Genomic DNA, 57,671 nt, shown 5'->3' with positions numbered 1-57,671 from the left:
CACTTCCTGTGGGCAGAAAAAGGAATTCAAGGGATGAGGCTGATTATTCAACGCTTAACCAAGCAGCGGGTCAACTCACTTGGCACACCGCTAGCGCTGTTAGTCGGCCTGCTATTAGCCGGTTGCGCGGGGGATAAGTCTATTCTAGACCCGGCAGGCCAAGCCGCGCGAGACGTGGCGATGATTTGGTGGGTAATGCTGAGTTTTGGCACTGTGGTATTGGTGCTGGTGACTGCTTTTTGGCTGTATACCTTCAAGCGCAAGGAGGTTGTACGTACGCCTGCCGAGGAGCGAAAAATAGCGCGTCGCTGGGTTATTGGCGGTGGCATTGTGCTGCCGGTGGCCAGCATTACCGCACTACTGGCCTTTGGTGTGCCCACCGGCCAGCGGCTTTTACCGTTGCCCCTGGCAGAACCGCCGGAGGTAATTGAAGTGATTGGCCACCAGTGGTGGTGGGAAGTGCGCTACCCCGGCGCAGAAGGGGGAGAGGTGGTGACTTCAAATCAGCTCATCATGCCCGCTGGTGAGCCAGTTGATTTTCACGTTACTGGTGCGGACGTTATTCACGCTTTCTGGGTGCCTCGCCTGGGCGGCAAGATCGATATGATCCCAGGGCGAGTGAACAAAATACGCTTGGAAGCGGACGAACCGGCGGTATTTGGTGCTCAGTGCGCAGAGTTCTGCGGCGCCCAACATGCCCAGATGCAACTCTATGTGGAAGCCGTCGGGCGTGACGAGTACGACGCTTGGTTGGCCGCCCGTCAAACGGAAGCATTATCGTCGCTAGCTGCAAACGATCAGCAGCATGAGCCTGCCAGGGAGGCATTTATGACCCATTGCGCGAGCTGCCACCGGGTAGCGGGACTATCCTCTGGGGAGGAGGGGCCGGATCTTTCTGATCTTGGCAGTCGGACTAGCCTAGGGGCAGGGATAATAGCCATGAAGGAGGGCGCAGTTACCCACTGGCTTAAGCACCACCAACGCTTAAAACCGGGCAACAAAATGCCGCCCCACAATGATATTGAGACGGCCACTTTGGCGTCCCTGGGGGCTTGGCTGGAGACGCTAACCCCATGACCACCATTAACCGTGAAGCGACCCCAGAAGGCGATAACATCGCAGGCCCCAACCAGTTGCACAGTGACTTGCACGATATCTGGGGCAATCCGCGTGGCTTAAAAGCCCTCACCATTGTGAATCACACCACTCTCGGCCTGCGCTTTATGGTGACCGGGATGGCGTTCTTCTTGCTCGGCGGGCTGTTAGCCATGCTGGTGCGAACCCAGCTGGCGCTCCCTGATCAAGACTTTATGTCGCCGGATATCTATAGCCAAGTCACCACCATGCATGGCACGGTGATGATGTTTCTGTTCGCCATCCCCATGCTGGAAGGGTTGGCGATTTATATGATTCCCAAGATGATCGGCGCCCGAGATCTGGTCTGCCCACGGCTAACATCCCTGGGTTACTGGTGCTATCTGTTTGGCGGTATCATCCTATCGTTTAGTTTGATTCTGGAGATGGCGCCTAATAGCGGCTGGTTTATGTATACCCCGCTTAGTGGCAGCGAGTATTCACCGGGTTTGGGCTCAGATTTCTGGCTGTTAGGGATCACCTTCGTTGAGATCTCCGCGCTCTCTGCCGGGGTCGAATTGGTGGTCTCGATACTGCGTACACGCACTCAGGGCATGGCGCTGCACAAAATGCCGCTGTTTGCCTGGTATATCCTTGCCATGGCGCTGATGATCGTGGTCGGTTTCCCGCCGCTGATTCTGGGCAGTATTCTACTGGAGCTTGAGCGCGCAGTGGGGATGCCCTTTTTTGAAGTGACCGGTGGCGGTGATCCGATTCTATGGCAGCACCTATTTTGGCTGTTCGGCCATCCCGAGGTTTACATCATTTTCCTGCCTGCGGCGGGCATTGTCTCCACGCTGATACCAGTGTTTGCTGGCCGTCCGATCGTTGGTTACGGCTGGGTGGTCTTCGCCATTACCGTGACAGGCTTTATCAGTTTCGGACTATGGGTTCACCACATGTTTACCGTGGGGATTCCGCAACTGGCTCAAGCATTCTTCTCCGCGGCCAGTATGCTGGTGGCGGTACCTACCGCGATTCAGGTGTTTGTCTGGCTGGCTACGCTATGGCTGGGTAAGCCCAAAATGAAGCTTCCAATGCTATGGATCATGGGCTTCCTGATTATCTTCGTGTGTGGAGGTTTGACTGGAGTAATGCTGGCGCTGGTGCCCTTTAACTGGCAGGTGCACGATACCCACTTTGTGGTGGCGCATATGCACTATGTGTTGGTGGGGGGCATGTTCTTTCCGCTGATTGCCGGACTCTACTACTGGCTGCCGCTGTTTTCAGGGCGAATGCCTTCTGAAACCCTGGGCAAATGGGGCTTTTGGCTCACCTTTTTGGGCTTTAATGGCACTTTCTTGATCATGCACTGGACTGGCCTTTTGGGGATGCCGCGGCGGGTCTACTCTTATGAAACGGGCATGGGCTGGGATATTTTCAACCTGCTGTCATCCATGAGTAGCTTTATTATGTCGGCGGGGATTGCCATGGTGCTGCTGGATTTTGCGCTGCACTTCCGTTTTGGCAAACCCGCTAAGCATAATCCCTGGAACGCGGATACCCTGGAGTGGGCCAACAGTATGCCACCCAGCGCCTATAACTTTGTCAGCCTGCCAAAGATCGATACGCGCCACCCACTATGGGATGACCCGGATCTACCGCGCACCATGGCAGAAGGGCAACATAGCTTGGCGGTGGCTACCCATGGCCGGCGGGAGATGTGGGGCACCGACCCATTAACGGGCAAAGTGCGTGAAATCATTCACCTGCCGGGTAACTCCTGGTGGCCGCTGTTCGCCGCAATGGCATTGGCCGTGGTGTGTTTAAGCCTGCTGACGCGGCTATATCCGCTGGCGGGTATAGCCGTTGTCGTGGCCGGACTATTTCTACTGCGCTGGTCTTGGGAGAATGGTGCGCATCCAAAAGCGGCGCCAGATGCAGAGGTAGCCCCCGGTGATCCACCGCTGCACTCGCGCACCATGGATGGTCCAGGCTTATGGGCCATGTCGATCACGCTGCTGGCCAATGGTTCGTTCTTTCTCTCTTACCTGTTTGGCTGGTTCTATCTATGGACGGTGTCCCCTGAGTGGCGGATGCCTGAGACCTCACCGCTCTCCTTGGTGGGGCTGATCCTTGCCGGGGTGGCGCTAACTGCTGGCGTGGGAATTCTCGAAAAACTGGTGCGCGGTTTGCGCCAGGGTAAGGATGCGGGGCTGGCTGTGGGCATGTATTGCATCAGTGCCCTAGGCTTTGTTCAGGTTGCGATAACGCTTTGGGTGCTGTTGAGTGCAGACTTGGCGGTGACCGAAACCTCCCATGATGCGATCATTATGGTCGGGCTGGCCTATGCGCTGCTACACGGCGGTTTAGGCGCGGTGCTGACCCTGCTTCAGGGCCTGCGGGTAGGTTATGGCTATGTGGGTGCCCATGCGCCTTTCGAGCCTGCCGTGGTTGCCCAGTGGTGGCGCTATAACCTGGTGACGTTCTGGATACTCGTGGGCGCGCTTGCCGTGTTGCCGCGTGTGATAGGGAGCTAAGTTAATGTCCATCACGATGCAGCGGTTACATCTTACCCATCCCTTACATTTCGTCATTGGCTTAACGCTATGGTGTATCTGGTTCGTAGCCGTTTACGGCGGGCACGCAATAGCCTGCTCAGTTGCGCCGCCTGCTCCCGAGCAGGGCGTATTCACCCTGGTAAACGCTATGCTGCTGGTGGTTAGTATCGCGGCGATTGCGTTACTGGCGGTGCTAACAGTGGGTTGTTGCCGCATGGCTAGGCGCCATGAAGGGCGGCTGCGCTTTAATGCCACTGTTTCCGCCGGGCTGTATCTTTTCTCTACCTTAAGCGTTGTGTTTGCTGCAATGCCGATTATTGGTATTCCGCCTTGCCTGTAAGCGATGCGCTTAACAAAGAGGAAGAGCAGCTCTATACCCTCCACGGTATGTGGTGCACCAGCTGTGCCCTGGCCGTGGAGGGCTCGCTTAAGAGGCTCGAAGGCGTGCATGAGGTTAGCGTCCACTACCCAAGTGCAGCCCTCTGCATCAGCGGTACACCCGCCGCTGTCCAGCTCCCAACGCTCGCCCCAAAGGTTAAACGTTTGGGCTATCGGCTTACGGAACTTGAGCCGGTGGCAGATGCCCATGGACGTTTAGAAGAGGAGAGCCGCTACCTGACGCTGAGGTTAATGGTCGGTTCGCTGTTCGGCATGTGGACGATGCTCGCTTCACTATTGATATATGCGGGTGCATTGCCTTCGGAGCGGATTGAACTGGTGGTGGCGTGGGTATCGGGGGCATTCTCCTTACCTGTCGTGCTGTTCGCAGGCGTGCCGTTTTACCGGGCCGGGTGGCGCACGCTGCTCGCCAAGCGCCCCGGCATGGATGTTTTAGTTAGCCTGGGTGTTATCGGCGCGGTGGTGGTCTCGGTTTGGCTACTAGGGCGCGGCTCTAACGAGGTCTATTTCGACACGGCGGTGATGCTTATTGTGCTTTTACTGGTTGGTCGGCTGGTGGAAACGCTGTGCCGTCACCGTGGGCTAAAAGCGCTCGATGCCCTGGCGCTTCCTAATGATGACATAACGGTTTGGCAGAACGAGCGCTGGGGGTCGGTTCCTGTAGATGAAGTGACAAAGGGAACGCGTGTCGAGCTAGCGCCCGGTGAGTTGATAGCCCTTGATGGGATCCTGGAAGCCCCAGGTTGGATCGATACTGCCTCGCTTACTGGCGAAAGCCTGCCTCGCTACTTTAATGCAGGACAGAAGGTCTACGCGGGCTGCCGCTACCTGGGGACAACGCCGCTGGTAATGCAGGTGAGTGCTGGGGTAGGCAAGCGGCGACTGGATCGGCTGTGTGACGAAATGCGCCGCTATCAGGCCAAAAAAGGCGAATTGCAGAAACTCGCTGACCGTTTTGCCGCATGGCTAAGCCCACTAGCGCTAGTGCTAGCGATGCTAACGCTGCCCACTGCGCTGCTACTTGGGTTGGGCTGGGAGGATGCCTTTGTGCGCGCACTGTCGGTGTTAGTGGTTGCTTGCCCCTGTGCCGTGGGGCTTGCAGTGCCGCTGGCAAGTCTTGCCGGTAGTGGCCAGGCCATGCAGCAGGGTGTTGCGCTACGCGACCCGGCAGCGCTCGAAACCTTGGCTCACATTCGCTCGGTAGCGCTGGATAAAACCGGCACCTTAACCACTGGCAGCCACTCGGTGCTGCACTGGCAGGCCCGGGAGGGCATTGATAAGCACACTTTGCAGCGCAAGCTCAGAGCCGCTGTTGCTGGCAGCGAACACCCCTTGGCACAAGCGTTAGCGTGCTGGTCGGGCAGCCAACATGATCAACATCACGAGCAATGCGTGGACGTAAACGAAGCGCCTGGGGAAGGGCGCCATGTGCGCTTGAGCAACGGTGAATGGCTGATGGTAGGCAGCGCCGGTTGGCTTTCTCGCCATCAGATAGCGCTGCCAGACCACGAGGAGGACACAGCGCTGGCCTTTGCTACTCAAGTGATGGTAGCTGATGGTGCAGGCTGGCTAGTCACGCTCTATCTTACTGATCAGCCAGTGGAAAATGCTGAAAAAAGCGTGAAACACCTGCTAGATGCAGGGTATGTGGTGGCAATGATCAGCGGTGATCGGCAGGGGGCGGTTAGTTGGTTAGGTGAACGGGTGGGGCTTGGAAGAGAAGCTTGCTATGCCCAGCGCTCGCCTGAAGCCAAAGCGCGGCTTTTGCAGGGGTTGCCATCGCCAACGCTCTACGTGGGTGATGGCTTAAACGATACCTTGAGCCTAGCCGCGGCAGATGTTGGCATCGCTCCATTAAATGCCAGCGAAGCCGCCCGCGAAGGGGCTTCCGCACAGCTAATGACGCCGGGGATGGGTGGGGTAGTCAAACTGCTTAGTATTGCTAAACGTACGCGACGCATCATGGTTCAGAATCTGTTCTTTTCAGCGCTCTACAATACCTTGGCACTCTGGCTGGTGGTGCTGATGGCGATCCCCCCGCTAGTAGCGGTACTCGCCATGGCGGCAAGTTCGCTGACGGTTACCCTCAACGCTGCACGACTGGCCTGGGCAGAACCGGATGAAAATGACACTAACTAGCATAGCCAAGCGCCTGTTTTAGCCGCTCAGCGTGTGTGGCCACCCAACGTGGATCTATCGCCCCCCAATCACGTATCTGGTAGCGGCCGATGTTGTGACGCTCGCCCTCATCTTTCGTAAATACGCACTCGATATCCAGCTCGGCAAGAGATGCAATCGTATCCTGTGCGGTGCGCCGGGGCATACCGGTGGCCTCGATCAACGTCGGCACACTGGCGACACCTTGTTCGATCAAATGGGCGACGTATAAGCGGCGGTAAAAACTCGATTTGGTTTTGCTTAGAGCAGGCATTCGGCTTCCTTTGCAGCTGATTTATGCGCGTGCTGCTTAGCTTAAATGAATAAATCCTGCTGCGCTCGTGGTGGGCGAAAATCCCGGGTGTTCAAGCCCTGCTCGGTGCGATCCTGCATGTTCCACTGACGGCTGGCGCGGGCAAAGCGTTGTGCAATTAAATCGGCAAATACCCCTTCACCGCGAAAGCGCTTACCAAACTTGGCATCGTACGCTTTACCGCCACGGCACTGACGCATTAGGCTCATCACTTTTGCGGCGCGCTCAGGGTAGTGCGCTTCTAACCACGCTTCAAACAGCGGTGCCACTTCATAGGGTAAACGTAGCAGCATCCAGGCGGCGGTTCTCGCCCCTGCACGGCTGGCGGCTTCCAAGAGCTTTTCGATTTCATGATCGGTTAGCCCCGGAATAACCGGCGAAATGAGCGCACCAACTGGAACACCTGCGGTATTCAGTTCACGAATGGCCCGCAAGCGCGCCTGAGGTGATGCCGCCCGTGGTTCTAATGTGCGTTTCAAGTTGGCATCCAGGCTGGTCAAACTGACAAACACGCGCACCAGCCGGTGTTCGGCCATCTCCGCCAGGAGTTCCAAATCGCGCAGCACTAAGGTGCTTTTAGTCACCAGCGTTACCGGATGGCGACACTCCAGTAGCAGCTCCAGCAGGCGGCGAGTGGTTTTGTAGGTAGCTTCTAACGGTTGATAACAGTCGGTGTTGCCGGAAAGGTTGATCGGGCGACACACGTAATTAGGGTGGCACAGCTCTTCGGATAACCGCTCTACCAAGCCGCTGCGGGCAATCAGCTTGGTTTCAAAATCCAGCCCTGGGGATAAGTCCCAGTAGGCGTGAGAAGGACGGGCATAGCAGTAAACGCAGCCGTGCTCACAACCGCGATATGGGTTCAGCGAGCGATCAAAAGGTAAATCTGGTGAGCGATTCCACGACAAAGCACTTTTGCTCACCTCCTTACGCACTTCGGTAGCGATAGTCGTAGAGGCCTCTTCCCGCCACCAGCCGTCATCTTCCTCCTCGCTGCGGGTAGGCGCAAAACGATTGTGCGGATCGTACGTTGCCCCGCGACCCTTATAGGAGCTTGGTGTTCCAAGAGATGTCATGGTTCACCTCTTTTGATATGGTTTTATATACAGTAGTTGTGAGGTGGCAAGAAATCAATAGCCAGTCAATTAATTAACTTGCAGTAGCTAAAAGGGCGCTACCCAAAGAACTATCGTGGGTTTAATGTGCAAGGTGGGTTTGTGACTAAAGAGCCAGCGAGGAAACGTTATGTCGAAAGTGGTCATCGTGACAGGGGGAAGCCGAGGTATCGGAGCGGCCACCGCAAAATTGCTAGGCGCAAAAGGCTATGCAGTGTGCGTGAACTATCTTGCTAATAGGGAGCTGGCAGATGATGTGGCTGATTGCATTATTCGAGCGGGTGGTCGAGCGTTTGCCTGTCAAGCGGATGTTAGCAGTGAAGCTGACGTTATCCGCCTGTTTGATGCAGCAGAAGAGCGCTTTGGCAAGGTGACACATTTGGTTAACAATGCAGGCATTCTGTTTACTCAATCCAAGCTGGTCGATATCGACCTTGAGCGCTTCAACCAAGTGCTTAATAGCAATGTGGTCAGCTGTTTTCTGTGCTCCAGAGAAGCCGTCAGGCGCTTCCCAGCAGGTAGTGCAATCGTCAATGTCTCATCGCTTGCCTCGCAAACAGGCTCGCCCTTTGAATATGTTGACTACGCTGCATCGAAAGGTGCCATGGATACCCTAACCAAGGGGTTGTCTCGCGAAGTTGCTGGCTCGGGGATTCGTGTTAACGCCGTTCGCCCCGGTTTTATCTACACTGATATGCATGCCGATGGTGGAGAACCAGGGCGGGTTGATCGTTTAGCTCCCCAGATTCCTATGCAGCGTGGCGGTAGCGCTGAAGAAGTGGCTAATACCATCGCTTGGTTGCTCTCGGACGAAGCCTCTTATGTAACGGGGTCATTCATTGATGTAGCAGGCGGGCGGTGATGCTGTTCTTCCCCCATATTTCAAACGTTCTAAATAGATGCTGCTTTTGGGTCTTAACTCATGACACTTCAACAACACTTCGAACAGTTAGCCACTTATAACCAGTGGATGAACACTAACCTCTATGATGCCGCCGGTAAGCTGAGCGCCTCTGAACTAGCTGAAGAGCGTGGCGCGTTCTTCAGCTCGATTTTTGGCACACTGAACCACATCGCGGTAGCCGACACGATTTGGCTCAAACGGTTTGCAACACACGCCTCTTCTTCCGCAAGGACGCTTGAAGTAATGGTGGCACTACCTACGCCAGAGCGTCTTGATCAGATTCTCTTTGATGACTTGAAGGGATTGAAAGCGCATCGCCAATGGCTCGATACCGTGATTATTAACTGGGTATCGGCGCTGACAGACGACGATTTGAGTACCACGCTGAGTTATCACAACATAAAAGGAGTGGCCTCAAAACGGCGCTACTCAAGCCTGATCGTTCACTTCTTCAATCACCAAACCCACCACCGCGGGCAGGCATCTACTTTGTTCTCCCAAGCCGGTGTGGATATTGGTGTCACCGATTTGTTGAATCTAATTCCGGATGAGTCTTAAGGGGAAAGCTTAGACAACGGGAACCGAGTTACTGGAATTAGTCATTTATTACAAACCGAAGGTTCCAGGGTTGCGAAGCGCCGTGGCTTGTGAAAGCCACGGCGTTGTTTTCTATCGATTTACCCTATCCATTCAACGCTTCTTCCGTGATGGCTTCTTATCGGCACTGGCCGGTGCGCTTTCCTTTTCGCCGCTACCACCATTGGGGAAGTGAGCGCGAACCAGTTCCAGCAGACCTTGAGTTGAGGTGTCGAAGTCAGCAGCGTTGGTGTCGATGCGTTCGCTGATTTCACCGGCGATGCGCTTGCCAAGCTGCACGCCCCACTGGTCAAAGGAGTTGATGTTCCAGATGACCCCTTGCACGAACACCTTGTGCTCGTAGAGCGCGATCAGTGCCCCCAGGTTTTTTGGCGTTAGCTCATCCAGCAGTAGGGTGCTGGAAGGACGGTTGCCGGGGCAGCTGTAGGGGTCGTGTTGACTGAGCTCTTTGCTGTCCCCTTGGCTGCCTTCCATAAAGGCGTTGGCCTGGGCGAGCATATTAGTCAGCAGTGCGAAGTGGTGGTCTTCAACGCCGGGCTCGGGCTTGAGTGAGGCAATAAAGTCGATAGGTACGTAGCGCGTGCCCTGGTGCAGCAACTGGAAGAAAGCGTGCTGGCCGTTGGAGCCGGTCTGGCCCCAGACAATCGGGCCGGTTTTGTAATTCACCGGGTGACCGAAAATATCCACCGATTTACCGTTAGACTCCATATCCAGCTGCTGCAGGAAAGAGGGTAGTTGGTTCAGCGCCTGGTCGTAGGGCACTATGGCTTGAGTTTCGGCGCCAATAAAGTTGATGTACCAAATACCAATCAGCGCCATTAGCACGGGCATGTTTTGCGAGAAGGGCGCGTTGATGAAATGGTTATCCATCTCATGAGCGCCTTCCAGCAGTTCGATAAAGCCTTCGAAACCGATCGACAGCGCAATCGGCAGCCCGATGGACGACCACATGGAGTAACGGCCGCCCACCCAAGCCCAGAATTCGAACACGTTCTCTTCGCGAATGCCGAACTCCATGGCCGCTTTGCGGTTGGTGGAGGCGGCAATAAAGTGCGCGCCTACGTCGGCGTCTTCGCCAGCGTTCTCCAGGAACCAGCGCCGCGCGGTTTTGGCGTTAAGCAGGGTCTCCTGGGTAGAGAAGGTCTTGGTGGAGACGATAAACAGCGTGGTGGCGGGGTCGAGGCGCGAAAGTACCTTCTGAATATGGGTGCCGTCCACATTGGAAACGAAGTGGAAGTGCAGCTCCGGGTGGCGGTATTTGAGCAGCGCGCGAACCGCCATATTGGGCCCAAGATCCGAGCCACCAATGCCGATATTGACCACGTCTTTAATGCGTTTGCCGTTGTAGCCTTTCCATTCACCGCTGCGCACCGCTTCCGAGAACAGCTTGATCTGCTCGCGGGTGCGGGTTATCTCCGGCATAACGTCTTCGCTGTCCACATATACCGGCTCATCGCCTAAGTGACGCAGAGCCGTATGCAGTACCGGGCGGTTTTCCGTAACGTTGATAATATCCCCGGAGAACATCTGTGCCCGGCGCTGTACCAGTGCGGAGTGGTCGGCTAGCTCAATCAGCTTGGTAAACACTTCATCGGAGACATGGTGCTTGGAGTAGTCGAGAAACAGACCGCCCACCCGTAAACTCATTTTCTCAAAGCGCTGCGGGTCATTGGTGAAGTAGTCACGAATGCGGTCGTTTGCGGTTTTGTCGCGCAAGCGTTCAAGTGCCTGCCAGGTAACACTGCGAGTGAGCTGAAACATAGGATGATCCGTTTGTTATAGGTGAATTGGTGATCAAAAAGTAGGTTATGTAAAAATACTACATAAAAAATGACAAAGAGTAGAGGGTATAAGTGGCGTGAAGAGGTATTAAATGCGTAAAGCGACGTATTTAGACGTATTTAAAAGGGCAGGCATGTTCGCCTGCCCTCATTTTTTGGTAACAGCGGTTAGGTGGCGAGTGCTACCTGGGCCGCATCACGTTTGATAAACGCATAGCTTAAACCCGTCACCAACGAGCCAGCCACAATAGCGCCAAGGTAGAGCAGTACCGGGGTAATGGCGTTGGGAATCAGCAGTACGAAGATACCACCGTGAGGAGCCATGAGTTGCGCGCCTACCAGCATCGAGAGTGCGCCTGTGAGTGCGCCGCCCACCATGCAAGCGGGGATAACGCGTAGGGGATCTTTCGCCGCAAAGGGAATCGCGCCTTCGCTGATAAAACAGAGACCCAGTACAAAAGAGGCTTTGCCCGCTTCCCGCTCCGGTGCCGAGAACTTGTTGCGCGCTACAAAGCTGGCAATCCCCATACCAATGGCAGGTACCATCCCAGCCGCCATAATCGCCGCCATGGGGCCGTAAGTTTCAGAGGCTAGCAGGCCTACGCCAAAGGTGTAAGCCGCTTTGTTGACCGGGCCACCCAGATCGAAACACATCATCGCGCCGAGCAGAATACCCAGCAGCACCGCATTAGTGGAGCCCATGGATTCCAGGAAACTGGTCAGTGCATTAAGCAGTGCCGCGACCGGTTCGCCAATTACGTAAATCATGGTCAGGCCGGTGACCAAACTGGCGACTAGCGGAATGATCAGAATTGGCTTCAGGGATTCAACGCTAGAGGGCAGTTTGACGTAGCGAGTAACCGCCAGCGCCACGTAGCCCGCCAGGAAACCCGCCAAAATACCGCCGATAAAGCCGGAGCCGATATTGGCCGCCAGCATGCCACCAATCATACCCGGTGCGATGCCGGGGCGGTCGGCGATGGAGTAGGCAATATAACCTGCCAGCACTGGAATCATCAGTGCAAAGGCGGTGCCACCGCCGATCTGCATCAGCGCGGCGGCCAGAGTGCCTTCCTGCTCAAAGGCCTCAATACCGAACACAAAGGAGAGTGCAATCAGTAGGCCGCCCGCCACCACCATTGGCAGCATAAAGGAAACGCCGGTGAGCAGGTGCTTATAAACGCCTTTCTCTTTGACGCTCTTATTTGCTGTGCCCGCATTGCTGCTGCCGTTCTCTATGGCGGCCTCGCTGAGCGCAGCTTCAAGCGTGGGGCGCGGTTTTTTTAGCGCGTTGCCAGTAGAAGTGCGGTAGATGCGCTTACCAGCGAACCGCGACGGATCAACGTCGATATCGCAGGCCAATACGACTATGTCGGCGTCGGCGATCTCTTCTTCGGTCAATTTATCTTGTGCGCCCACCGAGCCTTGGGTTTCCACGCGAATGGCGTGGCCCATGGCTTTGCCCGCCTCTGCGAGTGCTTCGGCGGCCATAAAGGTATGCGCCACGCCGGTGGGGCAGGCAGTGACAGCAACGATTTTCTTGCCACCCGCGCTGTTTGCAGCGGTAGATGCGCTAGTAGTAGAGGCGGCAGGTGCGCTATAAATCGGCGCTTCACGCTTAGCCTGGGCTAGAAAAGCGCTGGGATCGGGGAGTGCGCTGGCAATCGGTGCTTGGAATAGCCGCTTGCCTTCAAAGCGCTCTGGGGCAGGCACGTGATCGGCGGCGACCACGATCAAATCGGCATTGGCGATCTGCTCGGCAGTAGCGGCCTGGAGCGGCGCGACTTCGCCGTGCATTTCCACATGCGCCGACCAGCCTTGGCGCTGGGCGGCTTGTTCCAGGCGCTTAGCCGCGAGGAAGGTGGTCGCCATGCCGCTGGGGCAGGCGGTAATCAGAATAATATTCATAGCGTGGCTCCCTCGGTGATGGTGTCGTCAAGACGCCGTATCCGGGTGTGTTGTTGGAGTGAATCGAAATCGGCAGCGTGGGGGTTGCCCACGCCAACGTGGCGCACGGCCTCGGCCGAGAGCGCGGTGGCAAAGCGCAGCGTCTGTTCAGCGTCTTGCTGGCCGTTCTGATGAGTCAGCAGGCCGTGGAGCATGCCCGCGACGAAGGTATCGCCGGCGCAAACGGTATTCGTCGCGGTGACCTTAGGGGGTGTAGCGTGCCAGGCACCTTGAGCGTTAACCCACAGCACCCCTTCGGCACCCGCTGAAATCAGTGCATGAGCGATGCCGCTTTTATGCAGCCGTTTAGCCGCATTCAAGCGAGCATCAGAAGAGGTCATATCTTCGCTCGCCCACTCTGCCAGTTCGTTTTCATTAGGCTTAACACCGGCGGGGTGAGTCGCTATGGCCGCATTGAGTGCCGGGCCACTGGTATCTACCCAGAGCGGTACGCCGCTGGCGTTTAAGTGGTTTAACAGCGCGCTGAAATCGACCAGTGACAGCCCGGGGGGCAGGCTGCCCGCCACAACGACCGCCTGGGGGGGCGTCGCGCTGGAAAGCTCGGTATTTAGCGTGTCGATCAGCGCCTGCAAATGCGTGGCGTCAATGGGCATGCCGGGGCCATTAATATCGGTAACGCGGCCGCTTTGTTCCGCAATTTTGGCATTAATACGGGTTTCTCCCGGCACGCGCACAAAGGCGTCGGTCAGGGAGTACTGGGTAAATGCCAATTGAAAGGGAGCGTCGTTATCGGCACCTAAAAAGCCGCTGACGGTGACGTCGTGGCCAAGGCCTGCCAATACGCGGGCAACGTTAACGCCTTTGCCTGCCGCTTCTAACTGCGCGCTGGTGGGACGGTTGACGCTGCCTAGCACCAAGGCGTCAAGAGTAAACGCCAAATCCAGTGCCGGGTTCAGGGTAATGCATAGCACGCGGGCCATTAGCGCGCCTCCAGTGCATCGCGCACTTCATCGCTAGTCGCCTGATTCAGCGCTAACTGAGCGCTGGCTTGGGCATCAGCGAAGTCAAACTCGCGCAGGCGGGCTTTAACCAGCGGGATCTGCCGCGCGCTGACGGAAAGCTCGTCCACGCCCAGGCCTACCAGCACCGGAATGGCTACGGCATCTGAGGCCAATTCGCCGCACACGCCGACCCATTTGCCTTGGGTATGGGCAGCCGCCACGGTCATTTGAATCAAACGCAGCACAGCAGGGTGCAAACCATCGGCTTGGGCAGAGAGTTCCGGGTGGCCGCGGTCGATAGCCAGGGTGTACTGGGTTAAGTCATTAGTGCCTACTGAGAAAAAATCCACCTCGGCGGCGAGGCTGGGTGCCAGCAGCGCGCTAGAGGGTATTTCAATCATCACCCCCAACTGCACATCGGTGGCGCGCTGGGAAGTAGGGATCTCTTTGAGTAGGCGATCGTAGATGGCTTTTACAGCGCGGAACTCAGCGATATCTTTGACCATCGGCAGCATAATCCGCAGGGGACTATCCTTGCCTGCCATCAATAACGCACGCAATTGGGTCTCGAGCACATCGGGCTGTGTCAGCGCTAAGCGAATACCGCGCAGACCCAGGAAGGGGTTGTCTTCTTGGGGTACCGGCCAGTAGGGCAGTGGCTTATCACCGCCGACATCTAATGTGCGCGCTACCAGCGGGCGGCCATCCAGGGCATCAATTGCCTGACGGTACTCGCTAATCTGAGTGGCTAAGTCTGGTGCGCTGGCGTGGGCCATGAACAGGAATTCAGTACGCAGCAGGCCAACGGCCTCAGCACCGCGCTCCACTGCATCAGCGGCGTGGGCAGTGTTGCCCAGGTTGGCGGCGACTTCGACACGGTGCCCATCGCGAGTTTGGGCGACCTCGAAGCGGCTTTCCCAGGCATCGGCTTCGCGCTGCTGGAGGTCTAGTAACTGCTGCTCGGCACGCTGTAGGCGCTCTTCGGAAGGTTGCGACGTCACTCGGCCACGCTCGCCATCCAGAATCATCATACTGGCGTTGTTAAGCGCCATCACCGCTTGACCCGCGCCCACCACGGCGGGAATGCCCAGTGCACGGGCCAGAATAGCGCTGTGCGCCGTGGCGCCACCGCGAACGGTAAGCAGGCCGCGCACACGGGAAGTATCCAGCCGGGCCACATCGGAAGGGCCGATATCGTCCATCACCAGAATATAAGGGTGATCCGGCGGTTCGGGGAGCGTCACATCGCAGAGTACGCCCAACACCCGGCGACCTACGTCGCGCAGGTCGGCAGCGCGTTCGGCCAGCAGGCGGTCAGCGAGCATCTCCTGGGCGTGGGCCGCGGTTTCAATCGCTTCCCACCAGCCCGCTTCCGCCGAGCGCCCTTCACGAATGGCATCCGTCGCCGCGTGATGGAGCTCCGGGTCATCGAGCATCTCTTCGTGCATTGAAAGAATATCGGCGACTTCGCCACCGGGGGCGTTATGCACCAATGTCTGCAGCTGGGCGGCGCCCTCTTTCAGCGCGCTATTTAAACGGCTGATTTCGTGTTCAGCGTCGCTTGCGTGCTCGGCGTACTCGAACTGCATCGGGCGAATGACAAATACTGGTGCAATGGCCAAGCCCGGCGAGGCGGCCACGCCGGTGTGGGGCGTATCGGCAGCGAGGGGCTCAACGGCCGGTGTAGCGGTGCTCGTTTCCTGCGTGCTATCAAAGCCGCCGTCAAAGGGCGTTACTTTTTCTCCCAGGCCCGATTCAACAGCCTCGGCGACGGCCTCTAGCGCCGCGCTTGCCTGCTCACCCTCGGCTGACAGCACCAGCCACTGGCCGCGGCGTGCGCCCAGGCCAATCACTTTGGTTAGACTGGCGGCGGAAACCGGGGTGGCGCTGCCTTCTTCCAAACGTGCCTGAATCGGCATGGCCTGGGCGCGCGCTATCTGTACCAACTGTTTGGCGGGGCGAGCGTGCAACCCATGGGGGTTGAGCACCCGTACCCGACGGGTTTGGGTATTTGCGGTTTCGCCCGCCAGGGTGGCTAACAGCTGATCGCTGGTTTTGCCCACCAGGCTTTGGCTTTCGCTGTTTTCCAACACCGCCATCAGTTGCTCTAGCAGGGGGCGGTGGGCATCGCCATGGGCGGCCAGGCAGAACAACGCATGCACCGGATGACCAGTGTTTTCCAGGCTTTGTTCAGCAGGTGTGGCCACCCCAAGCGCGGGCTGATTAACGCCCTGGGCGCTGCTAGCCAGCCACAGTCCTTTACCTAACCAGGTCGGCTGTGCCGCGGCGACGGCGGAAATAAAGCTGTTATCGACACAGCCGCTTTGGCGTAAGCGGGCGGCTGCAGCCAGAGCGAGTTCTTGTGGGTCGCGTGCCGGAAAGTTGACGCATAGGGTGTCGGCATCCAGGCGCGGTTCTAATGCTGGTTTCGAAAGCAGCCGCGCTACATCTGCCGCGGAGGTGGCGTTTGCCAGTTGCTCGGAAACGCCTTCGCGATCCAGCACATGGGTGAGCTGGCGCAGAATATCCAGGTGCTCATCATTCTGGGCGGCAATCGTTACCAGTACGTGCACCTGCTGGCCGTCGTGCCACTCGATCCCTTGTGGAAACTGCAACACGCGCACGCCTGTCTGCTTCACATACTGACGGCTTTCCGGTGTACCGTGGGGTATTGCGATGGCGTTTCCTAGAAACGTTGATGATTGTGCCTCGCGGGCGTGTAGGCCGTCGCGGTACTCGGCCTCAACCAATCCGGCCTCAACCAGCGCCTCAGCGGCACTGTCCAGCGCGGTTTGCCAGCTGTCGGCGTGGCGGCCTAGCAAGATGTCATCGGGGCCGAGTGTCAACATAGTATTCTCCTGTAAACGCGCACTGTCGGCATTTTAATGGGGCAGCGTCGACGCAGCGTCGTGTACATAAAGTGATCGTCGTTAAATGATCATGGTAATGGCGTTGATGCCAATGAGATGAACCGTGCCGTTTCAGTCGGTTTATCCTTGCCATTAAATCTGGGTATGGTGCTATTAAATCTGCACATAGTGCTATGCTGAATCGATTCACTGAATGACACAAGGTTTGAGCTTTTAGACTTTGGTCTGGTAGGCGCTAACTTGCTGATAAACTGCCCGGTCACACCAGGGGGAAACCGCATGACACTTGCCGATATTGCCCGGCTAGCCGGCGTCTCGCGCACAACTGCTAGCTACGTCATTAATGGTCAGGCCGAGCAGCGCCGCATTAGCTCAGCGACAATTGAAAAAGTGATGGCGGTGGTGCGGCAACACCGCTATCACATTGACCCTCAGGCGGCTGCGCTGCGCCGGGGCGCAAGCCGCTTGCTGGGGCTTATCGTGCCGGATTTGGAGAACATTAGTTATGCTCGCCTAGCCAAACGCCTGGAGCGGGGTGCACGGGAGCAGGGTTATCAGCTGTTGATCGTAAGCTCAGATGACTGTGCAGAGAGTGAACGGACACTCGCGTTGGCGCTGCGTGCGCAACGCTGTGAGGTGTTGATAACCGCCAGTTGCTTGCCTAGCGACGATACTTTTTATGCCGACCTGGTAGACGAGGGATGGTGCGTGGTGGGGATGGACCGTGGCCTCAACCCGACGCGCTTTGCCAGTGTCGTGAGTAACGATCAGGAGGCGGCTAAGACGTTGACCCGTTCGGTGATCGGCGCGGCGACCAAGCGTATTGCTTGGTTGGAAGCGATGCCGGAGCTGTCGGTTAGCTGTGAGCGGCGGGTGGGTTTTCAGGCGGCCCTTGAAGGCAGCATGATTGAACCGCTTTATCTTACCGGATCGCACTATGAGCGTAGCGAAGGGGTGCGTTTAGCGATTCAACTGCTGGATGAACAGGGCGGTGCCGACGCACTGGTGACGGCGTCCTATACACTGATGGAAGGGGTGTTTGATGTGTTCTTGGAGCGCGGCGGTCTGCCGGAGAATATTCGCCTGGCCACCTTTGGTGATCACCGGCTGCTGGATTTCCTTCCTCAGCCAGTGAACTCGGCGCTACAGGATTATGACCGTATTGCCGAGTTAACATTGCGCTGTGCCCTAGCTGCTATGAACGGCCACTATGAGAGCGGGCTGCAGGTGGTGGCGCGTCATCTGCACCGGCGTTAAACCGTGCGCGCCTGGGCCCAAGCTGCTGCATCTGGTATCGACATATCGTAACTCTCGCTCAAGTAGGGCGAGGAGAGCACGAAGTCGGCGCTCGCCGCATTGCAGGCAACGGGGACATTCCACAGCGCCGCTAAACGCAGCAACGCTTTGACATCCGGGTCGTGGGGCTGGGGTGAGAAGGGATCCCAAAAGAAGATCAGTACATCCAGCCGCTGCTCCGCAATCCGTGCGCCAATCTGCTGGTCACCGCCCAGAGGGCCGCTCATTAGACCCTCGACTTCTAACCCTAACGCGGTTTTAAGCCGCTTAGACGTTGTTCCCGTGCCAATCAATTCGTGCTGGCTCAGCGTATCCTTCCAGCGAGTTGCCCACTCAAGCATTTCGCTCTTCTTGCCATCGTGGGCAATTAGCGCAATACGCTTGCGCGCTTGCAGCGTACGGATGGCTTGGCGGGGCGGTTGCGCGTCACTCATTTCGTCACTTCCCTCATGGTTCTATTGCCTTTCGGTCTTATGGCCGAGTGGCTTTTCTTTTTAAAGGTCGCAAAAGCTAAAAGCTCGCTACAGAGGTTAGACCGTTACTCACTATCAAAGGCAAGGATTTTCATCGTATTAGTGCCCCCATGGGCATTCATATGGTCGCCGCGAGTGAGAATGACATGCTCGCCAGGGTGGATAAATCCCTGTGCCTGCAAGCATTTCAATGCTTCTTGGTTAAGGTTGGCCGGATCCATCTCGGTGGTGTCGAAAGGAATTGAAACCACGCCACGATAGAGCGCCATACGCCGCTGGGCGATAGGGCTGTGAGCCAACCCTACGATAGGCAGGCCGGAACGAATGCGCGATGCAATCAGCGGTGTATAGCCTGTGGAGGTCATGCAAGCGATGGCGCTGACGCCGGATAAGTGATTCGCAGCATACATCGCCGATAGCGCGATGGTTTCATCGATGCGCTCAAAGCCCTCATGAATACGGTGGCCTGACTCCTGAGCGAGACGCTCACGCTCGGCACCCAGACACACACGGTTCATCGCTTCGATGGTTTCCACCGGGTAATCACCTGCGGCGGTTTCCGCAGAGAGCATCACTGCATCGGTGGCGTCGAGCACCGCATTAGCCACGTCGAAGACCTCGGCGCGGGTGGGCAGCGGCGACTCGATCATCGATTCCATCATTTGGGTGGCGGTAATGACGGCGCGGTTGAGTGTGCGTGCGTGCTTGATAATGCGCTTCTGAGTACCAATCAGCGCGGCGTCGCCAATCTCAACGCCCAGGTCGCCCCTGGCCACCATGACCGCCTCAGAGGCTTCAATGATGCCATCCAGCGTAGCATCGTCGGCAACCGCTTCGGCGCGTTCAAGCTTAGCCACCAGGCCGATCTCTTTCCCGGCTTCGCCAAGCAGCTCGCGGGCTTCTTGCATATCTGCGGCGCTGCGCGGGAAGGAGACGGCTAAGTAGTCAACGCCAATCTCAATAGCGGTTTTTAGATCGGCCTTATCTTTCTCAGTAAGGGCGGGCGCTGAGAGTCCTCCTCCCTGCTTGTTAATGCCCTTATTGTTGGAGAGCTTGCCACCTACGTGAACGCGGGTATGCACTTCTTGTCCAATTACACGGGTGACATCGAGTACCAAACGGCCATCGTCGAGCAGTAGGCGGTCGCCCTCAATGACATCATCGGCCAGTGTTTGATAGTCGCAGCCGACGCGTTCTGCAGTGCCGCTATTGGCGTCCAGCGCCATGTCCAAGACAAATGCCTGGCCGACATCGAGGTTGACGGCGCCTTCGACAAAACGCGCAATACGAATTTTCGGCCCTTGCAGGTCACCCAGCGCAGCAACGCTGCGGCCAAGGCGTTCGGCGATCTCGCGGACTTCGCTTAAGCGACGGCGGTGGTCGTCTGCCGAGCCGTGGGAGAAGTTAAGCCGCACCACATCCACACCGGCTTTTAGCATCGCTTCCAGCACGCCGGGGCGATCACTGGCGGGGCCGAGTGTGGCAACAATTTTGGTGCGCCTTAAAGGCGTATGGGAATGAGGGTTGGTAGACGCCGGTGTTGCTGTATTCGAGGTCGCATTCGTCATGGGCGCTCTCCTTGAGTAAAGGGATTGTGGGCAATTTAGTATTGGACTACGATAGCGTTTATATAGTAATTTTACTACATATTGGATATTTACTAGCCTTTTGGGGCGGTTGAAACGCTGTTTATCGGCCTCATGACGCTTAAATACGTATTTTTAGTAATTTTTTTACTAAAGGTGCAGATTGTTACTATTGGTCAATTGAGGAGCTATCATGACAATAAGAGTTGCGATTAACGGATTTGGCCGTATTGGCCGCAATGTACTGCGTGCCCTTTACGAAAACAGCTACCGTGACCGCGTACAGGTCGTCGCCATTAACGATCTCGGCGACCCCTCGCTAAATTCCCACCTGCTGCGTCACGATACCGTGCATGGCCACTTCCCCTTTAAGGTAGAACACGACGCCGAGAGCATCACGGTGGATGGCGATCGTATCGCCATCTCCTCAGAGCGCGATCCAGCGGAGTTGCCGTGGGCATCGATGAATATCGATCTGGTGATGGAGTGCACCGGGTTGTTTACCAAGCGCGAGGCGGCGGCCAAGCATATCGAAGCGGGTGCCAAGCGCGTGCTGATTTCCGCACCCAGCCCCGACGCTGATGCGACGATTGTGTATGGCGTTAATGACCAAGTGTTGACCGCTGAGCACACGGTTGTCTCTAATGCTTCCTGCACCACCAACTGCCTAGCGCCGGTCGCGAAAGCGTTGAACGACGCAGTCGGTATCGAAAACGGTTTGATGACCACGGTGCACGCTTACACCAATGATCAGAACCTCTCGGATGTTTACCACTCTGACCCCTACCGGGCGCGCAGTGCAACGCACTCCATGATCCCGACCAAAACCGGTGCTGCCGCAGCGGTGGGCTTGGTGCTACCAGAGCTGGCGGGTAAATTTGATGGCCTAGCCGTTCGCGTACCGGTGATCAACGTCTCGCTGGTGGATCTGACCTTTACTGCCAGTCGCGATACCACTAAAGAAGAGATTAATGCCATCGTTGAGAAGGCCGCGGCTAACTCTCCGGTATTGGCTGTTAACGCTGAACCGCTGGTCTCTATTGATTTCAATCATGATGCCAACTCATCGACCTTCGATGCTAATCACACCCGCGTGAATGGCCGTCTGGTTAAAATCATGGCGTGGTACGACAACGAGTGGGGCTTCTCCAACCGTATGCTGGATACTGCGCTTGCCATGCAGGCGACTGCTAAGTAATACCCTCCTAAGGGCTAAGGGCAGGTGTCGCCCAGCAGCAGCTCAGTTTGCAGCAACTGCTGGGCGAGGGGGATGCGGCCAAGAATCATCTGCGCTGCGACTCGCCCTTTGCCCACGCTATCCTGGCGCACCGTGGTTAAACGCGGTGCGCGGTACTGTCCTTCAGCAATGCCATCGAACCCGGTAATGCGTAACTCTTCCGGCACCCGTATACCGCGCTGCTCGGCCAGCGTTAGCGCCGTGAGTGCAATACGGTCAGACATGCACAGCAGCAGGTCTGGCCGTTGTTCTAGTGGCTGGTCGAGAATCTCGGCAATCACCGGCGAGCACACCTCAAAGGTATTCTCCTCGATATTCCAGAGCGGCACTTGCGCCACATCCACACCTTGCTCACTCAGCGCGTTATGAAAGCCCTCAAGGCGGGCACGGCTAATGGTGCTGGTGTTGGGCAGCAGCGTGTGCTCGGCCGTCACGCGGCCGTTGCAGACCTCTTTGGTTAAGCGCAGGTTGATAATCGCCGGGCGTTTGGGCAACTGGTTAAGCGCATGCTGGGCGATTTTATAGCTAGCAGCTGTATCATCGATATGCACCGTCGGGCAGCCTTCAATATCAAAATCGACGGCCACCAGGGTGCGTTGGGCGGGCAGTTCATCGAGCAGCTTATTGTTGGGCATTAATCCATAAACGATAAAGCCATCGGCGATATTGGCGGAGCCCGGCGGCTGTGAGGCATGGCCGCGACCCGGCAATAACAGCAGCGTGTGGCCGTGGGCATCAAGAACTTCGGCAACCCCTGATAAAAACTCGCTGGCCACGGCATCGTTCAAACTGTAGGTCAGGCTTTCCGCAAGAATCACCGCAATAATCCGCGAGCGGCCGGTGCGCAGGCTGCGCGCTTTGGCGTCAGGGCCGCTGTACCCCAGCCTTTTCGCCTCTTTGAGTATGCGTTCGCGCAGGGCTGGAGAAAGCTGATCCGGCCGGTTAAAGGCATTGGAAATCGTGGCAGTGGAGACGTTGAGTTCCTGCGCAAGATCCTTGAGTGTCATACGACGCTGATCAGTCACGGTACTTCCTTATACAGGCTTTTTTAATAATTGAAGATTAGCTATTCAAAGGATGTGCATAATAAAATCGACCCGCTGTGTGCTGCCACTCCCCATGATAAGCGAAGGGAAGGTTAGGCACACACAGAGGGTCGTTAAAGCGGGTATCTTGGTTGACTCTTGTGCTTAAGCCGCTGCTTGTTGAGTGGATAACATCAGTGCTGCACCGCTCTCATCAAACAGGTGTACTTTTTCCCAGTCCGCTGCCAGTGATACCTGCTGGCCCTCCTGCCACTGGCTGGGCGCTTCGCTGCGATGAATCAACAGCGTGTCGCCCTGTTTGGGCTCAAGGTAGACGTAAACTTCGTTACCTAAATACTCGACATTGACGATATCGAAGCAGTTGTCATCAGTGGGTGCCGCTAAGCATAGGTGCTCTGGGCGAATGCCGAGGGTCAATGCTTCGCCGCTTTGCCGCTGCTGGGCATTCTGGGGCAGGGCGAGCTCGCCAACTCCTACGGCTCGCACACGACAGCCGTTGGCGTCACCAGCGAGTAACTCTGCGGGCATGAAGTTCATGGTGGGCGAGCCGATAAACCCGGCAACGAATTTCGTCGCCGGGCGCTGGTACAACTCGTGGGGGCTGCCTACCTGCTCAACGTGTCCGCCATTGAGCACCACAATTTTGTCGGCCAGGGTCATGGCCTCCACCTGGTCGTGGGTCACGTAAATCATGGTGGAACCAAGGCGGTTATGCAGCCGTGCGATCTCGTTACGCATTTGTACCCGCAGCGAGGCATCCAGGTTGGAGAGTGGCTCGTCAAACAGCAGAATACGCGGTTCACGCGCCATGGCACGGCCCATAGCCACCCGCTGGCGTTGGCCCCCGGAAAGGGCTTTTGGCTTACGGTGCAGAAGCTCTTCAAGCTGCAAAATCTTTGCCGTGCTCATGACCCGTTCGTGCACGGTCTCTTTGGCGGTCTTGGCCAGTTTCAGGCCAAACGCCATATTGTCGTAAACGGTCATATGCGGGTAGAGCGCATAGGATTGAAACACCATGCCCACACCGCGTTCCCGCGGTGGCAAGTCATTGACCACGGTGTCATCCATGCTCAGGTCGCCATCGCTAATCGATTCCAAACCGGCGATCAGGCGCAAAAGGGTCGACTTGCCGCAGCCGGAGGGGCCAACGAAAACCACAAATTCGCCGTCGCCAATATGTAGGTCCACATCGTTAATAATGTGATCGCTGCCAAACACTTTGTTGATCTTACTAAGCGTAACACTTGCCATAGGTGACTCCTTGCCGACCTCAATGCTTATGTCTTCTGGGTCGGCCTGTTGTTGTTTAGAGCTTATGAGACGACGCGCATAAAGGCCGCTTGATACCCCGGTAGCGTCAGGCTGTCACCGTCGCGCTGGGGGGTAAAGCCGTGGCCCTGCAAATCGCATTCAATCGCTAGTGGCAGATTAACCGTCTGCGCTTCGGCGGTGAGGTTGAAAACACACAGCAGAGTTTCATCCCCTTTTTGTCGGCTAAAACCGAGCAGCGTTTCGCCTACATCGACCAGCGTTAAGTCACCATCGAACAGTGCGGGGTGCTGACGCCGGAAGGCCAGCATGTTGCGCAGCGCATTCAAGGTGGAGTTGGCATCATCCTGTTGGCGGCTGACCGCCATATCCCGATGGCTGGCCTCTATGGGGAGCCAGGGTTCAACGCTGGAAAAACCGCCATGTTCGCTACCGTTCCAGGGCATTGGCGTGCGGCAACCGTCGCGACCTTTGAATTCCGGCCAGAGCACTTTGCCGTAGGGGTCTTGGATGCGCTCAAAGGGCACGTCGGCTTCTGGCAGGCCGAGCTCTTCGCCTTGGTACAGGCAGACGCTACCGCGCAGCGAGCAGAGCATGGCCAGCGCCACTTTAGGGTAGGCGGTGGGGTCTTCGCCAGCACCCCAGCGGGTGGCACTGCGTACGACGTCATGATTGGAGGTTGCCCAGCAGGGCCAGGCGTCGCCCGCCAGACGCTGAAAGCGCTCCAGCACTTCATGAATATAGCGCGCAGAGTGGGGCGTGTTGAGCAAGTCGAAGGTGTAGGCCATATGTAGCTTGTCGCCACCGGCGGTGTACTCGGCCATGCGCTCCAGCGGGTTATCGTCGCCAATTTCGCCCACGGTCGTGGTGCCGGGGTATTCGTTCATCAGCGCCCGCAGATCTTTCAAGAATTCGAGGTTTTCGGGGCGGCTCAGGTCGTAAACGTGGCGCTGCCAAGTGTAGGGATTGCTATCCGGTGCACCCAGGGTTTTAGCTTCGCCTTTGGGGACCGGCGGATTGTCGCGCAGCTCGGTGTCGTGGAAGTAGAAATTGACGGTATCCAAGCGGAAACCGTCTACGCCCAGATCCAGCCAGAAACGCATATTGTCCAACTGCGCCTGACGTGCTTCCGGGTTATGGAAGTTAACGTCCGGCTGGCTGGTCAGGAAGTTATGCATATAGTACTGCTGGCGGCGGGAATCAAACGTCCACGCCGGGCCGCCGAAAATCGATAGCCAGTTGTTGGGTGGCGTGCCATCCGGTTTGGGGTCGGCCCATACAAACCAGTCGGCTTTAGGATTGTTGCGGTTTTGGCGACTCTCCTGAAACCAGGCGTGTTGATCCGAGGTGTGGCTAATCACCTGGTCGATCATCACCTTCAGGCCCAGCGAGTGGGCTTTTGCCAGCAGCGCTTTAAAGTCTTCCAGGGTGCCGAACATGGGGTCGACGTCGCAATAATCGCTAATATCGTAGCCAAAATCGAGCATCGGCGAGGTGAAAAATGGCGATAACCAAATGCCGTCCACATTGAGGGAGGCAACGTAATCGAGTTTTTCGGTAATACCGTTAAGGTCGCCAATACCGTCACCGCGGCTATCCATAAAGCTGCGCGGGTAGATCTGGTAGATAACCCCGCCGCGCCACCAGAGTGTGTTGTCTTGCATCGTAGAGTCCAACGTTGACATAAAAATTCCTTATCCTTTAACGGCGCCTGCGGTAAGGCCTGACACAATGCGGCGCTGGAAGATAATCACTAATACGACCAGTGGCACCGTGACCACCACAGAAGCGGCCATAATCGGCCCCCAGGGCAGTTCGTAGGCACTGCCGCCTGACAGCAGCGCAATAGCGACGGGCACCGTGCGCTGGGCGTCGGTCAGCGTGAAGGTGAGGGCAAACAGAAACTCGTTCCACGCGGCGATAAATGCCAACAGGCCGGTGGTTGCCATGGCGGGCCACATCAGCGGCAGAAATACTTTCGTGATGGTTATCCAGGGCGTGGCGCCGTCCATGATGGCGGCCTCTTCCAGCTCCATGGGCAACTGCTTCATAAAGGTGGTCAATACCCATACGGTGAAGGGCAGGGTGAAGATGGTGTAGCTTAAAATCAGCCCGGCGGGGTTGTTGTAAAGGTTGAGCGCACGAATCACTTCAAACAGCCCGGAAAGCACCGCTACCTGGGGGAACATCGACACCCCGAGAATTACCAGCAGCACCGTGGAGCGGCCCCGAAAGCGCACCCGGCCCAGGGCGTAAGAGGCGGTAATGCCGAGTAGCAGGGCAATAAACACCACGCTAAACGCCACCACGATGGAGTTGAAAATAGCGCGCAGAAAGCTGGTCTGGCTAAAAATGCTGATGTAGTTATCGAAGTTCCAGTTCGAAGGCCAAAGCTCAACGCGGAACAGGTCGCTCGACGGTTTTAACGAGGTGATGACCGCGTAGTAAAACGGGAAAACGGCGTACACCATAATCAGCACAATCAACGCCCAAAACCCGATGCGCTTGGCTATTTTGGCCAACTGACGCGTATTCATTAGTCGCCTCCCAATTGGATTTGTTTACGCCCAAGGTAGAGGTAAGCCACGGTAGCCAGGGCAATGATCAAGAACAGCAGGGTAGAAGCGGCGCTGCCGTAACCGACATCCTGGAACTCGACCAGCTGTTGGCGGGCATAGACCGACATCGACATGGTGCTGGTGGAGTTGGAGGTGAGTACGTAGATAACATCGAAGACACGCAGCGCATCCAGCAGGCGGAAGATCACCGCGACCATTAACGCCGGGGTAATCAACGGTAGGGTAACTTTGAAGAACACCCGCAGCGGGTGAATGCCGTCTACCTCGGCGGCCTCATAGCAATCCTTGGGCAGCATCTGCAGAGCCGCAAGCACCAGCAGCGCCACGAAGGGAATGGTTTTCCATACATCGACCATAATTACCGCCCACATGGAGTAGGTGGCGTTAGCCGTCCAGGCGATGGGAGCGTCAATCACACCCAGGCCCATCAGCATATGGTTGATGATGCCGAACTGGTCGTTGAGCATCCATGCCCACATTTGCGCGGAAACAATGGTTGGGATTGCCCAGGGAATCAGCACCGCAGCGCGCACAATTACACGCCCCTTGAACTCGGCGTTCAAAATCAGCGCCACAATGACCCCGAAAACCACTTCCAGGGATACCGACACCACCGAGAAGTAGACGGTGTTCCATACCGACTGCCACCACACCGAGTCGGCCAGTACCCCATACCAGCGGCCATCGTCATAGACGAGATAATTCTCAAAGCCAATCAGATTGGCAGCGCCTAAATCTGACAGTGATGCATCGGTGAAGCTGAGAAAAAAGGTGCGCACCAGTGGCCAGCCAGCGACCAGGGTTAACGCAATCAGCATGGGGGCTAAAAAGAGCCAGGCGGCTTTAACCCGCTGACGGCGAACCTTAGTGCCCCGGCGCGGCTTGGTAGTGAAAGAACGCGCCCCGGCGGGCGCGTCATCATGCTTGATGGAGGTCGACATGGAAAGGCTCCAGGGTTACCAGTTGCGACGCTTCAGGCGAGCCAATTCGTCTTCAAGATCAGCGACCGCTTGAGTGCCATCTTTAGTGCCGGAAAGCACGTCATGGGAGGTGCTGAAGAAGGCGTTACTCACCCGGCCATAAGCATCACCGGTGGGGGCAGAGGGGCGAGCGACCGCATTGACGAAGGTGTCGTAAAGGGTGCCAAAGAAGGGCACGGCTTCAAGCACTTCGTCATCCTGGTAGAGGGCGTCGATAGTGGGGTTGTAAGAGGCCTGTATGGCGCGACGCTTCTGTTCCTCTTCACCGGTCAGGAAGGCGACCAGGTCGGCGGCCAGCTCGGGGTGTTCGCTGTAGCGCGATACCGCCAGGTTCCAGCCGCCCAGGCCAGCGGCACTTTGGCCGTTTTCGCCACCTGCGGGCAGTTGGGTAACACCTACTTTGCCGCGAACGTCACTGTCTTCGCTTTGGGCCAGTGCCCAGGCGTAGGGCCAATTGCGCATAAACACGGCACCGCCGCTTTGGAAGACGCCGCGCGCTTCCTCTTCGGTGTAATTGAGCACACCGTTAGGCGAAATATCACCAATCCACGATGCGGCTAGGTCGAGTGCTTCTGCGGCGTGTTCGTTGTTAATGCTAATTTCGCCATCGGCTTCCACCACTGTGCCGCCGCCAAAGCTGGCTACCCACTCAAGGGCGTTAACGGTCAAACCTTCATAGGAGCGCCCCTGGAAGACATAGCCCTGCATACCGTCTTGGCCCTCAGCGCGCTCGGCGTCTTTGATCTCGCGGGCAATTTCGGTGAGTTCTTGCCAGGTTTTTGGCACGTCATGACCATACTTTTCCAGCAAGTCTTCGCGGTAGTAGAGCACGCCCGCATCGGTGAACCACGGCATGGCGACTAAACGGTCATCGATGGTGTTGTTGGTGACAATGGTGTCAAAGTGCCCGGCAGCGGCGTCATCGCCAAGCACTTCTTTGAGGTCGAGTAGGTGATTGGCGAGTAGGCCGGGCCACACCACGTCAATCTGCATCACATCGATATCGCTGGAGTTAGCCGAAAGGATCTGCTGGTAGAGCGAAAGGCGCTCGGTGGAGGAGTTGGGCGTTGAAACCACATCGACGCTATGGCCGGTTTTCTCTTCCCAGGCGCGTACGCCTTCCTGGCACAGCGTCAGCTCTGCGCCGACTGCGCCACAGGAAATGGTGAGTTCTTCAGCCTGAGCTTGGCTTGTTGCACTCAGCGTGCTGGCTACTGCGATGGCGGTAGTGATTAAAGTCTTTTTCATAACGGCGTACCTCGACGTTTATTGTTGTGGATGGTGTGGCTTCTAAATTAGCGTTAATTCACAAACTCAACGTTTGTTCAATGGCTCTCTTAATCTTTATCTTAATCGATTAAGATTGTGCTGCTCAGTTAGCCGCTTTGATCGAGGAAGTTCAATAGCGACTTTTGTCTAACGACATTATTCAGTTTTCACTAAATAAAATCGTTCCTTAGACATTAGTCGCTAATTAGCAACTAGCCGTTGGTAAAAAGAGACTTAATCGATTAAGTTTTGGCTACCTTTCCTTAAGCGCCGTGGCGTTTAGCAGCAAAGCCACTACCCCCTGGGTGAACCGTGTAAGGGAAGTGTTATCGATTCGATCTTAATCGATTTAGGCAAAAGCGCTTACAGGCAGACGCTTAAAAACAGGCGCTAATAAACAACCGCTTGCCAATAACAATAGGGTACTCAAAACAATGCATAAAATGACATTTAAAACGCCGTTAGCCATTGCGATTGCCACCGCCAGCTTGGGAATGAGCGGTGTTGCTTCGGCACAAATGACCATGGAACAACGCTTTGCCGAGCTTGAAGCCCGCATTGAAGCCGCGGAACAGCGCGCTGATGCCGCCGAGCGCCGTGCCGAGATTGCCGAGCAATCACAGTCGACCGCAGTGGCGACAGAGAGCGACGCGGAGATCGAAGAGCGTCTGGCCCGGGTAGAGCGTTACGCCGATGGCGAAGAGGGTTTCTCGTTCAACGTTTATGCGCGTTCAGGCTTGTTGATTGGCGAAGATGGTAAAAGCGAGAATGCTGGCCCTTACCTGACACCCGCGGGTGGAGAGGGCGGCGCCGTTGGCCGTTTAGGCAATGAGCCGGACACCTACGCTGAAGCGATTTTCAACTACCGCATGCAGTTCGATAACGGCGCCAAAGCGCTTTATCGCACCATGATTGCAGACGGCACGACCTCCAGCAATGACTGGACTGGCGGCGAGTCCGACCTCAATGTGCGCCAAGTATTTGCTGAATTCAGCGACCTTCCCAGCTTTACCGGCGCATTTGAAAACGCCTCTATCTGGGCCGGTAAGCGCTTTGACCGCGATAACTTCGATATCCACTGGCTCGACAGTGATGTGATTTTCCTGGCCGGTACCGGTGGCGGTATATACGACATGCAGTTGGCAGACAACTGGAAGTCTAACCTCTCGATTTATGGTCGTAGCTTTTCTGATTATCCGATCATTAACCGCGAGAACCCCGGCCTTGAAGGCGACACCGACAACCTGATCCTGACCTCCAACAACTACTTCGGCAACTGGCAGTGGATGATCAACGGTATGTCCGCTGCAGACAACGACGAGCGCGACATTGATGTCGGCCAAACCGCTGCCGATACCGGTTTCCACACCATGATTGCTTATCATGGCGACAGCTTCTTCGGTATGGGTGAGGGTAGTTTCAAAGCGGCCGTGTTGCATGGCCAGGGGTTAGGCGCCGAGACCAAAAGTCTTGGTTCACGGGGTGATCTCACCGACGACGCTACCGCTACACGTCTAGCGCTCTATGGCACCACTTATATTGCTCCGCAGTGGCGCGTTGCTCCCTCCATTTTGGCTGAAACCAGCGAAGATCGTTATGCCCAGGGCGATAAGTACAACTGGGCAGGACTCAACGTGCGTCTGGCCAACGAGTTAACCCAGAACTTCGAAATGCAGTACGAAGCTGGCTATCAGTGGATGGATCTGGATCCTCAGGGTTACAGCGGTCGTAACGCCGTGGATGGTGGTTTCAGTAAATTCACGATTGCCCCCACCTTCAAGCCTGAAGTCGGCGGCTTCTGGCAGCGTCCTGAGATTCGTCTGTTCACTACCTTCAGTGATTGGGATGATGACCTTAACAACTACGGCGCCAGCTCACTGGGCAACGAAGGCTTTACCGGTGGTCAGTGGACTTTCGGCGTTCAGACCGAGGTATGGTTCTAAATCGATGTAAGTTGGTTAGCGTTTAACTGTTTCTTCTCCAATGCTCTTTGCCCGCGACATGTCGCGGGCTTTTTTATAGCTTTAAAAGAATTTGTGAATAGTATTTATGGAGGGATAGCAGGGTTGCTCAGGAGCGTTTATGTCACTACTGCAAGAGAAATTAAAAGCGCCGCCACTACCGCTTGGTGTAGTGGCCCGGCCGCGCCTTAATGACCGTTTCGGGTTAGATGAACGTGTCCGCTTACTGATGGTGCAGGCGCCTCCAGGCTATGGCAAAACCACGCTGCTGGCTGAGCGGCTGACCGCGCTGGAGCAAGAGGCCACTTGGCTAGGCTTGGATCAGCGCGACAACCAACCCGCGCGGTTTTTAGCCTACTGGCAGGCAGCGCTCGATGGACTGTTAATCGAGCACACACGGCTTTCACCCGTGGCAGACGATGGAGACTGCGTGGAGCAGTTAGAGCGCTGGCTTGGCGAATTGCCTGAGCAGCGCTCGCCGTGTCGTTTGGTAGTGGATAATTTTGAGCACCTTAGCCACCCGGATATCTTAGCTGGGATCGCCCACTGGCTGCGTCATCAGCCGCCGTGGCTAACGTTAACGCTGGCCAGCCGCTCAAGGCCAGCATTGGGTTTGGCAAGCCTGCGGCTAAGAGGTGAACTCGAAGAGATCGACCTTCACGCGTTGGCCTTTGACAGCGAGGAGGCGCAAACCCTGTGTGCCGAACAGTTGAGCTTTCCCCCCACGCGAGTCAGCCTGGAGCGTGCACTGCGCAGAAGCGGTGGCTGGGTAATGGCGTTGAGCTGGCTGGTAGAGCGCACCACCACGCGGGCAGGGTTTGACGCCCTGGTTGACCGGTTAAGTGGTGCCCACCCAGACTTTGCCGCTTGGTTTGACGAACTGCTCTCCGCTGCACTGCCATTGGAAGAGCGAGAGCTAATGCTGCAACTGGGGGTACTGGAGCGCTTTTCCCCCGAGCTTATGGCCCGACTACTGGAAGGGGAGCGCTTGACCCAGCGCCTGGAGGCCTTTGAACAAGCGGGGCTATTTATTGAACGCCCAGACCCGCATGCTCAGTGGTACCGCTTTCAACGACTGTTTGGCGAGTACCTCCGTCATCGCCGTCATGAGCTTAGTTTGGCCACCCAGCGCGTGCTGCACCAGCGCGCAAGCCAGGCGTGGTTAGCCTTGAACGATCCGGTGATGGCTCTGCGCCAGGCGATACTCGCCGAGGCCCCTGATGACGTGGCAAGCCTACTGACCTCCCAAGGGCCTGCCTTGCTGGCAAGCGGCGCCTATGCGCTGTTGGCCAAGGGCTTCGCCCTGCTCGGTGAGCCGCGGCTCTCTACCCGTCCGGAACATACGCTGCTTTATGGCTGGGTCTCCCATGCTCAGTTTCAGTTTGATATTACCGCACGCGTGATTGGCTGGATTGAAGCACAGTTGCAAGCGCCAGAGTGGCAGCTGCTCAGCGCTGAATTCGCTACGCTGCGCGCCCAGTTGGCGATTAATCAAGGCGATGCCGAGCGCGCCGCACCGCTGGCCGAGCAAGCGCTAGCCGTACCCGCCCGCTATTTAGCCTCCACGCCGCTGACTGCCACCGCCATCTTGAGTGAGGCGCGCTTTGTGCTGGGCTATTTGGAAGAGTCGCTGCAGCGGGTGCGCGAGGTAGAGCGCCAGGCCCGCCAGCGTGATGATCATCAACTGCTGCTCTGGTCGTTTTGCCATCAGTCGGAGACGCTGGTGGCCCAAGGACGACTACAGGCCGCCTACGATATTCAGGAGCGCGCCTTTGCGCACTTGGAGCGGGCCGAGCTCGAGCATCTGCCCGTGGCGGAGTTTCTCTACCGCATTCGCAGTCAGGTACTCTGGGAGTGGCACCGGCTGGACGAAGCCGAGCAGGCCGCGCTGAAAGGCATCGCCGTGCTGGATAACCAGGGGGAGCGCTGGACACTTCAGTGTCATATCCAACTGGCCAAAATCGCCCAAAGCCGTGGCGACCAAGCCCAGTGCGCTGACCATATTCGGCGGCTGCGCAAAATTCTCGCAGAAGGGGATTACCATATTGACTGGGTGGCGAATGCTCACGCTACCCTGTTGGCCTGGTGGCACTCCACCCAGGATCTTGATGCGGTAGAGCGCTGGCGCCAGGAAGCGCCGTCCCCCATTACTGAAGGGGCCACCAACCACTTTTCCCAGTGCAATGTGCGCAACCACGCCCGGGCGCTCACGCTACTGGGACGCTTTGATGAAGCCTGCATGCTATTAGAGGCCCTTGAAGTGCACACTCAGCGCTTGGGGCTGGTCACGGATGCCAACCGCAACCAGATCTGTCTCGCGGCAGCGGCGTGGTATGCAGGAAGAGAAGAGCATGCCTGCCAGCATATGCATCAAGCGCTGAGCTTGGCTTCCCGCACCGCCCTGGTGGGCAGCTTTCTGCGACTGGGCAAACCCCTTGGGGAGTTGCTCAATCGGTTGCTCGACAGCGGCACCTTGGATGCCTTAGAGCAGGCGAGGGCAGAGCGGTTGCTGGCGCTTGCGGGGCGCCAGAAGGATTTTGGCAGCGCCCGACGCTTAATGCTGGATGAAACGGTGATCGCTGATATTGTCGCCCGGCCAGATGTCCCCGAGCTGATCCGCACTTCGCCGCTCACTCGCCGGGAGTGGCAAATCCTGGGGCTGATTCATGCCGGGCTTTCCAATGAGCAGATCGCCGAGCAGCTGTCGGTGGCGCCTACCACCATCAAAACCCATATCCGCAGCCTCTATCAAAAGCAGAATATTCGACGGCGCGACGAAGCGATTGCCCTGGCGGGACAGTTGCTGGCGCATATTCAGGGGGAATAAGTCGACAGACGGGCTACTCCTAACGCCTACGCCCAGAGTCACCCTGGGGGGAGGATTTTATCTTGTGAGCAACCCTGCATCATGCCAAGTAACCAGCAAGAACTATGTCAAGAACTGTGACAAGAACCATGGCAAGGACAAAACAATGATGCAGACAACCTCTACTTCCCACTACGTTGGCAGCCAAGGGGCCGACTGGTGGCGCGGCGCCGTGATTTATCAAATCTACCCGCGCAGCTTTATGGACAGCAACGGCGACGGCATTGGCGACTTAAAAGGCGTGATCGACAAGCTCGATTACATCGCCTCGCTTAACGTCGATGCGATTTGGCTGTCGCCATTCTTTACCTCACCGATGAAAGACTTCGGCTACGACATCAGCAACTATCGCGATGTTGATCCGATGTTTGGCACCCTGGAGGATTTCGACCGTTTAGTCGAGGGTGCCCATGCCAGGGGGCTAAAAGTCACCATCGATCAAGTCATGTCGCACACTGCCGATCAGCATGCCTGGTTCGAAGAGAGTCGCCAAAGTCGTGATAATCCCAAAGCCGACTGGTACGTTTGGGCTGACCCTAAGCCCGATGGCGCGCCGCCCACTAACTGGCAATCCGTGTTTGGCGGCAGCGCCTGGCAGTGGGACACCCGCCGCTGCCAGTACTATCTGCATAACTTCCTGGCTAGTCAGCCGGATTTAAATTTCCGCACACCTGTGGTGGTCGATGCCATGCTGGAGGAAGTGCGCTTCTGGCTAGAGCGGGGCGTGGATGGCTTCCGGCTGGATGCGGTGAACTTCTGCACCCACGGCGAGCTAAAAGATAACCCGCCGCGCCAGGAGATTACCGAAAGTTTTCTAGGCGTTCGCCCCGACAATCCCTACGGCTACCAGCTTCACCAGTACGATAAAACCCAGCCCGAAAACCTGGTGTTTCTGGAGCGGCTGCGCGCTCTGTTGGATGAGTACCCCGGTACCACCAGCGTGGGCGAGGTAGGCGATGACGACGCCTTGGGCGTGATGGCGGAGTACTCCCAGGGCGGCAAGCGGCTACACATGTGTTATTCGTTCAACCTGCTCACCGATAAATCTGACCCCGGCTACTTGCACGAAACGCTAACCGAAATGGAAGCACGCATTGGCGATGGCTGGCCCTGCTGGGCGCTGGGCAACCACGACGTGACGCGGCTGGCAACTCGCTGGCAGGCAGAAGGGCAGCTGGATAAGCTGCGCCTTTATATGGTGTTTCTACTCACTCAGCGCGGTAGCGTATGCCTTTATCAAGGTGAAGAGCTGGGTCTGCCCGAAGCTCAGCTAACGTTTGAACAGTTGGTTGACCCTGCGGGAATTACCTTCTGGCCCGCTTATAAAGGCCGCGATGGCTGCCGAACACCGCACCCCTGGCAGGCCGATGCCCATCATGCGGGCTTTAGCAGCGCCACACCCTGGCTGCCGGTGCCTAATACTCATGCTAATCTCGCTGTTGATCAGCAAGATAACGACACTGATTCATTGCTCAATGCCTACCGCGATTTTTTAGCCTTCCGTCGTACTCAGCCTGCGTTGGTGAAGGGCGATGTGCGCTATCACGCTGTGCGTGACGATGTGCTCTGTCTTGAGCGCACCTACCAGCAAACACGGTTACTAATTGCTCTGAATTTTAGCGGTCGAACGGTCACCCGTTCGGCGCCTGAAGGCGCTGAAGCCATTGCCGGTGCCCCCGCGTGGCTAACCGGTGAGTGGCAGGGCAGCCAACTGTCGCTTCCGCCCTATGGCGTGGCGATTGCCCGTTGCCCGCAATCCCAGGAGGACGCGCCATGGGACGTTTAACCCTAAGCGGCATCGGTAAATCCTTTGACGGAGTGGAAATCTCCCGGGATATCGATCTCAACATCGAAGACGGCGAGTTCGTGGTGTTCGTTGGCCCCTCCGGCTGCGGAAAGTCCACGCTGCTGCGTATGATTGCCGGGCTTGAAGACATCAGCGAAGGGGATATGCAGCTAGATGGCCAGCGGATCAACGAGATTCCGCCCCAGGAGCGGGACATCGGCATGGTGTTCCAATCCTACGCCCTCTACCCGCATATGAGTGTGGCCGAGAACATGGCCTTTGGCCTGAAGCTGGCCCGCACTGATAAGGCAGAGATACGCAGCCGCGTCCAGCACGCCGCCGAAATGCTGCACCTCACCGAGCTATTGGAGCGTAAGCCCAAAGACCTCTCCGGCGGTCAGCGCCAGCGGGTAGCCATTGGCCGCACGCTGGTCAAAGAGCCTGCCGTGTTTCTGTTCGACGAGCCGCTCTCTAACCTGGATGCCGCGCTGCGGGTGGATATGCGTGTACAAATCGCAGAGCTGCACAAGCGTCTGCAAGCGACCATGATCTACGTGACCCACGATCAGGTGGAAGCCATGACGCTGGCGGATCGTATCGTGCTGCTTTCCCGGGGAAGAATCGCCCAGGTAGGCGCGCCGCTCTCGCTTTATCACTTTCCCAAAACCTTAGAGGTAGCGGAGTTTATCGGTTCGCCGCGCATCAATACCTTCCCGGTCACGGTAGTCGACTCAGGTGAGCGCCAAACGGTGGTGCGTCTGCCTAACGGGGAGACACTGACGGTGGCGGTCAATGGCAAGCACCTCCATTCCGGTGATGGCGCCACTTTGGGATTGCGGGCAGAAGATTTTGTATCGCCCGAACAGGCGGAGGCTCGGCTGACAGCGAGATTAATGGTGGCGGAAAAGCTGGGTTACGAAACCCTGGCGCATCTGCAGGTAGACGGTATAGACGCTACCTTAACCCAGCGTTTGGATGGCTTAACGCAACTAACCGAAGGCCAAACGATCGACTTGGGTTTAGCGGGCCAGCATTGCCATCTTTTTGATCTACAGGGGAGTGCCTGCCCGCGGCAGGTGGTGGTAGATGGGGTAAGCCAATAATCGCCCATCTTATTTTTTTCAATAAAAGTGCATCCAATACGTCTCCTCGCGGGTAATCCCTATACAGGCGCTATTTAAGGCGGCTGATAAAAAACCTTTTAGGAGACTGAAAATGACCATCCAACCTCTTACGCGTGCAGCACTTGCCGCTACCTTGATTGCATCCTTCAGTCACGTCGCGCTGGCAGACATGACGCCCGCGGAAGTTCAGGTGCCGGACGGTAATGCTGTCGCCCTCGAAACCGTTGGCGTTGGCGCTATTACCTACATGTGCGAAGCCAAAGACGACGGCAACATGGGCTGGGTATTCAAAGGCCCCCACGCGGCGCTTAACGACAGCGAAGGCACACAAGTAGGAAGCTACTACGGCCCGCCAGCCACCTGGGAAGCGTTGGATGGCTCAAAAATTACCGGCACTCAGCTAGCCACGGCTGCCAATGGTGATGGCAACATCCCGCTTCAACTGGTGGAAGCCAATCCGGCTGAAGGTGAAGGCGCTATGAGCGGTGTTAGTTATATTCAGCGCCTGAACACCCAGGGTGGCGTTGCCCCGGACGTCACCTGCGATATGGATCACGACGGAGCCACCGCGGTAGTGACCTACCAGGCGGACTATATCTTCTGGGCTGCGGAATAAGTCGGCTGGAATGTTAATTCCGCTGGGGGCTCGTCTGTCGAGTCCCCAGCGGCTATGCTGTCTGCGAGAACGACGACTGGCGTCGGTGCCGTCACCAGGGAGCTAGGGTTTGACTGACGTGTCTTCAGAATTTGATCATGCTGCGGCATTAGCCAACTGTGCCCGTGGCGAGCATGACGCCTTGCACCAACTCTATGTTCATGAAGGTGCCCGACTATTAGGCGTCGTCATAAGAATCGTCAAGGATCGTGGTATGGCCGAGGATATTGTCCACGATGCCTGTCTTAATATTTGGCAGCATGCCGATAGTTTTGATCCCGCCAAAGGATCCGCGCGGACGTGGATATTTAGCGTGGCGCGTCACCTGGCACTGAACGCTATCCGTTATCGCGACCGTGAAGTCACTTTTGATAATCACGATCCCACCGAATTAGATCTCGATGAACATTTTCAGCACGCCTCCGTTGCCGATGAAGCTTTCGATTGGCAAACCGGCCAGCGGATGGATAGCTGTTTGGAAGCGCTTGAGCCGGAGCGGCGTAACTGCGTACTCCATGCCTATGTTGACGGCCTTAGTCATGCGGAAATTGCGGCGCATACCGGCGCGCCGCTGGGAACCGTAAAAGCCTGGATCAAACGCAGTTTGCTGCGCCTACGGGAGTGTATGGCATGAGCCGCCCCAGTCAGCACGAACACCAAGACGACCATACTTTAGCGGGTGAATACGTGCTGGGTACGCTTTCGTTAGAGCAGCGTAAGGCGCTAGAGGCCCGGCTACCTAACGAGCCTGAATTGCAACAAGCCGTGATGGCTTGGGAAGAGCGTTTCTTGCCCTATACCGCTATCACCGACCCGGTAACGCCTTCTGACAATTTATGGCCGCGTATTGAGCGCAGCTTAGCGTCACGGGAAGCGCTTGCTAAGCGTGCTCGACCTGCCTCTGTCGTGCCGCCAAGACCTCGCCGCATGCTGCACAGCCTGCCGCTTTGGCGCGGCGCTGCCGGGTTTGGCTTAGCGGCGGCGTTAGTATTGGGCGTGATGCTGGCCAATGAAGTAACTGAACCGACGACCCCCGAGTACATGGTGGTTCTGCTTGCTCCGCAAACGCAGTCAGCGGGTTGGGTAGTGCAGGCCTCATCACGCCAGGAAATCGAGCTGATCCCATTGGGTACTTTCGCAGTACCTGAAGGTAAAGCGCTTGAGTTTTGGACCAAAGCAGATGAGTGGCAGGCCCCGGTATCGCTGGGTTTAGTGGAGCCAGGGCAGCCGATCCGTTTGCGCTTGGATGAACTGCCGCCTCTTGAGGATAACCAGCTATTTGAGCTAACGCTGGAAGACGAAACCGGCTCACCAACCGGCCTGCCCACCGGGCCGATTGAGTTTATTGGCCGCGCGGTCGAGATTTAGCCACTCAAAAGCGCCAGTTAAAAGAACGTCAAGCCGACCTGGAACAGGCGCTCCACGTCGCGAATGCGGCGCTTGTCGATCACGAATAGAATCACGTGGTCACCGCTCTCAACCATCACATCGCCGTGGGCGATGATGACTTCCTTGCCGCGCACAATCGCACCGATGGTGGTGCCGTCGGGCAGTGCGATATCGCGGATGGTACGGCCTACCACTTTTGATGACTGCTTGTCGCCGTGGGCGATGGCTTCAATGGCCTCGGCGGCGCCTCGGCGCAGCGAGTGAACGTTGACGATATCACCCCGACGCACGTGGGTGAGCAGGCTGCCAATGGTGGCCTGCTGGGGAGAAATAGCGATATCGATCTCGCCCCCCTGCACCAAGTCCACATAGGCGGCGTTGTTGATCAGCGTCAGCACCTTCTTCGCCCCCAAACGCTTGGCGAGTAGCGACGACATGATATTGACCTCGTCGTCGTTGGTCAGCGCGCAGAAGATATCGCACTCTTCGATATTCTCCTCTTCCAGCAAGCGCTTGCTGGTGGCACTGCCGTGGAGCACCACGGTGCGATCCAGTCGCTCGGAGAGGGTAGTGCAGCGCTCCAGGCTGTGCTCGATGATCTTGACCTGGTGGCTATGCTCCAGGTGTTCGGCCAGCCGCTCGCCGATATTGCCACCCCCGGCGATCACTACCCGGCGGAAGTCCCGCTCGACCCGGCGCAGCTCGCTCATTACCGCGCGAATATCCCGACGGGCGGCAAGGAAGAACACCTCGTCGTCAGCCTCGATGACCGTATCGCCACGGGGGATAATTGGTCGGTTACGACGGTAAATGGCGGCTACGCGGGTATCCACGTTGGGCATATGGCGGCGCAAAAAGGCCAAGTCCTGACCCACCAGCGGGCCACCGTAGAACGCTTTCACCGCCACCAGCTGTACCAGGCCACCGGCAAACTCCAGCACCTGCAGGGCACCGGGGTGCTCGATCAGGCGGCGTACGTGGTCGGTGACCACCTGCTCGGGGCTGATCAGTACATCAATGGGGATCGCTTCGTGGGCAAAAAGGCCTTTACGGGTCAAATACGCGGTGGCGCGCACCCGGGCAATTTTAGTCGGCGTGCGAAACAGCGTATGGGCGACCTGGCAGGCGATCATATTGATCTCGTCGCTGTTGGTGACAGCGATCAACATATCGGCGTCTTCACAGCCTGCCTGGCGCAACACAATCGGGTAGGAACCTGCCCCGGTGACCGTGCGGATATCGATTTTGGTGTGCAGCTCGCGCAGTTTTTTGGCGTCAGTGTCAACGACGGTGATGTCGTTTTCCTCGCGGGCGAGGTGTTCTGCCAGTGTGCCGCCGACCTGGCCGGCGCCGAGAATAATAATTTTCATACGGTCTTGTCCTCACGGTCAGGCTCAAGGGAGAGTCGGTAACCAATGCCGGGTTCAGTTTGCAGTAGGGTGGGGGACTGGGGGTCATCACCTAGCTTTTGACGCAACTTGCTCACCACTATGCGCAAGTAATGCGTATCTTCCTGGTGAGTTGGGCCCCATACCTGTCGTAATAGCTGGGTCTGCGTGACCACTCGCCCAGCTGAAGCAATAAGCTGGGCCAGCACGGCGAACTCTTTAGGTGTTAGATGAACGGCCTCGCCGTGCAAGCTTACTTGGTGAGCGGCCAGGTCAACTATCAAACCGCCATGCTGGAAACGCTGAGCGCTTGGGCTGGCGCGTCGCCTTAATAAGGCTCGAATACGTGCCAACAGCTCTTGAATGCCGAAGGGTTTGGTAACGTAGTCGCTCGCCCCGTTATCCAGGGCGCGCACTTTTTCAGCCTCATGGCCGCGCACCGAAACAATGATCACGGGCACCTCGCTATGCTTGCGGATAGAATCGAGCACTTGCTGTCCATCCATGTCTGGCAGACCAAGATCCAGTAAAACGATGTCTGCATTAGCGGTGAGGGCATCAGCATTGAGTTTTTCCAACCCCTCGCGACCACTGGAGGCCTCAATCACCTGAAACCCTTGAGAAGTGAGGCTGATACGCAAAAAGTGACGAATGTGCGGCTCGTCATCAATGACTAATACGCGCGCTTGATCAGTGCTCATTCTCGGCGTCCTTGCTGGGTGCCGATAGGGGCAGCGTCATGGTAATCCTGGTGCCAACATTGTCAGGCCCAGGGCTTGCGTGGATTTGACCCGCGTGGGCGCCAAGCATTCCCCGACAAATCGCCAGCCCCAGGCCGCTACCGTGCAGGCTGCGATCGCCGTCGTTACCGGTGACAAACATATCGAACACGCGCTCGCGTAGTGCTTCGGGTATGCCAGGGCCTTGGTCGGTAACCGAAAACAATAAGATGGACGGGTCTCCAGCCCTTTTATCATCACGACATTGGGCTTCGATAGTGATATGGCCATTAGGTGGTGAGAAGCGCGCCGCATTTTCAAGCACGTTGACCAGCGCTTGCTCAATCAGGGCGGGGTGAACGTAAAGTAGTGGTAGCTCTTTTGACCAGTGCTGCTCGACTTGGAAACCTTCAAGGGCACTGCCCAGTCGCTTCCGCGCTGAAGCGACTAAATCATCAAACGCCACCCAATCGCGCTCGATTTTCATATCGCCATGCCCTAGTCGGGTCATGTCCAACAAATTCTGTATATAGCGGTTAAGGCGTTCACTTTCGCTTAATACGCCATCTAGTAACGCAAAGCGATCCTGTTGACTGAGCTGTGCATCAAGAGTGCGAAGCGAGCTGGCCGCGCCAATAATCGACGCTAGCGGAGTGCGCAGGTCGTGGGAAACCGACGATAGCAGCGCTGAACGCAACCTCTCCTGCTCTTCAGCCAAGCGAGCGGCGCTAAGCTCCAGCAGGCGCTGGCGGCTGTCTCCGGCGAGCTTGCCGACTACCAGTGCGACTAATAGAAAGAACAGCAGCGTTAGCAGTTGCTCTTGCTCTTCCACCGCTAACGAAAAGTGCGGAATGGTGAAGCAAAAATTAAACGTCAGAAACCCCAGTACGGCACATAGCAGAGCTGCGTAGCTTCCTGCTAACACCGCACTGGCGAGAACCGCGGTAAGAAAAATCAGCGAAAGATTAGCCAAGGCTAGCCAGGTATATAGCCCCCAGGCGATTAGCAGAGCAATTAGCGTGCTCGCCAGTGCAATCAGGATTTCTGACGGCATTGGCAAGCGCAACTGGTTCGCAATCTGCCCAAAGGGTTTGAACATCGGTTTTCTAAACGTCATGACACGATTGTCCTTCACGAACGTCCTTCAAGATATCCGGCTAGCGTCGCCAGAACATTGGAGTCAGCAACACCACAACGGTGAGTATTTCTAATCGCCCCATCAGCATGCCAATACATAGCAGCCATTTCGCTGCGTCGGGGAGGGGGGCAAAATTACCTGCGGGACCGATGATATCGCCTAGCCCAGGGCCCACATTGGTGACTGCGGTGGCGGCACCGGAAAGAGCGGTGACTAAATCCAACCCCAGGGCAGAGAGGCTCAACGCCAGTGCCGCTATGGTGATAAAAAAGAAGAACGAGAAGGCCACTACGCTGCGCGAGATATCACTGGTGACCGGCTGATGGTTATAGCGAGTGGTAAACACACCATTGGCATGGATGAGGTAACGCAACTGGTTAAGCAGCATTAAAGAAGCAATCTGAAACCGGAAGATTTTCATTCCGCCGCTAGTAGAGCCGCTGCAGCCGCCCACAAAGGTCAGGTAGAAAAAAGCGACCACCGGCAGCGCCCCCCACTGGCTGTAATCATCCGATGCATAGCCGGTGGTGGTTACCACTGAAATAATGTTAAAGGTAACGTGGGTGAGCGATTCAAACCAGTTATCGCCCTGGGTGATGCGCCAGACACTGAGTAGCAAAATCGCGGCCATCAAGAGCTTTAACAGCCCAAGTACCTGCTGATCATTCCATAGGGCACTGCGCGACCCGCGTATAAAACGGATATACAGTACAAAGGGAAGCGCACCGCTCAGCATGAAAAAACTGGCCATCCACAGCAGCCATGGCTGTTCGCTATAGGCGCCGAAGGAAGCGTCGGAATTGGCAAAGCCGCCGGTAGAAAGCGATGTCATACCATGTACGGTGGCGTCTAAGAGCGTCATCCCGCCGAACCAATAACTACCAATCGCGACCAGGGTTAGGCTGACATAGATCGTTAGCGTCGCTTTGGCAATACCGCCAGTGCGTGGCATCACTTTATCCGACCAGTCGGACGACTCGGTGTGAAACAACCGCATACCACCTACTTTAAGAAACGGCAAAATCGCAATACCCATGACGATAATGCCGATGCCGCCCATCCATTGCATGAGCCCTCGCCATAGCTTCAATCCATCGGAAAAGTGCTCAATACCGACCAGAACCGTGGATCCCGTCGTAGTTATCGCTGATACCGACTCAAACACCGCATTGGTGAAGGTTAACTGTGGGGCGCCCAGCACCAGCGGCAGGCTGGCAAAACCGCTAATGGTGACCCAACTGGCGGCGGTAAGAATAAACATCTGCCATGGCTTCAACTCTAAGGCTGTGCGGTAGGTGAGCAACCAAGTAAGTGCTGCGGCGCCAAGTACAATCAGAATGGAAACACCGAAGGCGGGTGCATCAGGGTCTCTCTCAATTAGCAGTACGACGAAAGGCACCATCATGAACAGCGCTAGCACAACCCAGAGAATCGAGATGATTTTAAAAACAGGTGCCCAGTGCCGATACGCATTCCTGCTACGGTAAAACCATGGTGTGAATGGAGTCATATGCCCAGCTCGCCGTTTAGTATTCTTAATATTTGCTATGACACCATGACCTTCCATAAAAAGTCTGTAAAAAAACAAAAAAACCCAGCACTCTGCTGGGTTTGGGCAAGCTAGTTAAACACCTTCGTGAGTTTTAATATTTTTAACCTTTAACACCCCCAGCTGTTAATCCACCAATAATCCAACGCTGGCAGATCAGAAAGGCCACGGTGATTGGCAGCCCCGAGAGCACGGCAGCGGCGGCGAAGTCGCCCCAGCGCTGATTATGGTCGGCCAGGTACTGCTGGGCGCCCACCGCCAGGGTGAGCTTATGCTCATCCACCAGCAGCACCGAGGCCATGGGGTACTCCATGATGCTCATCACAAACGCCAGGATGAACACCACCATCAGAATCGGCACCGACAGCGGCAGCAGGATGTAGCGAAACGCCTGCCAAGTGCTTGCCCCGTCCACCATGGCGGCTTCTTCGAGCGACCCGTCGATGGATTCGAAGTAGCCCTTGATCGTCCATATATGCAGCGCCACTGCGCCCAGGGAAGCGACAATCAGCGCGCCGTGGGTGTTTATCCCTAGCCAGCCGACGAACTGACCCAGCCGGTCGAACAGCGCGTAGAGTGCCACCAGCGACAATACTGCTGGGAACATTTGGAAAATCAGCATGCCTTTCAATAGCGGCTCCTTGCCCTTAAAGCGCATGCGAGCAAAGGCGTAGGCACTGGTGGTGGCAAGCATCAAAATCAGCAACGAGGACACCACGGCGACTTTGATCGAGTTCCATAGCCACAGCAGCACGGGGAAGGGCGGCTGGATCACGCTGCCGTCGGCGCGCTCCCAGGGAATACCCAAGGCCAGCGACCAGTGTTCAAGAGAGAAACGCTCGGGGATCAAGCTCCCCGAGGCAAAGTTGCCCTCACGAAACGAAATTGAAATCACCAAAAGCAGCGGAAACACGATCAGTGAAACAAAGCCGATCAGCGCCAAATGGGCGCCCCATCGCCGTGAGCGAATGGAGCGGGGTTGAACCATCGCCATCGTAAACCTCCTAAACCTTAACCTTGGAAAGCCGCAGATTGATGACCGACATGCCCACCACCAGCAGAAAGATCAGCGTGGCAATCGCCGCCGCCAGGCCGAAGTTTTGGCCAGCATCCTGGAAGGCGATTCGGTAGGTGTAGCTCACCAGCAGGTCGGTGGTGCCCGCGGGCGTGCTGGCACCCAGAATGTCCGGGCTGCCCCCGGTGAGCAGCGCAATCAACACGAAATTATTGAAGTTAAAAGCAAAGGCGGCGATTAACAGCGGTGTGAGCGGTTTGATGATCAGCGGCAGGGTGATCTTCATCAGGTTGGTGATCGGCCCGCCGCCGTCTACCGCCGAGGCCTCGTAAAGATCGCCGGGGATCGACTGAATCAGCCCCATGCACAGCAGCAGCATGTAGGGGTAACCCAGCCAGGTATTGACGATCAGCAGCATGGTTCGGGCTAGCCAGGGGTCGGTAAACCACTCCGGCGAAATGCCGAACAGTGCCTCCAGAATCATGTTCACCTCACCAAAATGCTGATTGAACATGCCTTTGAAAATCAGAATCGAAATAAACGCTGGAACCGCGTAGGGCAGTATCAGCAGCGTCCGATAGACCGCCTTGCCCTTGAGCTGATCCCACTGCAGCAGCGAGGCGAGGACAAACCCCACGGCCAGGGTGAACAGTACGGTGAGCCCGGCAAACACGAAGGTCCAGACAAAAATCTGCATAAACGGCCCGCGTATATCCGGGTCGGTGAAAATCTTGGTGTAGTTGGTGAAGCCCACGTTCACCGGCCACCCGGGGGTGATGCGTTCTCCGTTTTCGGTGACGAAAAAGCCGATATCGTTGTCCGGCGTCAGCACCTGATCCTCTTGCCGATCATAGAGGCTGCCGTTGTCACGCATCTCATAGCGGTCGATCATTGGCGCGAACTGGCGCAGACCCGCCATACGCAGCTCGGTGCCCCCGGGCGTTTGCAGGCGTAGCGCCTGGAGGGCGTCGCGGGCCTGGATGGCTGCGCGCATGGGAAGCGGCTCACCTTCGGGCGGGGTGTCTACGGCTTGGGTTGGAACGCGACGAACTTCGCTGTTAGTTAGGTTGAGCGCGGCGGATAGTAGCCGGTCGTTGTCGCCCGCAGGGGTGTCGCTTTCCAGGTAAAGGCGCACCAGCTCGCCTTCCTGGTAAAGCGAATAGGAAAAGGCAGCGCCTTCAGCCTGGTAGGTTTGATTGGTCAGTTGTGCGCGTACACGTTCCTGGCTAAGCAGATTGTCCGAGCTGTAGTTGCTGAAGCTGATGCCAACGGTATACACCAGCGGAAAAATGACAAACACGCCAAGACCGGCCACGGCAGGGAAAATATACCGGTGGCTCATCAGCGAACGTCGGCTGAACACCACGCCCAGCGACGTGCCAAGCACCAAAAAAAGCAGCGCAAATACCCACTGGCCGTGCATGTAAAAGGCCATCACCAGCCAAAGCAGGGCCAGCACCATCAGCCCAATCAAGCTGCGCATTGCCCAGCGGGAATAGCGTTCGGCCAGATGGCGAGAGCGGTGGCGGGGCAAGCCCCGCGAAGCATTCGTGGTAAACATGAAAGATGTCCTGCGAAACTGCCCAGCCTTGCCAACGGAGTGCCATGGCCGGGCAGTGAAGGAAAGGCGAGTGGCTACTGACGCATACGCCGCGCGGCGGCATCCAGCGCTTCCTGGGGTGATTGACGCCCGCTGCCGATGTTTTGCAGCGCGGGCTCCATGGCTGCCCAAAAGGCGCCCATTTCGGGAATGTTCGGCATCGGCATGCCAACTTCGGCGTTTTCAAGCGTGGCGGCAATATTGGGGTTGTCGGCCAGTTCCGCTTGATAGTCGATGTGGGCCACGGCCCCCAGCGACCCATCGCTGTTGAAGGTGCGCATACCCTCCTCGCTAAGCAGGTAGTTTTCCAGGAACTCGACGGCCAGAAAATCATTGGGCGACGCGGAGTTGATCATTGCCGTCATAACGCCAAACATGGGCTTGGCACGTTCGTCGCCCACCTTGGGCAGCAAGGCGACGCCGTAATCAATGCCACTGCGTTCAAGGTTTGGCCAGGCCCAGGGGCCGCTGATCATGGTCGCTACTTCGCCCTTGTTAAAGCGGTTATCCATGATGCTGTAGTCGGTTCCCCGCGGTATCACGTCGCTTTCGATCAGCTCGACTAGCAGTTCTGCACCTTGCACGGCGCCTTCGTTGTTAACGCCAATATCGGTAACGTCGTAGCCTGCGTCGGTTCGTTTAAACGGGTAGCCACCGTTAGCGGCTAGCAGTGTCCAACCGTAGTAGGGTTCGCTGTAGTCGAACAGGATGGCTTTTTTACCCTCTTGGGAAAGCGTCTTGTCCAGCTGCATTAGCTCGGCAAAGCTCTCCGGTGGGGTGTCCACCAGGGCCTTATTATAAATAAGACCGAGTGATTCCACTGAAATGGGGTAGCCGTAGGTTTCGCCATTCCACAGGGCGGCTTCCCAGGTGAAGTCGTAAAAAGACTCGCGAAAGCTGTCACTAGGCGCTACCTGTTTTAGTAAGCCACTTTGTGCCCACTCGCCCATCCGGTCGTGGGCCCAGATCACGATGTCCGGCCCTTGGCCACTGCCCGCCGCCTGTTGAAAACGGTCGGTCAGGTTATCCGGAAAGACCACCTCAACTTCTATGCCCGTCTCTTCAAGAAACTGCTCAGCCAGCAGTTGAATGCCTTGCTGGCCTTTGTTGTCGCCCATCCAGATCGTTAGGCGGTCATCTTCGAACGCGAAGGCTGGCAGGGTAGCGCTGGCAGCCAAAGTGGCTGTGAGTAGCGGTCTGATAAAGTAGCGTAGCGTTGCCATCGAGTAATAACCTCATTGTTGTTGTGGTCATTTATTTATCAACTTCCGCAGAGTGGCCAATTATGCGCAAGGTCACCTCCTCCTTAGGGGGCGTAGCAGTGGCGTATATCAAGGGCGTAGAGTAAAAGTGGAAGGAGAAGGATTGATATGAAGTGCTGAGTGCGTTGATAGAGCAGAAACCGTGGTTATTTTGTAGTAAAATTACACGAATTATTGCGTATAATGCCCCCTTTACGGTAGATTTTAGGTAATCTAACTACATTAGATGCCTAATTATAAACAGGAGTGACGATGAGCCAGTCCACTGCTTCCCAAGGTGCACCGCTGGGCGATCCGAATCACGCTATTGATTTAGCGCTGTTTGGAGCGCTGGGTGATCTTGCCATGCGCAAGCTATTTCCTGCCTTATACCATCTTGATCGCGAAGGCTTGATGCCTGAAAGCACGCGCATTATGGGACTGGCTCGCCATGAGCACGACGCTGCATCGTTCCGAAAAATGGTTAACGACGCGCTGCAGAAACGGCTAAAAAGCAGCGAGCAGGATAAGCAGAGCCTCGAGCGTTTTCTCGCCCGCCTAGATTATTTAAAACTCGATTTTTCCAGCGTTGAAGGTTACGACGCCATTCGCCAGTGGCGAAAGGGCTCACCGCGCCCAATGGTGGTCTATCTTTCCGTTGGGGCACCTATTTATGGCGATATCTGCCGTCACCTGCAGGCCAGTAAAAGCCTGGACGATGAGTCCCGCGTGGTGGTTGAGAAACCCATCGGTTACGACCTGCACTCCTCGGTTGAAATTAACGACGCTATCGGTGAAGTGTTCCCCGAGTCGCGGATTTACCGCATCGACCACTATTTGGGCAAAGAGACCGTACAGAACCTGATTGCCCTGCGTTTTGCCAACCCGCTGTTTGGCACCCAGTGGAACCAGAACAATATCTCCCATGTGGAAATTACCGTTGCCGAAAAGGTCGGTATCGAAGGGCGCTGGGGCTATTTCGATGAGGCGGGTCAGCTACGCGATATGGTGCAAAACCACCTGCTGCAGCTGCTGTGCTTAATCGCCATGGATCCGCCCTCTAACCTGGATGCCGACGCCATCCGTGATGAAAAGGTCAAGGTGCTTAAAGCACTTAAACCGTTTGTGGGCGAGGCGCTTGGTCGCGATGTAGTACGAGGTCAATATATCGCGGGCACTAGCGATGGCCAGTCGGTGCCGGGTTACCTGGAAGAAGAGGGCGCCAACACCCAGAGCCAGACCGAAACCTTTGTGGCCATGAAAACTGAAGTGGCTAACTGGCGCTGGGCAGGTGTGCCGTTCTACTTGCGCACCGGTAAACGGATGCCGGAGAAGCTCTCGCAGATCGTTATTCACTTCCGTCAGCAGCCCCACTATATCTTCGACCCGGATCAGCGCGGCATCGCCTCTAATAAGTTGATTATTCGCCTGCAGCCGGAGGAGGGTATTGCCCTGCAAGTATTGACCAAAGATAGTGGTTTGGATAAAGGCATGCGCCTGCGCCCGGGTCCGCTGCATTTGGACTTCAACAGCGCATTTCCCAAATCGCGGATACCCGATGCTTACGAACGCCTGCTGCTCGAAGTCATGAAAGGCCAGCAGTACCTGTTCGTGCGTCGCGATGAAATTGAACACGCCTGGCGTTGGTGCGACCAGCTCATCGATGGCTGGAAAAAACGCGACATGCCGCCGCGTCGTTATCCCGCAGGCTCTTGGGGGCCAGTCGCTTCCATCGCCATGATTACCCAGGATGGCCGCAGCTGGTACGAGGATTATTAATATGAGTCAAGCACGCCAACAGTTGGCCGAGCAGCTTGCCGAAGCCGTGTTTCAGGGTCTGCAAGACGATTTAAACCACCAGGAGCGTGTCCTGCTGGTGGTTTCTGGTGGCTCTACGCCAGTGCCTTTTTTTAAGGCGCTGGCGGCCAAATCGCTGCCCTGGGAGCGGGTAGATGTAACGCTGGCCGATGAGCGTTGGGTAGACGAGCAGAGCAGCGATAGCAACGCCAAGCTGGTGCGTGAGCATCTGCTCCAGGGCGAGGCATCGGCGGCCACTTTTATACCGTTAACTTGCAGCGCGGCTACACCTGAAGAGGGCGTCGATGAAGTTGCCAAGCAAGCAGAAACGCTAGCGTGGCCTGCCAGCGTGGTGATTCTAGGCATGGGCGGTGATGGTCATACGGCGTCACTGTTTCCCGACAGCCCTGAATTGACCCTGGCACTTGCCACGGAGGAGCTGTTAGTGGCGGTCAGAACGCCTAGTCAGCCGCAACCCCGGATTACTTTTTCGGCCGATCGCCTGCATCAGGCACGGCGGCATATTCTGCATATCACCGGCGATGATAAACGCGCCGTATTGGCCAAGGCACTAAGTGGCGACGATGTTCGTCAACTGCCTATTCGTGCCTTTTTAACCTGCCCACTGGCCATTTATTGGGCGCCTTGAGCGCTAACTGCCTTAGCCAATAATAAGTTGCTTGGAGACTCACTAATGACTATCGACAAACAGTTACCTTCTACACGCACTGCAGAGCTGGATAGCATCTGCTTGAAAGCCGAGGTGATTCCGGTCATCACTATCGAGCGTTTGGAAGATGCGGTACCGCTAGGCCGCGCCCTGGTAGAGGGTGGCTTAACCGTATTGGAAATTACCCTGCGCACTGACTGCGCGCTTGAAGCAGTGAAGCGTATGCGTGAAGCGTTGCCCGGTGCCAGCATTGGCGTGGGCACGGTGCTGACGCCCGCCCAGTACCGCCAGGCCGAGCAGGTTGGCGCTGACTTTGTAGTAACGCCAGGCGCCACGGAAGCCCTCTATCGTTACGGCGTTGAAAGCCCGGTGCCCATGCTGCCGGGGGTCTCGACAGTTTCTGAGCTAATGACCGGCTGGCAGTACGGTTACCGTCGGTTCAAGTTCTTCCCGGCGGAATCCAGCGGTGGAGCCAAAGCTATCAAAGCGTTTGGCGCGCCGATACCTGAAGCCCGCTTCTGTCCCACTGGCGGTATCACCGTCGACAACGCCGATGATTATCTATCGCTGCCCAATGTGATGTGCGTAGGTGGCTCCTGGCTAACACCCAAAGCAATGGTGGAAGCGGAAGATTGGGATGGCATCCGTGAGCTGGCCCGCCAGTCCGCGGAGCGCTTTCATCACTAAATAGGCATCCACTAGCAACCCGTCGCGGGCCGCATAAATGCATACCCTAGTTATGGTTTTAACCATTACTAGGGTTTTTTTATAGTGAAGTTTTGTCATTCGCGTATCGTAACCGCCTGCGTACGACCAAAGACGTATAACGGGCTATATTCAGCTCAATTAAAATGACGGCAAGATTTGTCTGACATTTCGCTATTCGCGCATACATAAAGGTGCGTGCCACTTACAATGATGATGAGGTGAGTCAAAATGCACGCGTTGACCTTGGCGTCCTTCCTGTTTTTTACAGGGCTTGTCGCCTTTATCACTTGGCGGATCACCCGCCGAGATGACCACTCAAGCACCAGCGGCTACTTTCTTGCCGGACGTACGCTAACCTTCCCGCTGATTGCCGGCTCTCTATTGATGACCAACCTCTCCACCGAGCAAATGGTGGGGCTCAATGGGGCGGCCTTTTCTGATGGTTTAAGCGTAATGGCCTGGGAAGTGGTCGCGGTTATCGCCCTAGTGGCGTTGGCGCTATTCTTCCTTCCGCGGTTTTTGAAAAGTGGTATTGCTACGCTGCCGCAGCTTCTCGAAATTCGTTTCGATAAAACGACTCAGCTAATCACCAATATCATCTTCTTGATTGCGTACGCGGTGATTCTGCTACCGATCATTCTCTATTCAGGTGCCATCGGCCTGCAGGGCATGCTCGACCTACAGGGGTTAACCGGCATTGAGTCGTCTACGACGCTGCTTTGGCTAACGGTGTGGATCGTCGGCATTATCGGTTCGGTGTATGCCCTGTTTGGTGGCCTGCGCACGGTTGCAGTTTCCGACACGCTCAACGGCGTCGGGCTGTTGATCGGCGGTTTCGTGATCGTCTATTTCGGCCTGCAGGCCGTGAGTGACGGCAGCGGCATCATGGAGGGTTGGAACATCCTCAAAGAGAGCGACCCGGATAAGCTGAATTCGATTGGTGGTGCTGATCAGCAGGTGCCGTTCTTTACCCTGTTTACCGGCGTTTTCCTGATTAACCTGTTCTACTGGAGCACCAACCAGCAGATTATTCAGCGTACCTTTGCAGCCAAAAACCTTGCCGAAGGTCAGAAGGGCGTGCTGCTGACCGGTCTCTTCAAGCTGCTGGGACCGCTCTACCTAGTACTGCCCGGCATCATTGCTTATCACCTTTATGCCGATCAGGGCGTGCGTGCCGATGAAGCCTACGGTCATTTGGTTTTTAACGTACTGCCGCCGTACCTCACCGGGTTTTTCGCTGCGGTGATGGTCGGTGCGATCCTGTCGTCGTTTAACTCAGCGCTTAACAGCACCACCACGATTTTCAGCCTGGGCATCTATAAAGGTGTGCTGAATAAAGAGGCCACGGAAGAGCAGGTGGTTAAATCGGGTAAAGTGTTTGGCTGGATCATGGCCATTCTCACCATGATCATTGCGCCACTGCTGGCAGGTCAGGAGAGCCTGTTTGGCTACCTGCAGAAGATGAACGCGATTTACTTTATTCCGATTCTTGCCGTGGTGCTGGTCGGGCTGCTAACCAAACGTGTTCCGCCAATGGCGGCCAAAATCGCCCTGATCGGCGGCTGCTTATTGATCGCCGCCGGTTACTTTGTGCCACCGTTTACATTGCTGCCGCAGATCATGCACGAGTTCCACTTCGTGGCGCTGGTCTTTGTATTACTGGTGGCGGTGATGCTGATTATCGGCAAGGTGCGCCCAAGGGAAACCGACTGGATTCAGGAGCACAGCGGCGATGTGGATCTAACACCCTGGAAAGGGGCGGTACCCGCCGGTATCGTTTTGGTCGTGTTAGTGATCGTTATGTATATTAGCTTTGCTGGCTGATTGCCCGCCTTGTAGGTAATAGGTGAAGCCGTAACAGAAAGGCCCCGCTAGTATCCGCTAGTGGGGCCTTTTGCTGGGAGGTTCGTGGGAGAGTTATGCCAGACGTAGCGGCGGTTCGGCTAGGCCTTTGATGCCGGTTTCGACCACATAGAGCGAGCCTGCGGTGGGCTCTTGGGCCAGCTGCTCAGCACTGAATCCCTCTTGCGCCGTGGTGATATACAGCGTTTTCAGATCAGGGCCTGCAAACGCCGGGCAGGAGGGTTGGCTGACCGGCAGCTCGACGCGGCCTATTATTTCACCGTTAGGATCCAGACGAACGACCTGCCCAGCCCCCCATAGCGCAAGCCATAGGCAGCCTTCGCTATCCATTACCGCGCCATCTGGATTACCTTGGCTGGAGAAAAAGTCTGCCCAAGGCTGCGGCTCGCCTTGCGGCCAGCCGTCGCTATCCAGCGCCCAGCGCATCACTACACCCGTCACGGTATCGGTAAACCACGCAAACTCACCATCTGCGGAGAAGCAGATGGCATTGGGAATCGTTAGGCCTGAACGCAGCCGCGAGAGCTCGCCGCGATGCAGGCGGTAAAGGCTTCCAGCGCCTCTTTCAGCGCTTTTACCCATGCTGGAGAGCCACAGGCTGCCGTGGCGATCAATGCGGGCGTCATTGCTGCGGGTGATAGGGTTATCGGCCTCGAAATCACTCAGCTTTTCGATACTGCCGCTGCTTGGGTCGAAGCGGCTTAAACGGTCTTCACCGACTAACAACAGGCCACCTTCAGCAAGGGGCGCTGCCAGAGACACCCGATGATCGAGCTGATAGTGGCCGCTTTCCCCGGTGGCGGGGGATAGCCAGTGCAGCTGTTTTTCAAGAATGTCGCACCAATAAAGGCGCTGATTTTTGGCGTCCCACTGCGGGCCTTCACCCAGGGTGCAGCGGCAATCGACCGCTAACTCGGCTTGCCACGTTGAAACACTCATATCGGTATTCATTATTGTTGGTTCTCCTTATTGTTCTCCTGCTAACCAGGCATCGACGAGGGCTTGAGCTTGTTTCCCCACCTGAGAGGCGCTTTGGCCAGGTTTGTATAATGCGCTGCCCAGACCTGCACCATCGACACCCGCTGCGCGCCATTCGGCGAAGTTATCGACTCCAGCGCCGCCGACGGCATACAAAAGCGTGCCTGCCGGTAGCACGGCGCGTACTGCTTTCATTCCTTCTAAGCCTACCTGCACCGCGGGGAAGAGTTTAAGCCCGGTGGCGCCTGCATCCAGCGCATCGAAGGCCTCAGAAGGCGTCACAATACCCGGCCAGCTGGCCATGCCGAGCTTATGGGTTTCTTCAATCACCGCTGGCCGACAGTTGGGAGAAACGATTAAGCGCCCACCAGCAGCGTGAACTTCACGCACCTGAGCCGGAGTGAGCACCGTACCCGCACCAATGACCGCACGCTCACCAAATGCGTCGACCAAGCGGCGAATGCTTTCCAGCGGGTTGGGTGAGTTAAGCGGTACCTCAATCTGGGTGATACCCGCGGCCAGCACCGCTTCCGCGACATCCACGGCCTCATCAGGCGTTACACCGCGTAAAATTCCAATCAGTGGCAGCGACATAGCCAATTTCTCCATGCTTAATTTATTTTAACGCGCGATGGGCGAGGCGCAGGCCCGCTAAGACGGCGGTGTCGCCATCCACATGTTGTGTCTGATAGCCGATCGCATTGAGTGCCAACGTGTAGCGCTGGCTCAGCGTTTGGTTGCCAATCAGCGTGATTGGCTTATCGCTGGGGCATTCACGGCAGGCGCCAGCAAGCTCAAGGCCAATGGCGAGCCCAGAGAGCCTGGCCGCAAGAACGGCCCCGCGCGTGTCGCCAGCAGGTAGCCGGCCATCGAGTAAATCTTGCGCGCGCAGGCCGAACAGGCGGCTACTAAAGGTTTCGGGGGCTTGATGAATCTCGCTGACGGCCGAAATAAAAGCTTCACGGCAAGCTGCATCGTTAAGATCATCCCTAGCCGCTGAAGGTGATAAAACGGAATGCTTCAGCACCGACTGGTTGGCGAGCAGTTGGTAAAGCTCGCCGGTCAGGTAGGTCGAAAACCCGCTCACCGCGCCCGCTTCCAGGGTTGCCCATTTGGCGTGGGTACCCGGCAAACAGGCGAGACCCGTAAAGTCAGGTGTGTCAGCGACGAGGCCTGCTAACTGGGTCTCTTCGCCACGCATTACATCAAAGTGAATTGCGGTACCGCGGGTTTGGCTTAAACCAGGCAGCAGGTAAACACCTAGCTGGTCACCCGTAAGCGTTGGCGTCACTGCGCCTTGGCTAAGCTGGTCAAGCCGCGTGGGTACCGGTAAATAGGCGGCTTCCAACCATCCCTGGCGAGCGCCTGCCATACCGCACACCATCGCCTTAGTCGTGCCGGTGGCGGGTAGCCAATCGCCCACCAGTCGCAGCAGCTCGGCCTCGTACTCGTCGGCCTTCAGCGCCAGCATGCCTTTGTCGCTACTGGCTTGGGCAATCACTTGGTCGTGCTGATCCAGCCCCCAGGCACGCAGATTGCTGGAGCCCCAGTCCACGGCAATCCAGGTCAGCTGATGTGCTATTTCAGGCGTTTCACTCATCACGGTTGATCCCATGGTTTACCACTCCGCAATCGAGCCATCTTCATGAGTCCAGACCGGGTTCCTCCAGCGGTGGCCCACCTTGGCGCGCTCCTCAACGAACTCTTCGTTGATCTCGACACCCAGGCCTGGGCCTTGGGGAATGGCGCAGAATCCGTCTTCAATGGCGAGGGCGGATTTATCGACCAGGTAATCGAGTACGTCGTTGCCCTGGTTGTAGTGAATGCCCATGCTCTGCTCTTGGATAAAGGCGTTGTGGCTGATCGCATCCAGCTGTAAAGAGGCGGCCAGGGTTAACGGGCCGAGCGGGCAGTGGGGCGCTAAGGCGACGTCATAAGCGGAGGCCAGGGCGGCGATTTTGAGACCTTCGCTAATGCCGCCACAGTGGGAAATATCCGGCTGGATAATGTCGATCATGCCGTCGGCCAGCAAATCCCGGAACTGGAAGCGGGTATGCAGCCGCTCGCCAGTTGCCAATGGGTAGCCCAAACCACCGGCAATATCTTTCAAGCAGGGCAGATGTTCAGGGGCGACCGGCTCTTCCACAAACATGGGGTGAAAGGGTTCTAGCTCGCGCAGCAGTGCTTTGGCCATAGGGCGGTGCACGCGGCCATGAAAGTCGATGCCGATGCCTACATCTGGCCCAACGGAGTTGCGGGCTTCTGCCACTCGGGCAACGGCTTCATCGACCTTGCGGTGTGAGTCGACGATTTGCAGCTCGGGGGTGCCGTTCATTTTAAAAGCCGTGAAGCCTTTTTCGACCAGCGCTTTGGCACCAGCGCCTACGTCGCTTGGGCGGTCGCCGCCCGTCCAGGCATACATGCGCATTTTGTCGCGCACGGCACCGCCTAACAGCTGGTGAACGGGCACACCCAGGTCGCGACCTTTAAGATCCCACAGTGCCTGATCAATACCGGCAATTGCACTCATCAGAATCGGCCCGCCGCGGTAAAAACCGGCGCGGTACATGATGTTCCAAAGATGCTCAATGCGGTGCGGATCCTGACCGATCAGGTAGTCGGAAAGCTCGTGTACGGCGGCTTCAACGGTAGCGGCACGGCCTTCAACCACCGGTTCGCCCCAGCCGTAGCAGCCTTCATCGGTTTCGATCTTGAGAAACAGCCAGCGCGGGGGGACTTGCCAGGTCTTGAGTTTGGTAATTTTCATGTTCGGTCATCCTTCTGAATAGAAAGTATTCATTGAGTAATTGTCAGTTGACGATGCCAAGGTCGATGGCCGTGCGGCGCAGCACTTCTCTCGCGGCGGTTTCTGCGGCGCTGGCATCGTGGCTGCGGATAGCGTCAAGTACCTGGCGGTGGCGCGCGAGACTGTCGTCCAGGGTGTCCGTGCGGTGTTGCGAGCGATGTATTAGCGCCATGATCGAAGGGCGCAATAAATGGCCCATTTGCCGCCAGACTAAATTGTGGCTGGCCCGGTAGGTGGCGTCGTGAAAGGCGACATCGTACTCGGCATGCTCAGCACGCGCTTCAACACTGCCTGCGCTGCTCTCCATGCCTGCATAGGCGCTCTCCAGACGTTCTATGTCTTCAGCCTGGGCTGCCTGAGCAGCGAGTCCTGCGACCACCGGTTCAGCAGAAAAACGAAAGGCGTAGATGGCTCTGACCAACTGTGGGTCAAGGTTGACCAGCCCGGTCATCCATTCGCTCATCAGTGGGTCGAGTAGATGCCAGTCGCCGATTTCGCGAACCAGCGTGCCACGGCCCGCGGTGCGCTCTAATAAACCCGCAGCGGTGAGGCTGGTGAGTGCGTTACGCACTTGGTTACGGCTAACGGCAAAGTGTTTACCGATATCCAGCTCACGGGGGAAAACATCACCTGGCTGCCAATGGCCTGCCAGCAGTGCTTGGGCGAGTAAACGGGCTAACTGTTCAGCGCCACCCTGGTGGGGCGGTAGAGCGTCCAGCGTCATCGGTCATCTCTTGTTCTTTATTGGATAAACCCTAGTCTAGTAAATGTCTGACATTTCCACAAGCGAGCCGCTTTAGACAAAAGTCCGAATTAGATTGGCGACGAGTCGCCCCCTAGGAAGCATAAAAAAAGCGCGCCTGTGTGGGACGCGCCATTTGTTAATGGGTTATAGCTTTACTTGCTTAGCCAATATCCGCTCGCGTTGGCAGCGCTGCGTAAGCGCCTGGCCGGGTGACCGCATGGGCGCCACAGCGGCAGGCGGTATTCACTGCGCTGAGTAGAAAATCCGTATCGCTCTGCCAGTGTTCATTGATGCCGTGGGCCGAGAGCTCCGCCAACAGCCCGCCAATAAAGGCGTCGCCCCCGGCGGTGGTGTCGACCGCTTCCACTTTGGGTGGCGCAATGCGCTGGTCGATGCCGACGCCTTTGATTACGACATCATTGGGGCCGTCGGTAATCAAAATAACTTTTACCCCTGCCGCAAGCCGCTCTGAAAGCCACGATTCTGCAGGATGATCAGCGCGCAAGTAGTCGAGCTCTTCCTGGGAGAGCTTGAGCAGCTCAGCGCCGTCTAGCAGTTGCGTGACTAAACTGGCATCCGCTTCGCCGCCGGGCCACAGGTTGTGGCGTAGGTTGGCATCTACACTGACCAGGCAGCCTGCGCGCTTGGCCATGGTGGCCATCGCGAGGGTAACGTCGGCGATCTCTGGGTCGGTCAGGCTGTTACTACACAAGTGCAGAATGGCAGGGTTCTCGAAGACGCCATGGGGTAAATGCTCAAGGCGATAAAGCAAGTCAGCAGCGGGCGGGCGATAGAAATCAAAAGTGCGTTCGCCCACGTCATCCCGGGAAACGAACGCCAGCGCCGTGCGGGCTTCTTGGGTAAATACCACGCCGCTGGTGTCGACACCGTGGCTTTTGAGTTCACGCACCAAAAAATGCCCGAACGTATCGTCGCCCGTCATGCCTAAAAATTGGCTAGGAACGCCCAAGCGGGCGCAGGCGACCGCCACGTTAGCGGGAGCACCACCGGCGTAGGGTGTAAAGGTTTCCTGGGCATCTGTAGCCGCCCCTAAACGGCTGGAGAGCATATCAACCAGCGCTTCCCCAAACGCGATAACTGGCGTCATTATTGGCTCCTTGGTGTAATTGTTTGCAAAGACGGGTTTATGCCACGCAGTGGCCGCGGGCGGCTTCCAGCAATTCATACCACACTTCTCGGGGTAGCGTGGCAGGGCCCTTTAGCATGTCGCTGATTCGGTCAGGTTTAATGCTGCCAA

47 protein-coding genes (1 of these 47 only partly in view) are annotated in these 57,671 nt (G+C 56.8%); 19 read left to right on the top strand and 28 right to left on the bottom strand.

Annotated elements, in window-relative coordinates; genetic code table 11:
- Positions 1–33 precede the first annotated feature (33 nt).
- From coxB to LMS44_RS13835, 4 genes are read left to right on the top strand one after another with little or no spacing between them, the layout of a single operon-like run.
- Positions 34–1,077, top strand: coding sequence for a cytochrome c oxidase subunit II (gene coxB / locus LMS44_RS13850; RefSeq protein WP_476488295.1), 1,044 nt, complete (start codon positions 34–36; stop codon positions 1,075–1,077).
- Positions 1,074–3,614, top strand: a complete 2,541-nt coding sequence (gene ctaD / locus LMS44_RS13845) for a cytochrome c oxidase subunit I (protein ID WP_039859206.1) — start codon at positions 1,074–1,076, stop codon at positions 3,612–3,614. The genes coxB and ctaD overlap by 4 nt, the downstream gene beginning before the upstream one ends.
- Positions 3,615–3,618: 4 nt before the next feature.
- On the top strand, positions 3,619–3,975 hold the full coding sequence (locus LMS44_RS13840; RefSeq protein WP_051051983.1) for a hypothetical protein: 357 nt from the start codon (positions 3,619–3,621) through the stop codon (positions 3,973–3,975).
- Positions 3,976–4,022: 47 nt separating this feature from the next.
- Entirely contained in the window at positions 4,023–6,173 is a 2,151-nt protein-coding gene (locus tag LMS44_RS13835) for a heavy metal translocating P-type ATPase (RefSeq protein ID WP_476489431.1), read from the top strand.
- Here LMS44_RS13835 and LMS44_RS13830 read toward each other — a convergent pair.
- Together LMS44_RS13830 and LMS44_RS13825 are read right to left on the bottom strand one after the other, a co-directional pair.
- Positions 6,166–6,465 carry a winged helix-turn-helix domain-containing protein gene (locus LMS44_RS13830; protein ID WP_159176967.1) on the bottom strand — a complete coding sequence of 100 codons (300 nt, stop codon included), beginning with the start codon at positions 6,463–6,465 and terminating at the stop codon, positions 6,166–6,168. The two genes, LMS44_RS13835 and LMS44_RS13830, sit on opposite strands and share 8 nt — an antisense overlap.
- A gap of 41 nt (positions 6,466–6,506) precedes the next feature.
- Complete coding sequence (locus LMS44_RS13825; RefSeq protein ID WP_476488294.1) at positions 6,507–7,580, bottom strand: PA0069 family radical SAM protein; 1,074 nt, start codon at positions 7,578–7,580, stop codon at positions 6,507–6,509.
- Positions 7,581–7,749: 169 nt separating this feature from the next.
- Between LMS44_RS13825 and LMS44_RS13820 the strand changes: the two genes are divergently transcribed.
- Together LMS44_RS13820 and LMS44_RS13815 are read left to right on the top strand one after the other, a co-directional pair.
- Complete coding sequence (locus LMS44_RS13820; protein ID WP_022523005.1) at positions 7,750–8,481, top strand: SDR family oxidoreductase; 732 nt, start codon at positions 7,750–7,752, stop codon at positions 8,479–8,481.
- Between the two features lie 60 nt (positions 8,482–8,541).
- Complete coding sequence (locus LMS44_RS13815) at positions 8,542–9,081, top strand: DinB family protein (RefSeq protein ID WP_476488292.1); 540 nt, start codon at positions 8,542–8,544, stop codon at positions 9,079–9,081.
- 132 nt (positions 9,082–9,213) lie between these two features.
- Here LMS44_RS13815 and pgi read toward each other — a convergent pair whose 3' ends face one another.
- The 4 genes from pgi to ptsP form a co-directional block, all read right to left on the bottom strand.
- Positions 9,214–10,881 carry a glucose-6-phosphate isomerase gene (pgi, locus tag LMS44_RS13810; protein ID WP_498945418.1) on the bottom strand — a complete coding sequence of 556 codons (1,668 nt, stop codon included), beginning with the start codon at positions 10,879–10,881 and terminating at the stop codon, positions 9,214–9,216.
- 188 nt (positions 10,882–11,069) lie between these two features.
- Complete coding sequence (locus tag LMS44_RS13805; RefSeq protein WP_041158636.1) at positions 11,070–12,809, bottom strand: PTS fructose-like transporter subunit IIB; 1,740 nt, start codon at positions 12,807–12,809, stop codon at positions 11,070–11,072.
- Positions 12,806–13,789: a 1-phosphofructokinase gene (pfkB, locus tag LMS44_RS13800; protein ID WP_041158635.1), complete on the bottom strand. Its 984-nt coding sequence runs from the start codon at positions 13,787–13,789 to the stop codon at positions 12,806–12,808. Before pfkB ends, LMS44_RS13805 begins: the two co-directional genes overlap by 4 nt.
- A complete protein-coding gene (ptsP, locus tag LMS44_RS13795) occupies positions 13,789–16,659 on the bottom strand; it encodes a phosphoenolpyruvate--protein phosphotransferase (protein ID WP_476488290.1) in 2,871 nt (956 codons plus the stop codon). The genes pfkB and ptsP overlap by 1 nt, the downstream gene beginning before the upstream one ends.
- Before the next feature lie 300 nt (positions 16,660–16,959).
- Here ptsP and cra point away from each other — a divergent pair, with 300 nt between their 5' ends.
- Positions 16,960–17,937: a catabolite repressor/activator gene (cra, locus tag LMS44_RS13790; RefSeq protein WP_476488289.1), complete on the top strand. Its 978-nt coding sequence runs from the start codon at positions 16,960–16,962 to the stop codon at positions 17,935–17,937.
- Here cra and LMS44_RS13785 read toward each other — a convergent pair.
- Both LMS44_RS13785 and pyk read right to left on the bottom strand, forming a co-directional pair.
- On the bottom strand, positions 17,934–18,410 hold the full coding sequence (locus tag LMS44_RS13785; RefSeq protein WP_022523012.1) for a methylglyoxal synthase: 477 nt from the start codon (positions 18,408–18,410) through the stop codon (positions 17,934–17,936). The genes cra and LMS44_RS13785 overlap by 4 nt on opposite strands.
- A gap of 104 nt (positions 18,411–18,514) precedes the next feature.
- Positions 18,515–20,017: a pyruvate kinase gene (gene pyk, locus LMS44_RS13780; protein ID WP_041158632.1), complete on the bottom strand. Its 1,503-nt coding sequence runs from the start codon at positions 20,015–20,017 to the stop codon at positions 18,515–18,517.
- 211 nt (positions 20,018–20,228) lie between these two features.
- Between pyk and gap the strand changes: the two genes are divergently transcribed.
- Positions 20,229–21,233 carry a type I glyceraldehyde-3-phosphate dehydrogenase gene (gene gap, locus LMS44_RS13775; RefSeq protein WP_009287089.1) on the top strand — a complete coding sequence of 335 codons (1,005 nt, stop codon included), beginning with the start codon at positions 20,229–20,231 and terminating at the stop codon, positions 21,231–21,233.
- Between the two features lie 14 nt (positions 21,234–21,247).
- Here gap and LMS44_RS13770 read toward each other — a convergent pair whose 3' ends face one another.
- From LMS44_RS13770 to LMS44_RS13745, 6 genes are all read right to left on the bottom strand, one after another.
- The gene (locus tag LMS44_RS13770; protein WP_009287088.1) at positions 21,248–22,297 is read right to left on the bottom strand and encodes a LacI family DNA-binding transcriptional regulator; all 1,050 of its coding nucleotides are present in this window, start codon (positions 22,295–22,297) and stop codon (positions 21,248–21,250) included.
- Between the two features lie 165 nt (positions 22,298–22,462).
- Positions 22,463–23,569 carry an ABC transporter ATP-binding protein gene (locus LMS44_RS13765; protein WP_474192606.1) on the bottom strand — a complete coding sequence of 369 codons (1,107 nt, stop codon included), beginning with the start codon at positions 23,567–23,569 and terminating at the stop codon, positions 22,463–22,465.
- Positions 23,570–23,631: 62 nt separating this feature from the next.
- A complete protein-coding gene (locus LMS44_RS13760; RefSeq protein ID WP_053857231.1) occupies positions 23,632–25,251 on the bottom strand; it encodes an alpha-glucosidase family protein in 1,620 nt (539 codons plus the stop codon).
- A gap of 30 nt (positions 25,252–25,281) precedes the next feature.
- On the bottom strand, positions 25,282–26,124 hold the full coding sequence (locus LMS44_RS13755) for a carbohydrate ABC transporter permease (RefSeq protein WP_133732639.1): 843 nt from the start codon (positions 26,122–26,124) through the stop codon (positions 25,282–25,284).
- Entirely contained in the window at positions 26,124–27,107 is a 984-nt protein-coding gene (locus tag LMS44_RS13750; protein WP_027958694.1) for a carbohydrate ABC transporter permease, read from the bottom strand. Before LMS44_RS13750 ends, LMS44_RS13755 begins: the two co-directional genes overlap by 1 nt.
- A gap of 15 nt (positions 27,108–27,122) precedes the next feature.
- Positions 27,123–28,394 carry an ABC transporter substrate-binding protein gene (locus LMS44_RS13745; protein ID WP_022523019.1) on the bottom strand — a complete coding sequence of 424 codons (1,272 nt, stop codon included), beginning with the start codon at positions 28,392–28,394 and terminating at the stop codon, positions 27,123–27,125.
- A 455-nt stretch (positions 28,395–28,849) separates the two neighbouring features.
- Here LMS44_RS13745 and LMS44_RS13740 point away from each other — a divergent pair, with 455 nt between their 5' ends.
- The 7 genes from LMS44_RS13740 to LMS44_RS13710 all read left to right on the top strand — a co-directional run bounded on the left by LMS44_RS13740 (position 28,850) and on the right by LMS44_RS13710 (position 38,175).
- Complete coding sequence (locus tag LMS44_RS13740) at positions 28,850–30,358, top strand: carbohydrate porin (protein WP_498945413.1); 1,509 nt, start codon at positions 28,850–28,852, stop codon at positions 30,356–30,358.
- A 139-nt stretch (positions 30,359–30,497) separates the two neighbouring features.
- Complete coding sequence (gene malT, locus LMS44_RS13735; protein ID WP_476488288.1) at positions 30,498–33,203, top strand: HTH-type transcriptional regulator MalT; 2,706 nt, start codon at positions 30,498–30,500, stop codon at positions 33,201–33,203.
- A gap of 145 nt (positions 33,204–33,348) precedes the next feature.
- Positions 33,349–35,028, top strand: coding sequence for an alpha-amylase family glycosyl hydrolase (locus tag LMS44_RS13730; protein ID WP_498945411.1), 1,680 nt, complete (start codon positions 33,349–33,351; stop codon positions 35,026–35,028).
- Positions 35,016–36,131, top strand: a complete 1,116-nt coding sequence (ugpC, locus tag LMS44_RS13725; RefSeq protein ID WP_498945409.1) for a sn-glycerol-3-phosphate ABC transporter ATP-binding protein UgpC — start codon at positions 35,016–35,018, stop codon at positions 36,129–36,131. Before LMS44_RS13730 ends, ugpC begins: the two co-directional genes overlap by 13 nt.
- Positions 36,132–36,243: 112 nt before the next feature.
- Positions 36,244–36,768 (top strand): DUF3455 domain-containing protein, encoded by a 525-nt coding sequence (locus tag LMS44_RS13720; protein ID WP_159176955.1) that lies wholly within the window; start codon positions 36,244–36,246, stop codon positions 36,766–36,768.
- Between the two features lie 118 nt (positions 36,769–36,886).
- Positions 36,887–37,441: a sigma-70 family RNA polymerase sigma factor gene (locus tag LMS44_RS13715; protein WP_236557458.1), complete on the top strand. Its 555-nt coding sequence runs from the start codon at positions 36,887–36,889 to the stop codon at positions 37,439–37,441.
- A complete protein-coding gene (locus tag LMS44_RS13710; RefSeq protein ID WP_159176954.1) occupies positions 37,438–38,175 on the top strand; it encodes an anti-sigma factor in 738 nt (245 codons plus the stop codon). The genes LMS44_RS13715 and LMS44_RS13710 overlap by 4 nt, the downstream gene beginning before the upstream one ends.
- A 17-nt stretch (positions 38,176–38,192) precedes the next feature.
- On the opposite strand, the gene trkA is transcribed toward LMS44_RS13710, so the two are convergent.
- The 7 genes from trkA to malE form a co-directional block, all read right to left on the bottom strand.
- Positions 38,193–39,566 carry a Trk system potassium transporter TrkA gene (trkA, locus tag LMS44_RS13705; RefSeq protein WP_022523027.1) on the bottom strand — a complete coding sequence of 458 codons (1,374 nt, stop codon included), beginning with the start codon at positions 39,564–39,566 and terminating at the stop codon, positions 38,193–38,195.
- A complete protein-coding gene (locus LMS44_RS13700; protein WP_009287080.1) occupies positions 39,563–40,285 on the bottom strand; it encodes a response regulator in 723 nt (240 codons plus the stop codon). Before LMS44_RS13700 ends, trkA begins: the two co-directional genes overlap by 4 nt.
- A complete protein-coding gene (locus tag LMS44_RS13695) occupies positions 40,275–41,420 on the bottom strand; it encodes a sensor histidine kinase (protein ID WP_171051170.1) in 1,146 nt (381 codons plus the stop codon). The genes LMS44_RS13700 and LMS44_RS13695 overlap by 11 nt, the downstream gene beginning before the upstream one ends.
- 40 nt (positions 41,421–41,460) lie before the next feature.
- Complete coding sequence (locus LMS44_RS13690) at positions 41,461–42,951, bottom strand: TrkH family potassium uptake protein (RefSeq protein ID WP_159176953.1); 1,491 nt, start codon at positions 42,949–42,951, stop codon at positions 41,461–41,463.
- Between the two features lie 142 nt (positions 42,952–43,093).
- Entirely contained in the window at positions 43,094–43,984 is an 891-nt protein-coding gene (gene malG / locus LMS44_RS13685) for a maltose ABC transporter permease MalG (RefSeq protein WP_159176952.1), read from the bottom strand.
- A gap of 10 nt (positions 43,985–43,994) precedes the next feature.
- Positions 43,995–45,566 carry a maltose ABC transporter permease MalF gene (malF, locus tag LMS44_RS13680; RefSeq protein ID WP_159176951.1) on the bottom strand — a complete coding sequence of 524 codons (1,572 nt, stop codon included), beginning with the start codon at positions 45,564–45,566 and terminating at the stop codon, positions 43,995–43,997.
- A gap of 74 nt (positions 45,567–45,640) precedes the next feature.
- Positions 45,641–46,828, bottom strand: coding sequence for a maltose/maltodextrin ABC transporter substrate-binding protein MalE (malE, locus tag LMS44_RS13675; RefSeq protein WP_138800813.1), 1,188 nt, complete (start codon positions 46,826–46,828; stop codon positions 45,641–45,643).
- 291 nt (positions 46,829–47,119) lie between these two features.
- Between malE and zwf the strand changes: the two genes are divergently transcribed.
- The 4 genes from zwf to LMS44_RS13655 all read left to right on the top strand — a co-directional run bounded on the left by zwf (position 47,120) and on the right by LMS44_RS13655 (position 51,845).
- Positions 47,120–48,625, top strand: a complete 1,506-nt coding sequence (gene zwf / locus LMS44_RS13670; RefSeq protein ID WP_022523034.1) for a glucose-6-phosphate dehydrogenase — start codon at positions 47,120–47,122, stop codon at positions 48,623–48,625.
- Between the two features lies 1 nt (position 48,626).
- A complete protein-coding gene (gene pgl, locus LMS44_RS13665) occupies positions 48,627–49,292 on the top strand; it encodes a 6-phosphogluconolactonase (RefSeq protein ID WP_027957644.1) in 666 nt (221 codons plus the stop codon).
- Positions 49,293–49,337: 45 nt separating this feature from the next.
- A complete protein-coding gene (locus LMS44_RS13660; protein ID WP_022523036.1) occupies positions 49,338–50,000 on the top strand; it encodes a bifunctional 4-hydroxy-2-oxoglutarate aldolase/2-dehydro-3-deoxy-phosphogluconate aldolase in 663 nt (220 codons plus the stop codon).
- 249 nt (positions 50,001–50,249) lie between these two features.
- Positions 50,250–51,845 (top strand): solute:sodium symporter family transporter, encoded by a 1,596-nt coding sequence (locus LMS44_RS13655; RefSeq protein WP_009287074.1) that lies wholly within the window; start codon positions 50,250–50,252, stop codon positions 51,843–51,845.
- A gap of 93 nt (positions 51,846–51,938) precedes the next feature.
- Here LMS44_RS13655 and LMS44_RS13650 read toward each other — a convergent pair whose 3' ends face one another.
- The 7 genes from LMS44_RS13650 to LMS44_RS13620 form a co-directional block, all read right to left on the bottom strand.
- The gene (locus tag LMS44_RS13650) at positions 51,939–52,835 is read right to left on the bottom strand and encodes an SMP-30/gluconolactonase/LRE family protein (protein WP_022523037.1); all 897 of its coding nucleotides are present in this window, start codon (positions 52,833–52,835) and stop codon (positions 51,939–51,941) included.
- 15 nt (positions 52,836–52,850) lie between these two features.
- Positions 52,851–53,471 (bottom strand): 2-dehydro-3-deoxy-6-phosphogalactonate aldolase, encoded by a 621-nt coding sequence (locus LMS44_RS13645; protein ID WP_258955969.1) that lies wholly within the window; start codon positions 53,469–53,471, stop codon positions 52,851–52,853.
- A 7-nt stretch (positions 53,472–53,478) separates the two neighbouring features.
- Positions 53,479–54,477 (bottom strand): 2-dehydro-3-deoxygalactonokinase, encoded by a 999-nt coding sequence (locus LMS44_RS13640; RefSeq protein WP_498945401.1) that lies wholly within the window; start codon positions 54,475–54,477, stop codon positions 53,479–53,481.
- A 3-nt stretch (positions 54,478–54,480) separates the two neighbouring features.
- Positions 54,481–55,629, bottom strand: coding sequence for a galactonate dehydratase (dgoD, locus tag LMS44_RS13635; RefSeq protein ID WP_414123600.1), 1,149 nt, complete (start codon positions 55,627–55,629; stop codon positions 54,481–54,483).
- 43 nt (positions 55,630–55,672) lie between these two features.
- A complete protein-coding gene (locus tag LMS44_RS13630) occupies positions 55,673–56,392 on the bottom strand; it encodes a FadR/GntR family transcriptional regulator (RefSeq protein ID WP_414123604.1) in 720 nt (239 codons plus the stop codon).
- Between the two features lie 181 nt (positions 56,393–56,573).
- Positions 56,574–57,521 (bottom strand): carbohydrate kinase family protein, encoded by a 948-nt coding sequence (locus LMS44_RS13625; RefSeq protein ID WP_041158615.1) that lies wholly within the window; start codon positions 57,519–57,521, stop codon positions 56,574–56,576.
- Between the two features lie 37 nt (positions 57,522–57,558).
- Positions 57,559–57,671, bottom strand: partial view of an aldo/keto reductase gene (locus LMS44_RS13620; protein WP_022523043.1) — the final stretch only. Its footprint extends 757 nt past the window's final position; the window shows 113 of its 870 coding nt (coding positions 758–870); the start codon falls outside the window, past its right edge; its stop codon occupies positions 57,559–57,561.

This window comes from Halomonas profundus (assembly GCF_020865425.1).
Lineage (GTDB): Bacteria > Pseudomonadota > Gammaproteobacteria > Pseudomonadales > Halomonadaceae > Vreelandella > Vreelandella titanicae.
This window is presented reverse-complemented; position numbering and strand designations above follow the sequence as displayed.

Coding starts and splice junctions, on each gene's coding strand:
- gap (WP_009287089.1), top strand. CDS start 20,229: ATGACAATAAGAGTTGCGATTAACGGATTTGGCCGTATTGGCCGCAAT.
- LMS44_RS13755 (WP_133732639.1), bottom strand. CDS start 26,124: ATGAATACGCGTCAGTTGGCCAAAATAGCCAAGCGCATCGGGTTTTGG.
- LMS44_RS13830 (WP_159176967.1), bottom strand. CDS start 6,465: ATGCCTGCTCTAAGCAAAACCAAATCGAGTTTTTACCGCCGCTTATAC.
- malF (WP_159176951.1), bottom strand. CDS start 45,566: ATGTTTACCACGAATGCTTCGCGGGGCTTGCCCCGCCACCGCTCTCGC.
- trkA (WP_022523027.1), bottom strand. CDS start 39,566: ATGAAAATTATTATTCTCGGCGCCGGCCAGGTCGGCGGCACACTGGCA.
- LMS44_RS13650 (WP_022523037.1), bottom strand. CDS start 52,835: ATGAATACCGATATGAGTGTTTCAACGTGGCAAGCCGAGTTAGCGGTC.
- LMS44_RS13655 (WP_009287074.1), top strand. CDS start 50,250: ATGCACGCGTTGACCTTGGCGTCCTTCCTGTTTTTTACAGGGCTTGTC.
- coxB (WP_476488295.1), top strand. CDS start 34: ATGAGGCTGATTATTCAACGCTTAACCAAGCAGCGGGTCAACTCACTT.
- LMS44_RS13840 (WP_051051983.1), top strand. CDS start 3,619: ATGTCCATCACGATGCAGCGGTTACATCTTACCCATCCCTTACATTTC.
- LMS44_RS13750 (WP_027958694.1), bottom strand. CDS start 27,107: ATGTCGACCTCCATCAAGCATGATGACGCGCCCGCCGGGGCGCGTTCT.
- malE (WP_138800813.1), bottom strand. CDS start 46,828: ATGGCAACGCTACGCTACTTTATCAGACCGCTACTCACAGCCACTTTG.
- pgi (WP_498945418.1), bottom strand. CDS start 10,881: ATGTTTCAGCTCACTCGCAGTGTTACCTGGCAGGCACTTGAACGCTTG.
- LMS44_RS13645 (WP_258955969.1), bottom strand. CDS start 53,471: ATGGAGAAATTGGCTATGTCGCTGCCACTGATTGGAATTTTACGCGGT.
- LMS44_RS13660 (WP_022523036.1), top strand. CDS start 49,338: ATGACTATCGACAAACAGTTACCTTCTACACGCACTGCAGAGCTGGAT.
- LMS44_RS13720 (WP_159176955.1), top strand. CDS start 36,244: ATGACCATCCAACCTCTTACGCGTGCAGCACTTGCCGCTACCTTGATT.
- LMS44_RS13760 (WP_053857231.1), bottom strand. CDS start 25,251: ATGCAAGACAACACACTCTGGTGGCGCGGCGGGGTTATCTACCAGATC.
- LMS44_RS13730 (WP_498945411.1), top strand. CDS start 33,349: ATGATGCAGACAACCTCTACTTCCCACTACGTTGGCAGCCAAGGGGCC.
- LMS44_RS13785 (WP_022523012.1), bottom strand. CDS start 18,410: ATGAGTGACGCGCAACCGCCCCGCCAAGCCATCCGTACGCTGCAAGCG.
- LMS44_RS13740 (WP_498945413.1), top strand. CDS start 28,850: ATGCATAAAATGACATTTAAAACGCCGTTAGCCATTGCGATTGCCACC.
- LMS44_RS13710 (WP_159176954.1), top strand. CDS start 37,438: ATGAGCCGCCCCAGTCAGCACGAACACCAAGACGACCATACTTTAGCG.
- LMS44_RS13700 (WP_009287080.1), bottom strand. CDS start 40,285: ATGAGCACTGATCAAGCGCGCGTATTAGTCATTGATGACGAGCCGCAC.
- pgl (WP_027957644.1), top strand. CDS start 48,627: ATGAGTCAAGCACGCCAACAGTTGGCCGAGCAGCTTGCCGAAGCCGTG.
- malG (WP_159176952.1), bottom strand. CDS start 43,984: ATGGCGATGGTTCAACCCCGCTCCATTCGCTCACGGCGATGGGGCGCC.
- LMS44_RS13745 (WP_022523019.1), bottom strand. CDS start 28,394: ATGAAAAAGACTTTAATCACTACCGCCATCGCAGTAGCCAGCACGCTG.
- LMS44_RS13825 (WP_476488294.1), bottom strand. CDS start 7,580: ATGACATCTCTTGGAACACCAAGCTCCTATAAGGGTCGCGGGGCAACG.
- cra (WP_476488289.1), top strand. CDS start 16,960: ATGACACTTGCCGATATTGCCCGGCTAGCCGGCGTCTCGCGCACAACT.
- dgoD (WP_414123600.1), bottom strand. CDS start 55,629: ATGAAAATTACCAAACTCAAGACCTGGCAAGTCCCCCCGCGCTGGCTG.
- ugpC (WP_498945409.1), top strand. CDS start 35,016: ATGGGACGTTTAACCCTAAGCGGCATCGGTAAATCCTTTGACGGAGTG.
- LMS44_RS13695 (WP_171051170.1), bottom strand. CDS start 41,420: ATGACGTTTAGAAAACCGATGTTCAAACCCTTTGGGCAGATTGCGAAC.
- LMS44_RS13640 (WP_498945401.1), bottom strand. CDS start 54,477: ATGGGATCAACCGTGATGAGTGAAACGCCTGAAATAGCACATCAGCTG.
- LMS44_RS13815 (WP_476488292.1), top strand. CDS start 8,542: ATGACACTTCAACAACACTTCGAACAGTTAGCCACTTATAACCAGTGG.
- LMS44_RS13630 (WP_414123604.1), bottom strand. CDS start 56,392: ATGACGCTGGACGCTCTACCGCCCCACCAGGGTGGCGCTGAACAGTTA.
- LMS44_RS13820 (WP_022523005.1), top strand. CDS start 7,750: ATGTCGAAAGTGGTCATCGTGACAGGGGGAAGCCGAGGTATCGGAGCG.
- zwf (WP_022523034.1), top strand. CDS start 47,120: ATGAGCCAGTCCACTGCTTCCCAAGGTGCACCGCTGGGCGATCCGAAT.
- ctaD (WP_039859206.1), top strand. CDS start 1,074: ATGACCACCATTAACCGTGAAGCGACCCCAGAAGGCGATAACATCGCA.
- malT (WP_476488288.1), top strand. CDS start 30,498: ATGTCACTACTGCAAGAGAAATTAAAAGCGCCGCCACTACCGCTTGGT.
- pfkB (WP_041158635.1), bottom strand. CDS start 13,789: ATGGCCCGCGTGCTATGCATTACCCTGAACCCGGCACTGGATTTGGCG.
- LMS44_RS13765 (WP_474192606.1), bottom strand. CDS start 23,569: ATGGCAAGTGTTACGCTTAGTAAGATCAACAAAGTGTTTGGCAGCGAT.
- ptsP (WP_476488290.1), bottom strand. CDS start 16,659: ATGTTGACACTCGGCCCCGATGACATCTTGCTAGGCCGCCACGCCGAC.
- LMS44_RS13625 (WP_041158615.1), bottom strand. CDS start 57,521: ATGACGCCAGTTATCGCGTTTGGGGAAGCGCTGGTTGATATGCTCTCC.
- pyk (WP_041158632.1), bottom strand. CDS start 20,017: ATGACGAATGCGACCTCGAATACAGCAACACCGGCGTCTACCAACCCT.
- LMS44_RS13805 (WP_041158636.1), bottom strand. CDS start 12,809: ATGAATATTATTCTGATTACCGCCTGCCCCAGCGGCATGGCGACCACC.
- LMS44_RS13690 (WP_159176953.1), bottom strand. CDS start 42,951: ATGACTCCATTCACACCATGGTTTTACCGTAGCAGGAATGCGTATCGG.
- LMS44_RS13835 (WP_476489431.1), top strand. CDS start 4,023: ATGTGGTGCACCAGCTGTGCCCTGGCCGTGGAGGGCTCGCTTAAGAGG.